We start from the raw sequence: 57671 nt of genomic DNA on the forward strand, positions 1-57671 counted from the left end.
TAACACCCTGGGGGTGTTAACCCCCTCCCCCCCCCCCCCGGCCTCGCGTGGGGGCGCGCTCCGCGAATGTCTCGCGGGGGGGCGCCCCCCCCCCCCCCCCCACAACTCTTCTGGATCCAGCAGTTTCACGGCGGCCCGGCGTGCAACAGCGCGGGAGCGGGTGGCTATGGGGCCAGGCGTACGCCGTTGCGGCCGTTCCGCTTCACGGCGTACAAGGCCTGGTCGGCGCGGTACATCGCGGCTTCCGGCGGCTCCAGCTCGCCCTGGATCGCCACCCCGACGCTGATCGTGCGCCCGGTGGCCCGGGCCGCTGCGACGAGGCGCTCGGCGACCAGCAGCGCCTCGGCGGCACTCGGCACGTCGACCACGGCCACGAACTCGTCACCGCCGACTCGGAACAGCTCGTCGCCGAGCCGCAGCGCCTGCTGCAGCGCGCTGGACATCTGCACCAGCACCCGGTCGCCCGCGGCGTGGCCGAGCGTGTCGTTGACCGACTTGAACTGGTCGATGTCGATGGCGAGCAGTGCGGTCCGGCCCGGCGTCGCGTTGGCGAGCCGGTCGCCGAAGGGCCCGCCGTGCCCCAGGCCGGTCAGCGGGTCGGAGTTGGCCTGCAGGTGCAGCCGCCGCAGCGTGGTCAGCTTCTCCAGGCAGGTGCTGGCCTGCGCGGCCAGCAGCTCCAGCAGGTTCACCAGCGCGCTGTCGGGCACGATCGCGGTCTCGTCCAGCACCACCAGCGCGCCGACCGAGGAGGACACCACGGGTGTGCCCGCCCCGAGCGGTACGGCGATCATGGTGCGCACCCCGGCGGCGGTCAGCGCCTCGAACCCGCGGGCGTCGAGCACCGCGGGATCGCCGAGGGTGTACGAAGCGCCGTACCGGCAGGCCTCGTCGAGCAGCGCGGCGAGCCGGTCGGGGTCGATCTGCGCCAGCCGGGCGACCAGCGGCCGGTCCCGGGGCTCCGGGGAGCTGGCCGCGATGACCACCCGCAGCTCCTGCTCCTCGGGCAGCAGGTCCGGGGCGGGCCGCAGCAGCACGGCGGCGGCCAGGCCGGTCACCTCCCGCGCCGCGCGGCAGGCACGGACCAGCACGTCGGCGTCGGTCTCGGCGTTGGTGAGCGCGAGCGCATGGCGCAGCAGCTGCTCACTGCGGGTCTCCGCAGGCGGTCCGCCGAGCTCGGACAGCCGCGCGCCGAGCAGCCGGCCGGCCTCGGTCAGGGTCTCCGCCCAACCGTCCAGCGGCTGCGCCTCGGCCCACTCGGCGTTGATCACGCCGACCGGGTGCCCGGTTCGGTCGATGATCGGCGCACAGATCTCGGACGTGATGGGCGGCCCGAGCCGGATGTAGTCCGGGTCGTTGGCGACGTCGAGGATGGTGACGGCCTTGCCGCTGGCGTACACCCGGCCGACCACGCCGTGCCCCAGCGGCACAGCGGAGAACACCTGCCAGGCTCCACTCGCCGAGACGCACCGCAGCTGATCCTTCACATGCAGCAGCGCCTCGATCAGCGCGGGGGTGTGCCGGCTGAGCACGGAGACCGTGGCATTGCAGGCTTCCACCGCGCTGCGGGAGGTCCGCAGTGCTACGGAAACATCATCAATGATGCGAGGAAGGGGCACGGGGCAGAATTTCGCTCTTCGTCAGGGGTCAGGGGCCTTACGGCGGCCAAGCTTACTCACCGTAGGCGGGTTAAGCGGCCATTATGAAAATCGTTCGCCCGACATGGCCATCGGATGAGTGGGCATGCCTGCCCTGCTTACGGCCCATCGGGGCAGGTGACTCTCATCGCCGCGGCGCACGACAGGGAACATCGATGCCCGTCTGGGGTGATCGCGAACTTCGGGTACGGTGTTTGGCAGTGGGTGATCGGTCACAGCGCGTCAATCCTCGCGTTCGACGATCTCGTTCACGTATCGGTGCCCGCAGCGTAGAAGGGCGAAACCAGCCCTGGAGTCCTCTCCCCGTCGGGGTTGTCGTATTCGCATTTCCCGCTCTGGCACCTGTCTAATACGCTGCGCGCGCGGCCCGCCGTGCGCGGATCGCTCCGACCGGACCGTCGCGGTTCGGTCGTCAGACAACGGGGAGGAACACATGGCTGCTGCGCGCCTTCGCGCAGTCTCACGCATCCTGGTCACCGCCACCGCGGCCGCCGCACTGCTCGGGGCAGCGGCCGCGCCGGGTCTCGCCGCGGCGAAACCGAAGATCGATTTTTCGGGTATCGCGTTCGCGACCGACCAGGTCGACACCACCACCGGCGGCACGACGGTCACCCTGAACTGGACCGTGACCGACACCTCGGCCACCGCCCGGAACCTCAGCGGCCGCATCTACGTGCAGCGGTACAGCGGTGCCACCGCGGTCGGTCCCGCCGAGGAGATCCGGTTCAGCCTCGACGGCGGCTGGCCGGTCGTCGGGCCGTACACGGGCGGGATCGCCAGCTCGTCGTACGCGCACGACTTCCTCGTGACCGAGTACGGCCCGGCCGCGCCGGTCACCTACCGGGTGACGAAGATCACCGCGACCGACGACCAGGGCACCACGCGGACCCTGTCCGGCGACCGGATCAGCCCGTCCGCCGTGCTGGCCGCGACCCAGAACCCCGACACCGCACCTCCGGTGGTCAACCAGATCTGGCTCGACTCGCCGACCAAGGAGCACGTCTACGACGCCGGCTCCGGCGCGACGCTGCGCTACGGCCTGTACGTCTTCGACGAGCCGGGCGCGGGCTTCTGGAAGGGCCGCATCGTGCTCGACGGTCCCGGCACCGCGGAGATCGTCGCCCCGATCACCATGTCGTGGAGCGACCAGGGCGGCTACCTCTGTGGCGACATGCAGACCTGGGACCCCTGGTTCACCGAGTGCCACGTGCCGGTGACCCTGCCCGCGGGCAGCCCCACCGGCGAGTGGAAGGTCAAGGCGGTCACCCTGACCGACCGGGCCGGCAACACCAAGCGCTACACCGGTCTCGCCGCGCCCGCCGTGCAGGTGACCCGCAACGAGGCGATCGTCGCCGGCGGGTTCGCGCTGACCCCCACGCAGGTGAACAACTGGCGGGAGCCGGCGAAGCCGACGCTGACCTTCACCGTCGGCGGTGTGCAGGGCGCGCTGACCGCCACCGTCGCGACGACGGGCTGCTCCACCTGGAACCAGGTGCTGACCGAAGGGCCGGCGGGCACGTACTCCATGCCGGTGGTGATGAACGAGCTGAACACCACCTGCACCGTGGACGGCATCCTGCTCACCGACGCGTCTGGCGCGGTGTCGGTGTACGGGGCCTACTACGGCGCGCCCGCGCTGGACCTGCGGGCCACCCGGGTGCCCGACACGTCCCGGCCGGTGGCGATCGCGGCGGCGCTGAGCCGCACCGAGGCCGCCCCGGGCGAGGTGTCCAACGGCATCAGCATCGCGGTCACCATCGACGACGTCACGCTCGCCCCGGTGACCGGGTTCTCGACCACCATCTACAACTCCCTCGGCCACTCCGTGGGCGGCGCGAACGGCGGCGTCCACGTGGGGGCCGACGGGAAGCTGTCGCTGTCGGTGTACTTCCGGGACCTGCCGGCGGGGACGTACACGGTGGGCTTCACGCTCTACACCACGGCCGGCAATAGCGCGGGCTGGGGCTATCCCAACGGTGGCGCTCCGGCGCCGTCCGGACCGCTGGTATTCACCAGCCTGCCGGCGGCCTGACCTGCCACCACACTGCTGAACCGCGGCCCTTCCCGTTTCGGGAGGGGCCGCGCAGCGTATCCCGCCAGTGGATGCAGCAGCCGCCACCGGCTCGTCGATGCTGTGTCAGCATGCTGCCGTGGCTGAGGAGCGGGCTGACTTGCGCAACATGGTCGACGACATCATGCGGGCCTGCGAGGCGGACGAGTACTGGTTGCCAGACCCCGAGATGCGGGCTTCGCTGCACGGTCTGGTCGCTGACGATCCGCGGTCCGTCACGGTGGGCCTGGCGTATCTGTGGGGCCGCTCGTTCATCGAGTATCCGAACGTATTCCCGTCGGCGGTGCCGGCCGTCCGGTACGTGCTGGCGCTGCTGGACCGCAGGATAGGCGGCGATACGGTGATCCGGAGCCCGGACGGCAGACTCCGGCCGTTGCGAGGCCATCTGCTGACCTGGTTGTCGTTCGTCGCGGAAGCAGTCGGTGACGTCCGCGTCCGTAAGTTCGTTGAGCTGGCTGGCTATTCGCCGCTGGAGCACCCGAACTCGGCGTGGCACGCTGTCCGGCGGCTCCGTTCCCAGATGTACGATGCCGCCGCCGCGTTTCTGGACGATCCGGACGCCGGTGTTCGACAGGAGGCGATAACTGTGGCGGTGGTGCTCGTACGAGTCTCGGAGCTTGCCGTCCACCGTGAGCGCATCGCCGCCGCGGCGCGAGCACTTCTGGACGCCGGCACGGACCAGCCTCAAGCCCTACCCGAAGTCGCGGGCCGGTCGGCGGTCGGTGCCGCTGCCGCCGTTCGCCAAGGAACTGCTGACCCTGCACCTGCGGGACTACCCGGTCGGGAGTGACGGCCTGGTCTTCGTGGCCAGGACGGGTGAAGCGCTCAAGCGGGGCACGTTCCGCGCCCGCATGTGGAAGCCGTCACTGCGGCGTGCCGGGCTGCCCGAGGCGCTCCGTTTTCATGACCTGCGCCACTCGTACACGACATGGCTTGTCTCCGATGGTGTACCGATCAACGACGTGGCGGCGGTTCTCGGACACGAACGGACGTCCACAACATTGGACCGGTACGTGCACCCATCGCGCGACCGAGACAGCAGGGTCCTGCGGTCCTTAGCTGCCTTCGGCTGGGTGATCTCGCCCCTGGATACACCGAAGGCCCGGGTCAGATCTCTCTGACCCGGGCCTTCTTTCGGTCGGGGTAGCCGGATTTGAACCGACGGCCTCTTCGTCCCGAACGAAGCGCGCTACCAAGCTGCGCTATACCCCGAAGCGGTGCTCCGAAATAGTAGCTGACCCGGTCCCCGGCTCCAAAACGGGTATCCCCCTCAGCGTGGGATGAGCGTCAGCAGGGTCGCCTCGGGGCGGCAGGCGAAGCGCACCGGGGCGGTCGGGTGCGTGCCCAGGCCCGCGGAGACGTGCAGCCAGGCGCGGTCCCACCGGTGCAGGCCGCGGGCCAGCTTGCGGTCCAGCCCGCAGTTGGTGACCAGCGCCCCGACCCCGGGCACGCGCACCTGCCCGCCGTGGGTGTGCCCGGCCAGCAGCAGCTCGAACCCGTCTTCGGTGAACGCGTCGAGCACCCGGGGCTCCGGGGCGTGGCTGAGCGCGATGCGCACCGCGGCGGTCGGATCGGCGGGCCCGGCCGGGTAGGCGTCCAGGTCGATGTGGGGGTCGTCGACGCCGGCCAGGTCGACGACACGGCCACCGGCCTTGAGCGTGGCGCGCTTGTTGTTGAGGTCGACCCAGCCCGCGTCGAGGAACGCCGTACGCAGGTCCTCGAAGGGCAGTTCGACGCCGTGTTCGTAGTCGCGGTCCTCGCGGAAGTAGCCGAAGGGGTTCTTCAGCACCGGGCCGCTGTAGTCGTTCGAGCCGAAGACGAACGCGCCGGGCAGCTCCAGCAGCGGCTCGTAGGCGGCGAGCACGCCGGGCACCGCGTCCGGGTGGGCCATGTTGTCGCCGGTCACCACGACCAGGTCGGGGTCGAGGCCGGCCAGCTCGCGCACCCAGCGCTGCTTGCGCCGCTGTTTCGGGGTCAGGTGCAGGTCGGACACGTGCAGCACGCGTAGCGGCTCGGCCTCGGGGGCGAGCAGCGGCACGTCGTACCGGCGCAGCGTGAACCAGTTGCGTTCGATGAGCGTGCCGTATGCCAGCGTGCCCGCGCCGACCACGACGGCGCCCAACGCGATTTTCCCGAGCGGACCCATGAGGCTAAGAGTAGTTTCATCGCCCGAGGGCAACACAGTGCCGTCGGAGTGCGGAGCACGGAGAGGTGGGTATGGGCACCCTGAAGGAGCGCCTGACCGAGGACATGCGCTCGGCCATGAAGGCGCGCGACGAGGTGGTGACGGGCACGCTGCGGATGGCGCTGGCGGCCGTCGGTGTGGCCGAGGTCGCCGGGAAGGCCAAGCGTGAGCTGAACGACGAGGAGGTGCTCGCGGTGCTCGCCAAGGAGGCGAAGAAGCGCCGGGAGGCCGAGGTCGCGTTCGCCGACGCGGGCCGCGCCGAGCAGGCCGCGAAGGAGCGGGCCGAGGAGGAGGTGCTCGCCCGGTACCTGCCGAAGCAGCTCACCGATGACGAGATCGCGCAGCTGGTGTCGCAGACGCTGGCCGCGGGTGGTTTCAGCGGCATGGGCTCGATGGGCCCGGCGATGAAGGCGGTGCAGGCCGCGGTGGCGGGCCGGGCCGAGGGCGGCAAGGTCTCCGCGGAGGTACGCCGCCAGCTGGCCGCCTGACGCCTGAGCCGGCCAAAGGGCGAGGCCCCGTTCGCGATGTGCGAGCGGGGCCTCGTCTGCCGTGTGCGTCAATTTCTTGGTGGCGGCGGCTGTCCGGGTCCGTTGCCAGGACCGGTGCCCGGCTTGGCGTCCTTGCCGTTGCTGACCTCGATCATGACGATGCCCTTTTTGATGGTCCGTCCGCTCGGCGTGGTGCCGGCGGCGGTGCCCTTCGGGCACTTGGAGTCGATCTGCTCCGTGTTGACCTCGACCTCGAAGCCCCTGGCACGCAGGATGCTCCTGGCCTCGGGGACCGGCTTGCACTCCACCGACGGGATGGAGACCTGGTCGCCGTATGCGATCTTGCGGCTGGGCTTGGTGAAGGCGACGGCGGGCTTGTTCTTCATGTAGTCGCGCAGGGTTCGCTGCACGGCCGGGTTGACCACGTCGTGGCGCATGCCCGTGTCGAACGCCCAGTCGGGGTTGGTGAGGAAGCCCGAGACGGCCAGCTGCTTGGTGGACAGGGTCAGCGTCGCCGAGCGGTCCTTGTCGGTGGTGCCGGTCTTGCCGGTGATCGGCTTGTTGACGATTCGGCGGGAGTCGCGGTTGGTCGCGTGGCCGTTGCACTCGCGGAAGGCCGAGTCGTCGCCACCCGGGCAGCGCCCGGCGTCGACGGCCGCGCGGGCGATGTCCGGCGCGATGACCTGCTTGCAGCGCTTGTCGGCGACGGAGAGCTTGTTGCCCTTGATGTCGGTGATCGACTCCACCGGCGTGGGCTCGCAGTACAGGCCGTCAGCGACGAGGGTCGCGTACGCGTTGGCGAGCTGCAGCGGGGTGGTGGCCGAGACGCCGAGGGTGAACGCGCCCCACTGGCTGGCGTTGTTCGAGAGGCCGAGGTCGTCCTCGGTGGTGTTGGGCTCGTCGTGGAACGTGATGCCCATCTTCTTGGCCACGTTCACCACGTTCTGGACCCCGGCCATGATCGCCAGCGGGACGAAGAACGTGTTGACCGAGCTGCCGAAGCCGGTCCACATGTTCTGCACGGCGCCGCCACCGCCGGTGACGCAGTACTTGCCGCCGCAGTTGGCGTCGGGGCCGCTGACCGGGAAGTTGGTGATGAACTGCTTCTTGGTGGCGATGTTGGTCGCCAGCGGGTAGCCCTTCTCCAGGGCGGCGACGATCGTGAAGATCTTGAACGCGGAGCCGGCCTGGTAGCCGGTGAACCCGTCACCGCCGGTCATCAGCGGGTTGGTGGTGTTCGGGTAGGTGCCGCGGATGTTCTTGGCCTTCTTCTTCGGGTCCGAAGAGATCTTGTTCTGCGGCTTGGACTTGCTGTCGAGCTTGAAGTTGCGGTTGACCGCCAGCGCGCGGACCTTGCCGCTGCCCGGCTCGACCGCGGCGAGCATCAGCGCCTTGTCGTTGTTCACCGAGATCAGGTCGCCGATGTTCTTGTTGGCGGCGTTCTGGGCGAGCGGGTCCAGGGAGGTCACGACACGGAAGCCGCCGGACTTGAGCTGGCGCTCGCGGTCATACGGGGTCGCCCCGAAGACCTCCTGGTCGTTCCACCAGCGCTGGAAGTAGTCGCAGAAGAAGCCCCAGGCGTTCTTGGTGGCCTGCACGCAGCCGTTCGGGGTGATCTTGCCGACGACCTTCAGTTCCTCGGCCTTGGCCAGCGTGGCCTGCTGCTCGGTGAGCGCCCCGGTGCCCACCATCTCGGACAGCACGTAGTCGCGGCGGTCCACGGCGAGCTTCTCGCCGGCGCGGGTCTCCACGTTGAAGTCGCCGGGGAACTTCACCAGCGCGGCCAGGAAGGCGGCCTCGGCGGCGGTCAGGGTCTTCGGTTCTTTGCCGAAGTAGACCTGCGACGCGGCGTAGATGCCGTATGCCCGGTTACCGAAGTATGCGGTGTTGAGGTAGCCCTCGAGGATCTGCTCCTTGCTCATCCGCTGCTCGATGGCCATCGCGTAGCGCATCTCGCGGACCTTGCGCTTGGTGGTGTCCTCGGTGGCGTCGACGACCTCCTGCGCGGTGTCGGCCGAGTACGAGATGGAGAGCCGGACGAACTGCATGGTCAGCGTCGAGGCGCCCTGCTGCACGTCGCCGGCCTGCTTGTTGGCCACGAAGGCGCGGGCGATGCCCATCACGTCGACGCCGTTGTGCTCGTAGAACTTCTGGTCCTCGGCGGCGAGGATGGCCTGCTGGACGATCTTGGGGATCTCCGCGATCGGCAGGTCGCGCCGGTTCTCGTCGTACATGGTGGCGATCAGCGTCTTGCCGTCGTTGGCGTAGACGTAACTGATCTGGGGGGAGCGCTTGACGACCAGCTCGTCGGGGAGCTGACCGAAGGCTTCACCGCCCGCCTTGGCGGCCAGACCGGACAGTGCCACCGCGGGGAATGCGGCAGCGGCCACCACCACGCCGGCTAGCAAGCCGCAAATCAACAGAGATGCGGCGTTGGCCAGTATGTTGTGGTCGCGCTTTCGCATCAGGGTCACCGCCTCAGGTTACGTGAGCAGGTTTCGGTGTCGCGTGCCGCACCATACCGGGTCAGGCTGCATGGACAGGCGCCTGACAGATCGGCCCCCGCCTCGCCCGCAACCGTCCCGGGCATGTCTTCGTTGTCCAAGACGCACGACCCCTGGCGTGTGGTTGCGTCGCCTCGGTCACGAGATGTCCCCCCGGACGTCGTGGCCGCCCCGTTACTCGCATCTCGACGCTCCGCCGCGGGCCGCCGGACCCCCGTCCCGGCCCGCAGGCGGGCGTCACCCTGCGGCGCGCGTACGCACTGCTCAGGCACTGTTCAGCGCGGTTAAAGACCTTTTTCCGCCATTTTGGCTGACAACGTTGCGTAATCGTCTGACTACGGAGCATGATGGGCGGGCGAGTAACGCACACCGTTCGCGTCGGTTCGGGGGAACCATCGGGGGGATGTGCCCTGCTCAACGACCCTGGAGGTCGGTGGAGTCGGGCAAGTCGCGAGCGGTGAGGGGAACGTCAGGGGGGACGTGGACACATGGGCATGGTCAACGATTGGCCCAGTCTCGCGGCGTGCCGGAACGGAGATCCGGACGCGCTGTTCGTTCAGGGCGCGGAGCAGAACATCGCCAAAAGAGTCTGTCGCGGCTGCCCGGTGCGGTACGAGTGCCTGGCGGACGCACTCGACAACCGCATCGAGTTCGGCGTCTGGGGCGGCATGACCGAGCGGGAGCGCCGCGCACTGCTGCGCCGGCACCCGCACGTGGCGAGCTGGAAGCGCGCCTTCGAGGTCGCCATGCAGGAGCAGGACCGCCGGGAGCTGGTCCGGGCCTGACTGATAGCACCCATCTCATCATCGAAGGGCCGTTTTCGCCGGATCGGCGGGAACGGCCCTTCGGTTACCCGGTGTGACTCATTCGGCCCGTTCGGCCAGTGCCGCGCCGATCGCCCGAAGACCGGCGAGGTCGTGCACGTCGGTCGGCTGCGCCGGCACGTACGCCACCGGCACCTGCGGGAACTCGTCGGTGAACCCGGTCGAGACCTCGGTCTCCCGGGCCACCTGGCGCATCAGCAGCGCGTGCACCTGCAGCGCCTGGGCGGTCAGCGCGTGTTCCGCGTGCTCGGCGGACAGCTTCTCGGCCGCCTCCGCGCTGTCGGCCGCCGACAGCTCCGGCAGCTCGGACCGGTGCACCCGGTTGAGCACCAGCCCGGCCAGCGGCATCCGTTCCGCGCCGAGCCGCTCGGCGAAGTAGGCGGCCTCGCGGACCGCGTCCGGTTCCGGCGCGGCGACCACCAGGAACGCGGTCTGCGGATCCTGCAGCACGCGGTAGGTCCGGTCGGCCCGCTCCCGGAAGCCGCCGAACGTCGAGTCCAGGGCCGACACGAAGCCGGACAGGTCCGTCAGCAGCTGCGCGCCGAGGATCTTCTGCACCGCCTTGGAGAACACCCCGAACGAGGCGGTGACCAGGTTGAACATGCTCTTGCCGCCGGCCCGCGCGGGCACCATCAGCAGGCGCAGCATCTTGCCGTCCAGGAAACGGCCCAGCCGGGCGGGCGCGTCCAGGAAGTCCAGTGCCGACCGCGACGGCGGGGTGTCCACCACGATGAGGTCCCACCGGTCGGTGGCGCGCAGCTGGCTCAGCTTCTCCATCGCCATGTACTCCTGCGTGCCGGAGAACGTGGAGCTCATGGCCTGGTAGAAGGGGTTCGCGAAGATCTCCTTCGCCCGCTCCGGCGCAGTGTGGGTGAGCACGACCTCGTCGAAGGTGCGCTTCATGTCCAGCATCATCGCGTGCAGGTCGCCGACGCCGGACAGCCCTTCCACCGGGCGCGGGGTGTTGTCGAGCTCGGTCAGGCCGAGGGACTGGGCCAGCCGCCGGGCCGGGTCGATGGTCAGCACGACGGTCTTACGGCCGTGCTCCTCGGCGGCTCGCAGCGCCAGCGCCGCGGCGGTGGTCGTCTTGCCGACCCCGCCCGAACCGCAGCAGACCACGATGCGTACGCCGGGGTCGGCCAGCAGGGCGTCCACGTCGAGCATGTGCTCAGCCTAAGGGGCGGGGCGCAGCAGCCCGGCGAGGTGGCGTACACCGGCCAGGTCCACCCCGTCCGGCAGCAGCGGCAACTCGACCACCGGCCGGCCCAGGGTCGCCAGCTCGCCGCGCAGCTCCTCCTCCAGCGCGCGCCGGGCCTGGTGGTCGCGCGATTCGTCGAGCAGGGCGGTCACCGTACGCCGATCGGTGGGCAGCCCGGCCGCGGCCAGCCCGCGCTTGAGCTCGGCCTGGGTGACCCTGCCGTCGTCGAGCAGCGGCGGGCGGGCGCAATTCACAATGATCTTTCCCACACTGATGTTGAGCGCGGACAGCTCGCGCAGCGCGTCGGCGGTCTCCTGCACGGGCATCTCCTCCAGCAGGGTGACCAGATGCACCGAGGTCATCGGCGAGCGCAGCAGCGCGGCCACGCCCTCGCTCTGCGACTTGATCGGGCCGAGCTTGGCCAGCCGCGCCGCCTCGGCGGTGACGTTGAGGAAGCGCCCGATCCGACCGGTGGGCGGGGCGTCGAGCACCACCGAGCGGTACACCCGGCGGCCGCTGTCGTCGGTGCGGGTTGTCGCCTCCTTCACCTTGCCGGTGAGCAGGATGTCGCGCAGGCCCGGAGCGACCGTGGTGGCGAAGTCGATCGCACCCAGCTTGCGCAGCGCCCGCCCGGCCGCGCCCATCCGGTAGAAGAGCTCCAGATACTCCAGCAGCGCCTCCTCGGGGTCGACGGCGAGCAGCCGCACGTCCACCCCGGCGTCGCCGAGGCGGCGCTCGGCGTACGGCAGCGGCTCCAGCTCGAACAGCTGGGCCAGGCCCTGCCGGCCCTCGACCTCCACCAGCAGCGTGCGCTGCCCGCCCGCGGCCAGCGCGAACGCCAGTGCGGCGGCGACGGTGGTCTTGCCCACGCCGCCCTTGCCGGTGACCACATGCAGACGGGCCGGCCAGGCGGTGTCGTGTGCACCGCGGCCGGCCGGCCCGTCATTACCGTCGTTCAGCACCCCTCGATGGTGCCAGGTGCTACTTCACCTCGCAGACGAACCAGCCCTCGTGCTTGACGAGAGTCAATGTGAGCTTCTGCTCGGACATCTTCTCGTCGCTGGTGACCAGCTTGACGGTGACCTCGGCGGTCGCCTGGGTAGCCGTCTCGCCGGAGATCTTCGGGGTCTCCCAGGTGAAGCTCGGGCCCTTGAGCTGGGACGTCTGGGACTTGATCTCGGCGATCTTGGCGTCGATGTCCTTGCGGTCGCGGGCGTCACCGCAGACCAGCTTCTCGGCCGCGGCGGCGTCGCCGTTGTTCTTGTAGATGGCGGTGAGGAAGCTCTGCGTCGCGTCCTTGGCGCTTGACGCGCCGACGCCCTCGGTGTTGCGGGTCAGCAGCACATACGCGCCGATGCCGCCGCCGCACAGCAGCAGGAGCACACCGAGCACGATGCCGATGACCAGCGGCGCCTTGCTCTTCTTGACCGGCGCGGCCGGCACGCCGGGAGCGCCGGGGTAGGTCATGCCCGGGTACGCCGGCTGGCCGGAGACCGGGTAGGCGGGCTGTCCCGAGGTCGGGTAGGCGGGCTGACCCGAGGTCGGGTAGGCGGCCTGGCCGGTGGCCGGGTAACCGGGCTGCGCCGGGTACGCGGGCTGGCCGGACACCGGGTAGCCCGCCTGCGGCGCGGTCGGGTACGCGGCGGTCGGCGGCGTGGGGTACGCGGGGGTGCCCGAGACCGGGGCGGGGGCGCCGGACACCGGCGGAGCCGGCGGGTTCTCGGCGATCGGCAGCGTGGCCGGCGGCGTGGTGGCCGGCTCCGGCTCGGTCGGCGGCAGCGGCACAGCGGGCTGCGGCGTCGTCGGCGGCGTGACCGTCGCCGAGGCGAACGGGTCCGCCGGCGGCGGGTACGCGGGCTGCGTCGGCTGCGGCGTCGTAGGCTGCTGGTCGTCGTGCGGCTGGGTCATGCGATCTCCCCTGGTCTTCTTTTACGAGGCCGCGACACTCAGCTGCCCCCGCGGCGGCTCAGCTTAACCGCACCTCGCACCCTGTCGCAGCAGGGATCGACCAGCGAGATCTTCCCGGCACGTTAGGTTATGCCCATGACGAAGTGGGAGTACGTCACCGTGCCTCTGCTGGTCCACGCGACCAAGCAGATCCTCGACAACTGGGGCGCCGACGGCTGGGAGCTGGTCCAGGTCGTGCCCGGCCCCAACCCCGAGCAGCTGGTGGCCTACCTGAAGCGGCCGAAGTCCGCCTGAGCACAACCCCGCGGACACCGCGGTGAAGGAGACAAAGATGTCTGACCCGTACGAAAAGCTCGCTGAGCTGGGCCTGAAGCTGCCCGAGGTGGTCCCGCCGGTGGCGGCGTACGTGCCGGCACTCCGGTCCGGCGACCACGTGTACGTCTCCGGCCAGCTGCCCATGGCCGACGGCAAGCTGCTGGCCACCGGCAAGGTCGGTGCCGAGATCAGCGCCGAGCAGGCGAAAGAGCTGGCCGCCCGATGCGCTCTCAACGGCCTGGCCGCACTTGAATGGCTGGTCGGCCTGGACAAGGTCGTCCGAATCGTCAAGGTGGTGGGCTTCGTGGCCTCCGCCCCCGGCTTCACCGGCCAGCCCGGCGTCATCAACGGTGCTTCCGAGCTGTTCGGCGCGGTCTTCGGCGAGGCCGGCAAGCACGCACGCAGCGCCGTCGGCGTCGGCGAACTGCCGCTGGGCTCCCCGGTCGAGGTGGAGCTGATCGCCGAGGTCCGCGACTGACCTCGCCCTCGGCGCGGCTGCTGCGGCCGCCCCGCTCCGCATAGACGTTGGCCTATCACATCGACTCCGTGTGCGAAAAAGTCGATGCGATAGGCCAACGTCGATTAAAGGCCCCGGTGGGGAAAGTCGTGCCGCGCGACCCGAGGCGACGCGCCCCGGGCTCAGTAGAGTTCTCGGCATGACGGCGCGGCTGACCTCGGAACTCCTCCCGGGCTGGGTGACCTGGCTGCGGGCACCCAACCCCGGCCCGATGACCCTCGACGGCACCAACACCTGGCTCCTCGACGACGGCACCGTCATCGACCCCGGCCCCGACGACCTCGCCCACCTGGAGGCGATCGTCGAGGCGGGCCCGCCGATCCGGCGCATTCTCTTCACCCACAGCCATCCCGACCACGTCGACGGTGTCGCCACGCTGATCGCGCTCACCGGCGCGACCGTCGGCGAGGTCCCGGACTGGATCACCGAGCTGGGCACCCCCGGGCACACCACGGACTCGGTCTGCTTCGTCGCGGAACGGGACGGGCAGCGCGTCGTCTTCACCGGCGACACCATCCTCGGCCGCGGCAGCAGCGTGGTGGCCTGGCCCGACGGCGATGTCGGGGCCTACCTGGCGAGCCTGGACCTGCTCGCGGGCTACCCGGTGCCCGGCCTGCCGGGGCACGGGCCCGCGCTGCCGAACACCGCCGTCGCCGCGGCCTGGCTGCGCGCCCACCGGCTGGAGCGCCTGGACCAGGTGCGGGCCGCGCTCAAGCAGGGCGCGAGCACCCCCGAAGACGTGGTGAACGTCGTGTACGCCGACGTCGACCCGAGCCTGCGGTTCGCGGCCGAGTGGACCGTGCGGGCACAACTGGCGTACCTGGCGACGTTGAGCGAGCTGTGAAGCTGTCATGACCTGTCCTGTCTGCGGGACCGTCCCGGTGCCGGCGGCCCGCTTCTGCCACCACTGCGGGGCGGCCCTGCCCGCGGCGGCGACGCTGCCCGCCACCGAGCGCCGTGTCGTCACGGTGCTCTTCGGCGACCTCTCCGACTTCACCTCATGGTCGGAGGAGCTGGACCCGGAGCGGGTCGGCGCGGTCACCGACCGGGTGCTGTCGGCGCTGGCCGGCGCGGTGAAGACGTTCGGCGGGCACGTGGACAAGCTGACCGGCGACGGCATCATGGCCGTCTTCGGGGCGCCGGTGGCGCACGAGGACGACGCCGAACGGGCGGTGCGCGCCGCGTTGTCGATGCAGCGCGCGGTGCGGCGGGTGCTCGACGACGAGCGCGGCGGCGGTGCGCCGACCGGGCTGCGGCTGGGGCTGAACACCGGGCCCGTGGTCGCGGGTGTGCAGGCCGGGCTGGAATACACGGTCATCGGCGACACCGTGAACACCGCCGCCCGGCTGGCCGACGCGGCCGCGGTCGGCGCGGTCTACGCGGGAGCGCGCACGGTCGCGGCGACCGGTTCCGTGGCGGGCTGGCGCAACCTGCGTCCGCTGCGGCTGAAGGGCAAGCGCGAACCGGTCGAGACCTACGAGCTGCTGGGCCTGCACGACGCCCGGGGCAGCCGGGCGGGGCTGGGCGAGGAGGGCCCGTTCGTGGGCCGCGAGCCGGAGCTGGGCCGGGTCGCCGGCCGCCTGGCCGAGGTCGTCGACCGGGACGAGCCCCGGGTGCTGGTGTTCACGGCCGAGGCCGGCATCGGCAAGACGCGGTTCGCGTCCGAGGTGGAACGCTTCGCCAACGGGTACGAGGTCACGGCGGGCCGCTTCGCGGCGCGTACGCAGGCGCGGGTGCTGTCGGTGCGGTGTGCCGCGTATGGCGAGCGCCGCCGTCTCGCGCCACTGTCCGACCTGGTGAAACTGGCCATCGGCCTGCCCGCCGACGCCGCCACGGCGGTCACCCGGCAGGTTGCCGAGGAGCGGCTGCGCCGGCTGACCACCCGGCTGACCCAGCGCAGCGAGCCCGGCAAGCCGGTCAGCGTGGACGTCGACGCGCTGCTGTCGCTGCTCGGCTACGCCGACCCGAACGAGCTGGCGCAGTGGCACGGCCTGTCCGGCGACGACCCCGAGCAGCCCGGCCGGGAGACTGCCACGCTCGCGGTTGCCGTGGCCCGCCTGCTGGACGCGCTGGCCACCGAGTCCCCGCTGGTCGTGATCGTGGACGATCTGCACGACGGCACCCCGGAGACCCTGGACGCGCTCGGCTTCGCGCTGGAGGAGCTGACCGGGCCGGTGCTGGTGCTGCTGCTGGGCCGCCCCGAGCTGGTGCGCCGGGCCGGGCAGCTCACCCGGGTCGCCGACGCCGAGGCCAACACGCTGCCGCCGCTGCGCGGCGCGGACGCGGCGCGGCTGCTCACCGCATACCTCAAGGGCGGCAGGCTCCCGCAGGCCGACGAGGACCGGCTGCTCACCACCGCCCAGGGCAACCCGTTCTACCTGGCCGAACTGACCACGCTGCTGATGGAGCGCGGCGCGCTGACCAAAGCCGGTGCGCAGTGGCGGCTCACCCCGGGCTCGCTGGGCAACCAGCTGCTGTCCCGGGACCTGGCCGCGGTGCTCGCCGCGCGCATCGACGCGCTGCCCGTCGAGGCCCGTGCGGTGCTGCGCGACGCGGCCGTGGTCGGCGACACGGTGCCGACCGGCGCGCTCGAAGCACTGCGCGAACGCCGCTCCGGCCGCGACGGCCGGCCCGCCGCCGTGGTCGCCGTCGAGCTGGAGCGGGCCGTCGACGAGCTGCTGCAGCGCCGCATGCTGCGCCGGGTGCGGGGCGGCTTCGCCTTCGCCACCCCGCTGCTGCGCGAGGCCGCGTACGGCGGCGTCGGCAAGGCCGACCTCGCCGACCGGCACGCGTTCCTGGCCCGGTGGGCCGCGCCCGGCGAACCCCCGGTGCAGGTGTCCTCGGGTCGCACCGTGCCGGGCCTGACCGGGGTCGACGAGGCGATGCGCGACGCCTTCGTGGCCGAGCACGCCGAACGTGCCACCCGCCTGGCCGACGCGGTGCGGCTGCGCCCGGACGTGGCTGCCCGCCAGGTCGCGCCGCTCGGCGTGGCCGCGCTGGGGCGGGCCGCGCGTCGCGCGGGGCAGTCCGGCGAGCCCGCCGAGGCCGTCGGCTACGGCGAGCGCGCCGCGCGGCTTGCCCCCGGGGCGCTGCCGCTGCCCGACCGGCTGGTGCACGCCCGTTCCCTGCTGCAGTACGGCCGGATCGCCGAGGCACTGCACGACGCCGAGAAGCTGGTCGCCGACTCCGCCGACGATCCGCGCACCCGGGCCGGGGCGCTGCTGCTCGCGGGCCGGGCGCAGGTGGCGCAGGGCGACCCGCGCCACGCGTACCGGCTCTGGTCGGAGGCGCTGACCACGTCCACCGACGCCGAGCTGCCCGGCGAGCGGGCCGAGGCGATGCGCCGGCTGGGCATGGCCGACTTCCTGGGCGGGCGGCTGGGCGACGCGTCCAGCCGGTTCGCCGGGGCGTACCAGATCGCGGTCACCGCCGGCGACCGCAAGTCGCAGGCCTGGTCGCTGCAGAACCTGGCCTGGGTGACCACCACCCGCGGCGACTTCGCCGGGGCGGACGCGGCACTGGCCCGCGCCGCCCGGCTGTTCGCCGAGGCCAAGGACCCGGTCGGGCGGGCCTGGCTGCGCGGCACCTCCGCGTTCACCCGGCTGCTGTCGGGCCGGCTGACCGAGGCGCTGCGTCTGGCGCACGTCTTTCTGCCGTTCGGGGAGCGGGTCGGCGAGGCGTGGGCGGTCGGCACGCTGCGCGCGGTCGCCGCGTTCGCCGCCGCCGAGCTGGGTGAGCTGGGCGAGGCCGACCGGGAGGCGCGCCGGGCCTACCGCGACTTCGCCGCCGCCAAGGACGTCTGGGGGCGCGGCTTCGCGCTGGTCGCCCGGGGCGTCGTGGCGCGCGGGCTGGGGGAGTACGGCCACGCCGAGGACCTGCTCGGCGAGGCGCTGGAGGAGGGCGAGAAGGTCGGGCACCCGCTGCTGGTGGGCATGGCCGGCACGGTCCGCGGCTTCGTGGCGCTGGACCGGGGCGACTTCGAGGCCGCCGAGCTGGACGCCCGCTCCGTGCTGACCATGGTGTCGCCGTACGGGGTGCTCGACCCGGCCCGGGTCGGCCCGCGGGCGCTGCTGGGCGCGTCCCGGCTGGCCGCGGGCGACACCGCGATGGCGATTCGGCTGCTCGCCCCGATCGCGACCGCGCCGCACGCGCCGTCCATGCTCTACTCCCGCCGCCAGGGCGTCGCCCTGTACGCGGACGCGCTGCTGGCCGCCGGGCGGGTCGAGGAGGCGCTGGCCGCCGCGGAACTGGCCGAGGAGCTGCCCGCGGTGGACGTGCGCAGCCTGGTGCGCTCGGCGGTCTCCCACGCCCGTGCGCTGTCTGCCGCGGGACAGGACGAATCGGCGCTGGTCACGGCCGAGCGGGCGCGGGCGCTGGCGGACGGCACGCAGCAGACGAGCGAGCGTGCCGTTGCATTGGCGACATGGGGTGCCGTGACGTCGGGGCGAGGCGCTACCGTCTAGCCCGTGACCAACACGTCCGCCTTCCCGGAGATCCCCGGACTCACGGATCTGTCGCTGCTCGCCGTCGGTGGGTACGCGACGATCTTCCGGGCTGTGCAGGGATCGGTCGGGCGCGAGGTCGCCGTCAAGGTGGAGAACCGCACCATCGACAGTGACCGGGACCGTTCGCGTTTCCTGCGCGAGGCGCGGGCCGCGGGCAAGATGTCCGGTCACCCGCACGTGGCGGACCTGTTCGACGCCGGGGTGACCGCGGACAACCACCCCTACCTGATCATGGAGCTGTACGCGGGCTCGTACCAGGACCGCATGCCGCTGCGCCCGCACGAGGTGCGCGACCTCGGCGTGAAGATCGCCGACGCGCTGGCCGACGCGCACGAGCGCGGCGTGGTGCACCGCGACGTGAAGCCCGCGAACATCCTGATCAGCCACTTCGGCGAGCCCGCGCTGGCCGACTTCGGGCTGGCCATCCTCGCCGAGATACGCGACCCCGACATCACCCTCGACGTGATGACCCCGGCGTACGCGCCGCCCGAGGCCTTCCGCCGCGCCGAGCCCGCCCCGCCCGGCGACGTGTACGCGCTCTGCGCCACCCTGTACGCCCTGCTGCGCGGCGCCCCGCCGCGCTGGGAACGCGACCACCCGCCCGGCCTGCTCACCCTGATCGAGATGTTCGCCCAGCCGGTGCCGGACCTGCCCGAGGTGCCCGCCGCGCTCTGCGCGATCCTGCGCCAGGGCATGGACAACGACCCCGCCACCCGGCCCACCGCGCGGGCGCTGGAAGAGCTGCTGGCCTCGGTCGATCTCGACGGCCCCGCGCAGGAGGACCAGTCGACGGTGGACGTCTCGAACGTCGCCGGACCCGAGATCCCGGCCCAGCGCCAGGGCTTCTTCGGCAACCTCATCGACAAACTGTTCCAGTGATCGACGCGGTGAGGTAAGGCACGACGCGCCGTCGGGTGCGTGTCGCCCTCCTTGAACCACTCGTTGCTCTGGTGTCAACAAGCGGTGGAGCACCGAGGAGCAGGTTCACCATGGCGACTCTCGACACCGCGCTGGACCCCCGCGCGCCCTCCTTCCTGGAAAACCGAAGCACCGCCCAGGCGGCTCTGCGTGCGCTGGAACAGGCGCACGGGCAGGCCCGCGACGGCGGCGGCGAGAAGGAGGTGACCAGGCACCACGCCCGCGGCAAGCTGCTGCCCCGCGAGCGCATCGAGCTGCTGGTGGACTCCGACACGGCGCTGCTGGAACTGGCCGCGACCGCGGGCCGCGAGGCCGGCGAACCGATGGGCGCGGGGCTGGTCACCGCGCTCGGAGTGGTCGACGGCATCGAATGCATGCTGGTCGCCAACGACCCGACCGTGTACGTCGGCGGACCGGCCCAGGCGGGCCGGGCCAAGTTCGCCCGTGCGGTGGAACTGGCCGACCGGCACGTGCTGCCGCTCGTGCTGCTGCTGGAGTCGACGCCGGAGGAGCAGGGCCGGGCCGCGGTGCCCGATCCCTGCTTCGCGCGGCTCGGGCGGATGGCCGCCCCGGTGCTCTGCGCCGTCTTCGGCCCGCTCGACGCCTGGCTCGCCCCGCTGCCCGACCTGGCCGACCACGCCATCACGGTGCGCGGGCGCGCAGACGCGGCCCGGATGGACATGGTCGCCGAGGACGAGCGCGACGCGTTGCGGGTGCTGCGCCAGACGGTGCGCCGCCTGGTCACCTTCCAGCGAGGGCCGCTGGCCGGAGCGGTCGAGCCGCCGCGGTACGAGGTGGAGGAGCTGCTCGCCGTGGCCAGTGCCGACCCGGCCGCGGTGACCGAGCCGCGCGAGGTGCTGGCCCGCGTGCTTGACGGGTCCGACCTGGACGAGTTCCGCCCCCAGCGGGGTGGCGCGCTGCTGGCCGGGTTCGGTGCGGTGCACGGCCACCCGGTGGCGGTGCTCGCGGCGACCGGCCCCGTGATCGACCCGGACAGCGCCGACAAGGGCGTGGAACTGGCCCGGCTGGCCGGCAAGGCGGGTGTGCCCGTGCTCGTGCTGGCCAATCCGGCCGGGCACACGCCCGACAGCTCCGCGCTGCTGCTGCGGGCGCTGGCCCAGGCCGACCGGATCACCTTGGTGCTGGGCACGTCCCCCGGGTCGTGGGCACTGGCCGGGCCCGGCTTCCGGTTCCGCTGGCCGGTGGACGACCAGTCCACCGAGCCGTACGACGGTGTGATCGACCCGCGCGACACCCGGACCGTGCTGGGCATCTGCCTATCGGTGAGCGCCGCGCCGGCCCGGCCGGGCAACGCGCCAGAGCGTGAGGTGGCGTCATGATCCGCAGACTGCTGGTGGCCAACCGGGGCGAGATCGCCCGTCGCATCTTCGCGACCTGCCGCGCCGTCGGGGTGGAGACCGTCGCGGTCTACTCCATCGCCGACACCGACTCCCCGTACGTCGCCGAGGCCGACTACGCCGTGCAGCTGCCCGGTTCCGCGCCGAGCGCGACGTACCTGCGCGGGGACCTGATCCTCGCGGCGGCCCGCAAGACCGGAGCGGACGCGATCCACCCCGGCTACGGCTTCCTCGCCGAGAACGCCGACTTCGCGGCGATGGTCGTCGACGCCGGGCTGACCTGGGTCGGCCCGCCCTCGAAGATCATCTCGGTGATGGCCTCCAAGGTCGACGCGAAGGCGCTGCTGGCCGAGGCCGAGGTGCCGGTGCTGCCCAGCTGGACCGACCCGTCCGAGGTGGACGAGTACCCGGTGCTGGTCAAGGCGGCCATCGGCGGCGGCGGGCGCGGCATGCGCATCGTGCGCGACGCGGACTCGCTGGCCGAGGCCGTCTCCTCCGCCCGCCGCGAGGCCTTCGGCGCGTTCGGCGACTCGGCCGTGTTCTGCGAGCGCTACGTCGAGCAGGCCCGGCACATCGAGGTGCAGATCGTCGCCGACCAGCACGGCAACATCGTGACCCTGGGCGAGCGTGAGTGCTCCATCCAGCGCCGGCACCAGAAGATCATCGAGGAGGCGCCGTCCCCGGCGGTCTCCCCGGAGCTGCGCGAGAACCTGTGCGCCGCGGCCGTCCTGGTCGCCGAGGCCATCGGCTACGTCGGCATCGGCACCGTCGAGTTCCTGCTCAGCCCCGACGGGGAGTTCTACTTCCTGGAGATGAACACCCGGCTGCAGGTCGAGCACCCGGTCACCGAATGCGTCACCGGCTTCGACCTGGTCCGGCTGCAGATGTACCTGGCCGAGGGCGGGCAGCTGCCGTTCCAGTCCGCGCCGCCGATGCGCGGGCACTCGATCGAGGTCCGGCTGTGCGCCGAGGACCCGGCCAGCAACTGGCTGCCCGCCACCGGGCAGGTGCACCGGCTGGAGGTGCCCGAGGTCTCGGCCACCTTCCGGCCCATGCTCCAGCCCGGCATCCGCGTCGACTCCGGAGTCGAGCCCGGCACCGTCGTCGGCGTGCACTACGACTCGCTGCTGGCCAAGCTCGTCGCCTGGGCGCCCACCCGGTACGAGGCCGCCCGGATGCTGGCCGGCACGCTGGCCCGTACCCGCATCCACGGCCTGGTCACCAACCGCGACCTGCTGGTGCGGGTGCTGCGGCACCCGGCGTTCCTGACCGGCCAGATCGACACCGGCCTGCTCGACCGCCAGCCCGAGGTGTTCGCGCCACTGCTGTCCTCGGTGGAGGCCGTCCGGCTCAGCTGCCTGGCCGCGGCGCTCGCGGCCGCCGCCCGGCGGCGGGCGCAGGCCCCGGTGCAGCGCGGCATCCCGTCCGGCTGGCGCAACGTGCCCACCGGCGCGCAGACCGTGGTGTACGACGGACCCGCCGGCCCGGTCGAGGTCGGCTACCGCCTCGACGGCACCGGCGCGCTGGCCCAGTGGTGGGTCCGCGCCGTCGACCCCGAGGAACTCGACCTCGCCGGGCTGGGCCAGGTCGGCCCCGTCGACGACCACCCGCCCGTGGCGGTCGTCTCGGCCGACCCGGACGAGGTCGTGCTCGACGTCGCCGGCATCCGGCTGGCCCTGCACGTGCATGAGGTCGGCGAGACCGCGTACGTCGACAGCGCCGAGGGCTCGCTGGCCCTGCGCCGCCTGCCCCGCTTTCCCGAGCCCGTCCAGGAGCTGGAGGAGGGCTCGCTGACCGCCCCGCTGCCCGGCGCGGTCGGCCGCGTCCTGGTCGCCCCCGGCCAGCGCGTGGGCGCCGGCGACCTCCTGCTCACCCTGGAGGCGATGAAACTGGAGCACCCGGTGCACGCCCCCGCCGACGGCGTGGTCGCCGTGGTCACCGTCCGCCCCGGCGTCCTCGTCGACACCGGCGCCCTCCTCGCCGTCCTCACCCCCGCCTGAGGGCAAGGAAGGGCACCTTCACAACGCTCCGCGTTGTAGAAGGTGCCCTTCTTAACACCCCAACACGCTGACCAGCACCGACACCCGCCCGATCGCGCCGCCCGTAGCCATCCCGGCCATCGGCCGCCGCTATCCGGGCAGTCGGCCGTCGGCAGTCGGCAGTCGGCAGTCGGCAGTTTCAGGGAAACTGCGCTTATCCACAGCTCGATTGCTGCAGTTTCCCTGAAACTGCGGGGTGGGCCGTGGCGGTGGTGCACGTGGGCGGGGTCGGGCGAGGGTCCGTGGGAACGCGGAAAAGGACGTCTCCCGGTGGGCTGGATGGGGCCCGGTTCGGGAGACGTCCTTTTCGGTGGTGCTGGGCCAGCGCGGGTCTTCGGTCAGCGAAAGGGAGTCGCGCTGGTTGCCGGCCTGCCGGCGGGGTGAGGCGGGTGCAGTGTTTCGCCGGTTCCGGTCCGCGGGTGACTTCTCAAGTCGTCGTGGGCCGTACCCGCCGGCAGGCCGGACGGTTACCGGTTGGCGGACGCGCCGCCGACGCTCCAGGCGGCCGCGTCACCGAGCACGCCGACGGCCACGCCGCTGACGTTGATCGGGATCTGGATCGGCGCGTACACCTGGGTGCCGTTCAGGATGCCGTGATTGCCGGCGCTGATCATCTTGACGTCGTCACCGTGCCGGTGCTTGCCCTGGTTGTGGTCGTGACCGTGGTCCGGGCAGGGCTGCGGGCGGGGCTTCGGCCGCGGCTTCGGGTGGTGGTTGTGGCCACCGCCGTTGCCACCGCAGCCGCTGTTGCAGGTCGTGCCGTTGCCGCCGCCGTTGCCGCCGGTGCTGGTGTTGTGCTCGGCAGCGTCGCTCTCGGTGTCGAAGCGGCCCATGGTGCCGACCCCGTCCAGGGCGTCGATGTCGATCGCGTCGGCGTTGCGCGCCACACCCTGGTTGCCCAGCAGACCGCCGACCACGGGCAGGCCGCCCTTGGTCAGGTTGCCGACCAGCGGCAGGCCGCCGTTGCCGAGGCTGCCGACGAGCGGGAGACCGCCGTCGGTGAGGTTGCCGACCAGCGGCAGGCCGCTGCCGCCCAGGTTGCCGACGATCGGCAGGCCGCCGTTGGCCAGGCCGCCCACCAGCGGCAGGCCACCCAGCAGGTCACCCGACTCGGTCGACTCGCGGTCGCCGTAACCGCCGTGGTCGTCGCAGCGGCTGTCGCACTGGTGTTTCTTCTTGTGGTGGTCGCCGTCGGCGTCGGCGCTCGCGCCGCCCTTGCACTTCGCCGCGGCGTTGCCGAGCACGCCCGCGGCCACGCCGCACACGTTGATCGGGGCCTGGATCGGCGCGAAGACCTGGGTGCCGTTCAGGATGCCGGTGTTGTTGGTGCTGATCAGGCGGGCGTCGTACACGCCGTCGAGCTCGGCGGCGCTGCCACCCACGCAGCCGGCGACCGCGTCGCCGCCCACGCTCGCGGCGATACCGCAGAGGTTGATCGGGGCCTGGATCGGCGCGAAGACCTGCGTGCCGTTCAGGATGCCGGTGTTGCCCGCACTGAAAACGGTGGTGTCGGCGTACGCGGCGGCGGAGCCGCCGGTGGCCATGACCGCGCCGGCAGTCAGCGCGCCGGCCTTGAGTGAGCGTCGAACCCACGTGTTCATAGTGGTAGGGACCTCTTTCGATCGTCGGAGACATCCGACCGACCGATCGAGGCGGTGCAAGAGGTGTCCGATACACCCAGGTACAGGCGAAAGGTCACCGCACGATCGGTCACTGTGGACACGTCTAGCCGCGCTCAATTTGCGAGGTTCGCGACCACTCGGACCAACGAAGTCCCACTGGGGCTGACATGTCGGCGACAATTTCCCGACACTTTGACCAGCCATTATGTACGGATATGTCCGGATTTAGGCCGGATCACAGGGTTTCTCTGACCACCTGTCGCAACACCTAACGACGCGGACCCTCATCGGTCGCTCGGCCCGCCCACCCTGACCGAACGTATGACCTCGCCGACTTAGGTGACCGCCCTATCGCCTGGCGGCGGCGGCACGTCCGCCTCCGGGGTCAGCGCGGGGCACGGCCATGTCGACCTCCACCCGGTCGTGCCGCCCGCCGCAAGGTCATCCGACTTGCTTGGCAAGTGTGCGTATCTTGAGCACGCAAACGCCCATGTGCCAGGCAAATCGGATGATCATGGCGGGCCGGGGCGCGACGTGGGGCGGAAACGAGCACGCCCACCGTCGCGCGCCGGGTGGGCGCGGAAGGTGGGCGCGTCGGTGATGCGGAAGGTCAGACGCGGGCGCGGCGGGCCAGGCGCTCCGGGTCGAGGATGATGACGCTCTTGCCGTCCAGCCGGAGCCAGCCGCGGGAGGCGAAGTCGGCCAGGGCCTTGTTCACCGTCTCGCGCGAGGCGCCGACGAGCTGCGCCAGCTCCTCCTGGGTGAGGTCGTGGGTCACCCGGAGCACGCCGCCGTCGCGGGTGCCGAAGCGGCCCGCCATCTGCAGCAGGTTCTTGGCGACGCGGCCGGGCACGTCGGTGAAGATCAGGTCGGCCAGCGCGTCGTTGGTCCGGCGCAAGCGGCGGGCGAGCACCCGCAGCAGCTGCTCGGCGATCTCGGGCCGGTTGTTCAGCCACGGACGCAGGGCCTGCTTGCGCAGCCGCGCGAGGCGCACGTCGGTCACCGCGGTGGCGGTGGCGGTGCGCGGCCCGGGGTCGAACAGGGACAGCTCGCCGAGCATGTCCGACGGCCCCATCACGGAGACCAGGTTCTGTCGGCCGTCGGCGGCGCGTCGGCCCAACTTGATCTTGCCGGAGAGTACGATATAGAGGCTGTCTCCAGGCTCACCCTCGTTGAACACGATCTCGCCCTTGCGGATCTCGATCGTTTCCATCTCACGAGCAAGTGCCTCGGCGGCCTCCGGGTCGACACCCTGGAAGATCCCGCTCCGAGCCAGCACCTCGTCCATCGCCTACCTCCATCGACGCGGATCGTGGGCATACCGTGGATTAACTCGTCGCTACACGTACGCCGCGCGAGGTCAGTCTAGGCGCACGCAGGTGGCAACCGGACGCCAACCCCCGTAATCCTGCGACCTGCTCCGGTGCCGGTCGTGGCACCGGGCGGGTAGAGTGCCCGGCGATGTCCATACACCCCCTGAGCCGCCCCGATACCCCCGCACCGTCCGCGCAAACGCCGCCCCGTTCCACCATGGACCGGGTGTTCGGATCGCTTCGCGCACGCCCGGGGGTCTCCGCCGCGGGCGCGATCGTGCTCCTTGTCACAGTCGTCGGTCTCGGCTTCTCCGCCCTGACCTCGCCGGCCGACGCGGTCTCGGCGCAGTGGCACGCACCCGAGGGCGCCGCTGTCACGCCGACGGAGGCACCGGTCGAGCCCACCGCTGATCCGGCGGCCAACGCCATCAGTATGTCCGCGACCGGCGACATCATCATGGGCGACGCGCCGCAGGATCTTCCGCCGAACGGCGGCAAGGGCTACTTCGACAAGATCAAGCCGTTGCTGCCGGCGGACCTGGTGATGGGCAACCTGGAGCAGCCGATCACGGACGAGACCGGCACCGGCAAGTGCCCGGCGCCCAAGCCGGGCGAGCCCGTCAACTGCCACCAGTTCCGGGTGCCGCCGTCCTACGCCAAGCACCTCGTGGACGCCGGGTTCGACCTGCTCAACACGGCCAACAACCACAGCCGTGACTTCGGCTCGGCCGGCTTCACCAACACGCAGCGGGCGCTGGACGCCGCCGGGCTCAAGCACACCGGGGCCACGAACCAGATCACCGTCGTCGACGTCAAGGGCGTCAAGGTCGCGGTCGTGGGCTTCTCGTCGTACGCGGGGAACAACAGCCTGCTCAACCTGACCTCCGCCAAGAAGGTCATCGCCAAGGCCGCCGAGCAGGCCGACCTGGTCGTGGTGCAGGTGCACATGGGCGCCGAGGGCGCGGACAAGAGCCACGTCCGACCGGGCACCGAGAACTTCCTCGGCGAGAACCGGGGCAATCCGCACGCGTTCTCCCGAGCCGTGATCGACGCGGGCGCCGACCTGGTCGTCGGGCACGGGCCGCACGTGGTGCGCGGCATGGAGTTCTACAAGGGCCGGCTGATCGCGTACAGCCTGGGCAACTTCGCCGGCGGCGGCCAGCTGCGCAGCGAGGGCCGGCTGGGCTGGGGCGGCGTGCTGAAGGTGACCCTGAACGCGGACGGCAGCTTCGTCTCCGGGCAGTTCCACTCCACGATCTTCAGCGGCGCGCACGGCATCCCGGTGCCCGACACCAAGGACCGCGCGCTCGGCCTGGTCACTCAGATGACCAAGGAAGACTTCGGCAAGAGCGGCGCGGTGCTGAGCGCGGACGGGGCGATCGCCGCACCCGCGACGTAGGCTCTCTGCCGTGGTTACGGTGACGGGCGAGACCGACCTGGCGCGCAAGCGCCGGGTCCGGCGGATGGCGCGCGAACTCGCCGTCATCCATCCGGACGCGCACTGCGAGCTGGACTTCACCAATCCGCTGGAGTTGGCCGTCGCCACCATCCTGTCGGCGCAGACCACCGACGTACGGGTCAACCTGACCACCCCGGCCCTGTTCGCGAAATACCGCACCGCGGCCGACTACGCCGGGGCGGACCGGACCGAGCTGGAGGAGATGCTCCGCCCGACCGGCTTCTTCCGGAACAAGGCGGCCTCCCTGATGGGCCTCGGCCAGCAGCTCGTGGACCGGTTCGGCGGCGAGGTGCCGCGCAAGCTGGCCGACCTGGTGACGCTGCCCGGCATCGGCCGCAAGACGGCCAACGTGGTCCTCGGCAACGCGTTCGGTGTCCCGGGCATCACCGTGGACACCCACTTCCAGCGGCTGGTGAACCGCTGGGCGTGGACCGAGGAGACGGATCCCGTCAAGATCGAGCACGCGGTCGGCGCCCTGGTCGAGAAGCGCGACTGGACGATGCTGTCGCACCGGGTGATCTTCCACGGCCGCCGGGTGTGCCACGCCCGCAAACCCGCCTGCGGTGCCTGCCCGCTGGCCCGGATGTGCCCGTCGTACGGCATCGGCCCGGTCGATCCCGCCGAGGCGGTCAAGCTGCTCAAGGGTCCGCGTACCGCGGAGATCGCCGCCCTCGCCGGAGTCGGCGCATGACCCCCCATCTCCGCCTGGGCCGCCGCCCGGCCGCACTTTCCGGGAAACCGCGTCAATCGGCATGTCGTGAACCGCACTTTCCCCGAAAGAGCGCGCTGACGGCTGCTGCGGCGATACTGCTGCTGGCGGGGTGCACCGGGCCCGGTGAGGCCCGGCCGGACGAGGCTGTTCCGCAGCCGTTCGCGGCCTGTGCCCCGTTCACCGGAGGCGCGAGCGCCCAGCCGACTTCGCCGCCGCGCACAGGCCTGCCGCCGTCCGCGGCCCCCGCTGCCTCGTCGCCCGCGGCAGCGCCGTCGCCCTCGGCCGTCCAGGGCGCGGTCGTGCCGACGACCGGCCCCGAAGGTCCGATCGCCACCTTGCCGACCAGCGCCGCCGCGAAGCCGAGCGGCGTGCCCGCCACCGGCCCGGCCCGCCGGAACATCCGGACGATCACGCTGCCTGAGCTGGCGCTGGAGTGCATGGCCGGAGGCGAGCCCGTGCGCCTGTCCGCGCTGCGCGGACCCCTCGTGATCAACCTGTGGGCGTCCTGGTGCACACCGTGCCGCCAGGAGCTGCCCGCGTTCCAGCGGCTGGCCGACAGCGGCCGGGTGCCGGTGCTCGGCGTCGTCACCGAGGACTCCCGCGACGCCGCGGCCTGGCTCGCCGACGAGCTGAAGGTCAGCCTGCCGAGCGTGTACGACCGCTCCGGCGCGCTCAAGGCCGCTGCCGGGGAGATGGCCCTGCCGCTCACCCTGTTCGTGACGGCCGACGGCCGCGCGATCGTCTACCGCGACGTCGCCCTGACCGACCAGACCCTGGCCCCATTGATCGAGCAGCACTTCGGCCGCACGTGAGAGCGCAGCGAGGAGACGGCATGACCGAGGTGGTCACCGGGCAGGTACCGGCGTGGTTCGAGCCGCTGCTGACCCGGGTGCGTGCCGCGCGTGCCGTGGACTTCACCCGCATCCCGACGCCCGACGAGGGCGGTCGGCCCGCCGCCGTGCTCATTCTGCTGGCCGAGGGCGAGCAGGGTCCGGATGTGCTGATCATGCAGCGCAGCGCGACCCTGCGCAATCACGCGGGTCAGCCGGCCTTCCCCGGCGGCGCCGTGGAGCCCGAGGACGCCGACCTGACCGCGACCGCGCTGCGCGAGGCGAACGAGGAGGTCGGGCTCGACCCGGCCAGCGTGACCGTGCTGGCGCAGCTGCCCACGCTGTGGATCCCGGTGACGGATTTCCTGGTCACTCCCGTACTCGCCTGGTGGCACGCGCCGCACCCGGTCGGCGCGCACGATCCGCGCGAGGTGGCGCACGTGGCGCGGCTGCCGCTGGCCGAACTCGCCGATCCGGCCCACCGGCTGCGGGTGCGCCACTCCAGCGGGTGGATCGGCCCGGCGTTCCAGGCGCGCGGCATGCTCGTCTGGGGGTTCACCGCTGGGGTGCTGTCGACGCTGCTCGAACTCGGCGGCTGGGCGCGACCCTGGCCCACCGATCGCATCGAGGCCCTGCCCACCCCGCCCGCCACGCTTAGTGGCACCGCCGATGTCCCTTCCGTAGGCTGAACCGATGTCGGTCGTCGACGGTGTCCTGATCCTGCTGCTGCTGCTCTTCGGTGTGAGCGGTTACCGGCAGGGCTTCGTGGTGGGCGTGCTCTCGTTCATCGGGTTCTTCGGGGGCGCCCTGATCGGCCTCCAGCTCGGCCCGCTGCTGGCCGGGCTGCTCACCGACCCGGTGCTGAAGCTCGTGGTGTCGCTCATCGCGGTGTTCGGCCTGGCCGTGCTCGGCCAGTCGCTGGCTGGCTGGGGCGGTGGCAAGCTCCGGCGGGCCATCACCAACCGGGCCGGGCAGACCGTCGACGACCTGGGCGGCGCGGTGGTCTCGGTGCTCGCCGTGTCACTGGTGGCCTGGCTGGTCGCGGTGCCGCTGAGCGACGCCGCGCAGCCCTGGCTGGCCAAGGCGGTGCGCAACAGCAGCCTGCTGGCGGCCATCGACTCGGTGATGCCGGGCGAGGCGAAGACGCTGACCGAGGCGCTGCGCGACACGGTCGACACGAACGGCTTCCCCGAGGTGTTCGGCGATCTGGTGCCGACCCAGGTCAAGGAGGTGCCCGCGCCGGATCCGAAGCTGGCCGGGTCGCAGGTCGTGCTGAACGCGAAGAAGTCCGTGGTGAAGGTGCTCGGCAGCGCGCCGAGCTGCAGCCGCCGCATCGAGGGCTCGGGTTTCGTGTTCGCCGACGAGCACGTGATGACCAACGCGCACGTGGTGGCGGGCACGAAGTCGATCCGGATCGAGCTGAACGGGGCCCGGCTGTCCGGCAAGGTCGTCGTGTACGACCCGGAGCGCGACCTCGCCGTGATCCACGTTCCGTCGCTGAACGCCCCGGTGATGCGCTTCGCGAACTCGCCCGCCAAGTCCGGCGCGGACGCGATCGTGCTGGGCTTCCCGCTGGACGGGCCGTACAACGCGCAGTCCGCCCGGGTGCGCGACGTCGGCGACATCACCGGCCCGGACATCTACGAGGACGGCACCGTCACCCGCGAGGTGTACACCATCCGGGGCCTGGTGCGCAGCGGCAACTCGGGCGGCCCGCTGGTCGCGAAGGACGGCACCGTGCTCGGCGTGATCTTCGCGGCGGCCGCCGACGACCCGAACGTCGGCTACGCGGTCACCGCCGAGGAGGCGTCGACGATCGCGCTGATGGGCCGCAACCGTACGGGCGAGGTCGGCACCGGCAAGTGCGCCTGAGCCTCAGCGGCCGTCGGGCAGCCGACTCGACCGGAGATCGGCGCGGCGCAGTGCGGTGATAGCGCCGCCCGCGAGGGCGACGACCCCGACCAGCGCGAGGTTCAGCCCGCCGCGCTCGCGACGGGGCAGCGCCTCCGCGGCGGCGGACGGCGACGTGCCCGGTGAGGGAGTCTCGTCGGCCTGGGCCGGCGCGGTGCCGAAGCCCGTCTTGCCCGGCGGCGGCTCGTTGTCCAGCGAGTTCGTCCGGACCGGAGCCACCTCGGCGGTGAGCGCGGCGACCGGGTCCACCAGCCCGAAGCCGAAGCTGTCGTCGCGGCCGGCCGGCCCCAGGTCCTGTGCGGTCTTGATCAGGCGCTGCACCACCTCGGCGGCGGGCATGTCCGGCCAGCGGGAGCGCACCAGTGCCGCGGTCGCGGAGACCAGCGGCGCGGCGAAACTGGTGCCCTGCACCTTCCAGTAGCCACCGGGCCGCGCACCGACCAGGTCGGTGCCGGGTGCGGACAGCACGGCCTCCGCGCCGGTGAGCGAGCCCTGCCAGAGCCGGTGCTGGTCGCCGGGGGCGATCGCGGTGACGGCGAGCACGCCCGGCTCCCGGGCCGGATACCAGATCTCGGTGGGTCCGCCGGTGCTCACGTTGCCGACGCAGGCGACCACGACGACGTCCTTGTCGAAGGCGTAGTCGATGGCCTCGGCGAGCGCGTCGCTGGCGGAGCCGCCGCCCAGGGACAGGTTGATCACGTTCGCGCCGTGGTCGACGGCCCACCGCACACCCTCGGCGACGACCCGGGCGTCGTCGTATTTGTTGCCCTCGTCGAGCACGCGCACCGGCAGGATCTTCGCCTTCGGGGCGAGGCCCACGACCCCGCGGCCGTCGTCGGCGCGGCCCGCGATCAGTGCGGCGACGGTGGTGCCGTGGCCGACCGGGTCGTCCCGGCCGTCGCCGGAGCTGTCCACCAGGTCCAGTCCGGTGAGCACCTGGCCGGTCAGGTCGGGATGTTCACCGACCCCGGAGTCGACCACCGCGACGATCGTGTTCGCACCGTCGGACAACTGCCAGGCCCGCGTGGCGCGCAGCGTGCCGAGCTGCCACTGGTCGTCCGCGGTGCCGGCGCGGGACGCGCGCTGCTCCGCGGCGGCGGCCCGCACCTGCGCGACGTCGGGCGCGGGCGCTTCCTGCGGCGTGGTCGCGGCGATGCTGCCCAGGGCGGCCAGGGCCAGTGCCCCCACGACACGTAGCAGCGCCGTCGCATCTCTCCGCGGCACGGCGCTGACCAGTCGGGGCGTCCGGAATCTGGGCACAGTTCCGCCATTCTCACACGGGTTCCCGCGCGGAGAAAGAATTGCCGCCCGTCTTGCTGATGCCGAGTCCGGTCAGGCCGCCCAGCCCTGGATCATTCCGTACAGGCCGAGCACCCAGGCCGCCACCGGCACCACCGACACGACGACCAGCAGATCGAACAGGTCCGCGGCACGGCCGACGTACGGCGAGGGGGCCTTGCGGGACCAGGTCTGCCCCGCCAGCACGATGATCATGGCCAGCACGACGGCGCCGACCGCGAAGAACGCGCGGCCGCTGCCGTCGGACAGCCACACGGCCGCGCCCAGCAGCAGCAGGTGGCCGAACAGGCCCGCGGCGACCAGCGGCACCCGCTGGCGCACCGTCACGAACAGGCGCGAGCGCAGCAGCAGCGCGGTCGCGCACACCGCCACGAGCACCCGGCCCGCGGTGCCGCCGGAGGTGACCAGGATCAGGCCGGCCGCCGCCATCAGCACGGCGTACCCGATCAGCATGCCGGTGAGCAGCTCCTCCGAGCGGGCCACGGCGGCGAAGACACGGGAGCGGTCGGGCAGGTCCGTGGCCGCGCCGCGGGCCGCGGGGACCGTCGCGAAGGCGTTCTCGCCGTCGGCCGGGCGGGGCGGGGTCACCGAGGGCACCGGCACCTTGCCGAACCGGATGGCCAGCACCGGCACCAGGCCGATACCGCAGACCAAGGCGCTGACCAGGACGGCGGCCGCCCCGGCCGCGCCGAGCCCGGCCAGCAGGGCGGTCAGCGCGCCGAGCAGGCCGGCCGTGCCGCCCGCGGTGAACACGCGCAGCCCGTGGCCCACGCCCGCCGCGCCGAGCATCGCGAACAGCAGCACCGCCACGCAGCCCACCAGCAGCTGCGCCTCGCCGAGCCAGGAGGGCAGCCCGGGGGCTCCCGCGCCGTCCGCTCCGCCGAGCACCAACGCGCCACCGGCGAAGGCGTACGGCAGCGCGAAGCCCGCCAGCGCGCTGCCGGTGACCCCGTCCCCGTAAGCCCGGGACGCCAGCACGCCGCCGACCAGCAGCAGCACCGCCACGGTCAGCGCGAGGTAACCGCCCGGCGTCCACTGCGGACCGCCGTGCACCAGCGCCAGCACGCCCGCGACCAGCAGCACACCCGCGCCGACCAGGGTCGCCATGCGGGTCGCCGCGGGGCTCCACACCGTGCCGCGCCGACGCGCTCCCTCGGCGATCGCCTCGACGACGTCGTCGTACTCCAGCTCCGGCCACTGCTCCTGAGCCGGCACCAGGTGCAGGATCTCACCGTCGCGGACCGACTGCTGCTGCAGCGACATGGTCTCGGTCAGCGGGCTGCCGTCGGTGCGGCGCAGCACCCAGCCACCGTGCTGCTCGCCGTCGTCGGCGAGGCCGACCCCGGCGTGGCGCAGCAGATCCGGCAGCAGATCCACGACGGTCACCTGCTCAGGCAGCGCCACATCGACGCGGCGCTGCGGCGTGTGCAGCGTGATCCGGGCGAGGCCGGTCGGGGATGCGGTCGTGGCGGCGGGGTAGCTCACCCGGTACGTCTACCACGTTCGGCGGTGATGCGTCATCCCGCGCCGTTCCCGCGCACGGGCGCGCGAACGTGCCATGGCCTAGCATGGCGGGCGTCGTGCGGGCACGCCATGACTCCGCCGGCCGTCTTGGGGAGGGCGTCGCAATGGGTACGGTCATCGTCAAGCGCGCACCTAGGCGCCCCGCACCCGAGATTCCGGTCGGGGAACTCGTCATCGACGCGCCACCGGAGATTCCGCAGGCCGCGGGCGGGCGCTGGCAGCAGGCCATGATGATCCTGCCGATGCTGGGCAGCGGCCTGGGCATGGCGATGATGGTCGGCCGCGGCAACGGCGACAAGATGTCCTATCTGGCCGGTGGCATGATGGGCGTGTCCAGCCTCGGCATGATCGCCGCGAGCCTGATGAACGGCGCAGGCCAGCCGAAGAAGGCCGAGATGATGGCGGCCCGCCGGGAATACCTGCGCCACCTGGCCGGGCTGCGCCGACGCGCCCGCCAGGCCGTGCAGCAGCAGCGCACCGGCCTGTTCTACCGCCACCCCGACCCGCAGCGGCTCTGGTCCACCGTGGACAGTTTTCGGCTCTGGGAACGCCGCTCGCACGACCCCGACTTCGGCATTGTGCGCGTGGGCCTCGGCCCGCAGTCGCTGGCCACCCCGCTGCTGCCGCCGGAGACCCGCCCGCTGGAGGAGCTGGAGCCGATGACGGCCGGGGCGCTGCGGCGCTTCCTGGACGCGTACTCCGTGGTCCCCGACCTGCCGGTGGCGCTGTCCATGCGCGGCTTCGGGCGGGTGTTCCTGCGCGGCGACGGTGCCGCCCCACGCAACGACGGTATGTACACCAGCGGCTTCGCCGGCGACCACCGCGACGGCGGCGACGTGCACGGGCTGACCCGCGCGATGCTCGCGCAGCTGGCCGTGTTCCACGCGCCCGACGACCTGATCATCGCGATCTGCGGCTCCTCCTACCGCCGCGAGGCATGGGACTGGGCCAAGTGGCTGCCGCACCACCAGCACCCGAGCCGGGTGGACGCGCTGGGTCCGGCCCGGCTGTTCGCCACCTCCGCCCAGGAGATGGAGGGCATGCTGGCCGAGGTGCTGGCGGGCCGGCCGCGGTTCGGCGCGGGCGAGGGCGCGCCGCATGTGGTCGTCGTGCTCGACGGCGCGGACATGGCCGGGGCGGGGCAGCTCGCCGTGCCCGAGGGCCTGTCCGGCATGACCATCCTCGACCTCGACACCCCGCCGCCGCGTCTGCTGGAGCGCGGCATGCTCACCCTGGAGGTGCGCGGCCGGGAGCGTGCGTTGCACACCGTCACCGCGGCCTCGGTCGCCGAGGTGGGCATCGCCGACCGGCTCAGCGTCGTGGAGGCCGAGGCGCTGGCCCGCCGGCTGGCCCCGCTGCGCCTGTCCGCCACGACGATCACCAGCAGCAACGCGATGACGAGCGAGAAGGGCCTGGCCGACCTGCTCGGCATCCCCGACCCGGAGCGCTTCGACGTGGCGTACGGCTGGTCGCCGCGCGCGAGCCGCAACATGCTGCGGGTGCCGCTGGGCGTCGGCCCGGACGGCTCCCCGGTCGAGCTGGACATCAAGGAGTCCGCGCAGGACGGTATGGGCCCGCACGGCCTGCTCGTCGGCGCGACCGGTTCCGGCAAGTCGGAGCTGCTGCGCACCCTGGTGCTCGGCCTGGCCGCCACGCACTCCTCGGAGCAGCTCAACTTCGTGCTGGTCGACTTCAAGGGCGGCGCGACGTTCGCCTCGCTGGACCGGCTGCCGCACACCTCCGCGGTCATCACCAACCTGGAGGGCGAGAGCCACCTGGTCAACCGTATGGGCGACGCGATCACCGGCGAGGTGCTGCGCCGCCAGGAGCTGCTGCGGGCCGCAGGCAACTTCGCCAACCTCAAGGACTACGAGAAGGCCCGCGCGGGCGGCGCGGCGATCGCCCCGCTGGCGTCGCTGTTCATCGTCTGCGACGAGTTCTCCGAGCTGCTGACCGCCAACCCCGACTTCATCGACATCTTCGTGCAGATCGGCCGGGTCGGCCGCTCCATCGGCATCCACCTGCTGCTGGCCAGCCAGCGCCTGGAGGAGGGCAGGCTGCGCGGCCTGGACACGCACCTGTCGTATCGGATCGGTCTGCGCACCTTCTCCGCGATGGAGTCGCGGGCCGTGCTCGGCGTCGGCGACGCGTACGACCTGCCCAAGGCCCCCGGCCACGGTTACCTGAAGTTCGGCTCGGAGCCGCTGCAGCGGTTCAAGGGCGCGTACGTGTCCGGTTCGTTCAAGAAGGCGGGCGAGGGCAAGGCCGCGCGCCGGGTCGACGGCCGCGACATCGTCTACGACTTCAGCAACCACTTCGTGCCGGTGCCGCAGCGCCCGAAGGACGCCGAGCCCGAGGTCAACTGGGACGTCAAGCCGGGTGAGAGCCTGATGGACGTCATGATCGAGCGTATGGTCGGCCAGGGCCCGCCCGCGCACCAGGTCTGGCTGCCCCCGCTGGACGTCTCCGACCCGCTCGACCTCGCCTTCGGCCAGCTCGGCCTGGTCGAGGGCCGGGGCCTGACGGTCGCCAACCCGGATCTGCGCGGCGCGCTGCGGGTGCCGGTCGCCATCGTCGACAAGCCCGCCCAGCAGCTGCGCGACCTGCAGTGGCTGCGGCTGGCCGACGGCGCGGCCGGGCACGTCGCGATCGTCGGCGCGGGCCAGAGCGGCAAGTCCACGCTGCTGCGCACGCTGATCACCGGTCTGGCGCTGACGCACACGCCGCAGGAGGCGCAGATCTACTGCCTCGACTTCGGCGGCGGCTCGCTCGGCGCGCTGCGCGACCTGCCGCACGTCGGCGGCGTGGCGGGCCGGCAGGACGCGCTGATGGTCCGGCGCACCGTCAGCGAGGTCTCCCAGCTGCTCAACATGCGCGAGACCCGGTTCGCCGAACAGGGCATCGAGTCCATGGCGGCCTACCGGCGGCTGCGCGCGGCGGGGCGGTTCACCGACGACCCGTACGGCGACGTGTTCCTGGTCGTCGACGGCTGGAGCACGCTCAAGGAGAGCTACGAGGACCTGGACCCGGTCATCACCGACTTCGCGACCCGCGGTCTGGCCTACGGCGTGCACGTCGTGGCGACCTCGCTGCGCTGGCGCGACTTCCGGGCCAACATCCAGGACCAGTTCGGCAGCAAGATGGAGCTGCGGCTGGGCGACCCCGGCGACACCATCTGCCGGGTACGCAAGATCGCGCCCCAGGTGCCGCAGCGGCCCGGCTTCGGCCTCACCCCCGACGGCCTGTTCACCCTCGCGCTGCGCCCCGACGTGGACGCCCTCGGCCACCGCGACGACCTGATCCGGCACATCGCCAAGCACTGGGACGGCATGCCCGCGCCGCGGGTGCGCATGCTGCCCAGCGTGTACGCGTACGAGCGGATGAGCCTGGAGACCGGCGGGGAGTGGACGCTGCCCATCGGCATCGCCGACGACCTCACCCCGGCCGTCGTCGACTTCTACGCCGACGTGCACCTCACCGCGTTCGGCGAGAGCGAGAGCGGCAAGTCGACGCTGCTGCGCCAGATCGCCCGCACGATCACCCAGCGGTACACCCCCGACCAGGCCAAGATGATCATCATCGACCCGCGGCGCAGCCTGCTCGGGGCGGTGACCACCGAACACCAGCTCGCGTACATCAGCAACCTGTCCCAGATCCGGGACTACGTCGAGGCGATCCGGGTCAAGATGGAGGAGCGGCGGCCGCCGGACGGCACCCGCCCGCAGGACATGCCGCTGCGGCCCTGGCTGGCCGGGCGCGGCGAGTTCTTCCTCATCATCGACGACTACGACGTGGTCGTCTCCGGCGGCGGCCACCCCATCGAGCCGCTGGCCGACTTCCTGTTCCAGGCCCGCGACGTCGGCCTGCACCTGATCGCGGCGGCCAACGCGAACTGGGGCGGCAACCGGTCCAGCTACGACGCGGCACTGTCGCGCCTGGCCGCGGCGAACGCGCCCTACCTGATGCTGTCCGCCGAGAACATCGTCAGCGCGCCGTTCGGCAGCCGGATGAAGTACGACCGGATGCCGCCCGGCCGCGGCCGCCTGATCACCCGCCGCGGCTCGCGGCTCGTGCAGCTCGCCGAGCTGCCCGCGTTCTGAGCCACCCGGCCCTAAGACGAAGGGGCGCGGCCCGGAGAACCTCTCCGGCCGCGCCCCTTCGACATGTCCGGCCTCAGTGACCGCCGTTCTCCTTGGCACGCTCGTAGGAGCGCACGATCTCGGCCTCGGCCTCGGTGCGGCCGACCCAGGTCGCGCCCTCGACGCTCTTGCCAGGCTCCAGGTCCTTGTAGACCTCGAAGAAGTGCTGGATCTCCAGCCGGTCGAACTCGGCCACGTGATGGATGTCACGCAGGTGCTCCAGGCGCGGGTCGTCGGCCGGCACGCAGAGGACCTTGTCGTCGCCGCCCTTCTCGTCACGCATGCGGAACATGCCGATGGCGCGGCACTTGATCAGGCAGCCGGGGAAAGTCGGCTCCTGGACCAGCACCAGCGCGTCGAGCGGGTCGCCGTCCTCGCCGAGGGTGTTCTCGATGAACCCGTAGTCGGCGGGGTACTGGGTGGAGGTGAAGAGGGTGCGGTCCAGCCGGATCCGCCCGGTTTCGTGGTCGACCTCGTACTTGTTGCGCTGCCCCTTAGGGATCTCAACCGTGACGTCGAAATCCATTTCACACTCCCATTGGCCTGTAAGTTCGCCGACGTTGGCGAATTTTAGTTAGTCTCGCCTGGCTGGTTCGGGGCATCGGAGGAGGGCCGCTTTGGGGAGGCAAGGTTCACACTACGGTGCCGAACCCGCAGATGCCGCGGGTTCGCCGTCCGGCCCGCCGGGCGAGTGGGTGTGGAACGGGCAGGAGTGGGTGTGGCAGCTCCACACCGGTTATCCACAGGCCCCGGACCAGGGAAGCAGTGGGTATCCACCGGCTTATCCACAGAGCGCAAGTCCCCGACCGGGTGCTTATCCACAGGATGTGCACAGCTCTCCCCAGGATCGCCAGCCCTACGGCGGCCGTCCACAGGACACGCAGCCCGGTAATCCACAGGCCTACGGCTCCGCCCCCCGTCCACAGGTCTACGGCACTTCGCAGGGCCAGGCTTCGCCCGGCTACGGGTCGGCGCAGGTTCCGCAGGGCCAGTACGGCTCGGCCCCGCAGCCTCAGCCCGGTTACGGCTCCGCCCAGGTTCCGCAGGGCCAGTACGGCTCTGCCCAGGTTCCGCAAGCTCAGGCGGGTCCGGGTTACGGTTCGGCGCAGGTGCCGTCCGGCCAATACGGGGCTGCCCAGGTTCCGCAGGGTCCGGGAGCCGCGTTCGGCGCGGGCGGGCCCGCCCGTCCCGGCGAGTACGGCCGACCTGCCGGACAGACCGAACCCGCGCCCACCGGGCCGAAGGGCGACAAGCCCCGCAAGCGCCGCAAAGGCGTGCTCATCACGGTGCTGACGCTGGTCGTCGCGCTCGGCGCGGGGCTGGGCGGGGTCGCCGTGTTCAAGCCCGACCTGATGTCGGACCTGCTGGCCTCTCCCGACTGGCAGTCGCCCAGCGCGGCCCCGCCCGCGGAGCCGGCGGTCGCGCCGGTGCTGGCGGCCCTGGCCGACGCCCCGGTGCCGGATGCCGCCGCGCTCAAGAAGGTGCTCGACCCGCTGGTGATCAGCTCGCCGCTGGGCAGCAGCGTCAGCGCCTCGGTGGTCGATGTCACCACGGGCGAGGTGCTCTACGAGCGCGCCCCGACCGAGATGATCACTCCAGCGTCGAACACGAAGCTGGTCACGGCGGCTGCCGTGCTCATCACGCGCGGCCCCGACTACCGGATCACCACCCGGGTGGTGGCCGGGCCGAACCCCGGCGAGGTCGTGCTGATCGGCGCGGGCGACGCCACCCTCGGCGTGACCGCCAAGAAGTTCTACGAGGGCGCGGCCCAGCTCGACGATCTCGCGGCGCAGGTCAAGAAGGCGATGGGGGACACCCCGATCACCAAGGTGATCACCGACGGCAGCCTGTACTCCGGGCCGAACGCGTCGCCGGACTGGCCGAGCGACACCCTCGGCGAGGGCAACGTCTCCCGGATCACCGCCGTGATGATCAATGGTGCCCGCACCGACATCAAGGATCGTGTGATGCCGTTCAACCGGTTCAACGACCCCGAGCGGGCGGCGGGTGACGCCTTCGCGAAGCTGCTCGGGCTGACCGGCAGCGCCAAGGGCAAGGCGCCCGCGACGACGACGGCCACCGGCTCGGCGGCCCCGTCCCCACAGGGCAGCGCGGCCGCAGCCGGGCCGCCCGCGCCGGGCACCGAGCTGGGTTCGGTGCGTTCCGCGCCGCTGCTGCGCCAGGTCGAGCAGATGCTGACCGAGAGCGACAACACCCTGGCCGAGGCGCTGGCGCACCAGGTCGCCCTGGCCAAGGGCCAGCCCGGTTCGTTCGCCGGGGCCGCCGCCGCCATCGAGCAGGTGGTGACCGAGCTCGGGCTGGACGCCACGCAGAGCGACCTGCTGGACGGCTCCGGCATGTCCCCGAAGAACAAGATCTCGCCGAAGGTGCTGACCGGCCTGTTGGTCAAGGCCGCGAGCGGCACCGACTCGCACCTGTCCGACTTCTTCAACGGCCTGCCCGTGGCCGGCTGGTCGGGCACCATGACGCTGCGCTTCGCCAAGTCGAAGTCCGGATTCGGCGTGGTGCGGGCCAAGAGCGGCACGCTCAACGGCGTCAACTCGCTGTCCGGGGTGGTGCAGACGGCCGACGGGCGGCTGCTGGCGTTCGCGGTGCTCGCCGACAACGTGCCGACCGACCGGGAGACGGCGCAGAACGCCCTGGACAAGATCGCCGCTTCGATCGCGGTGTGCGGCTGCCGCTGAGTCTCAGCCGCCGGTCAGCTCACCCGCCCGGCGGCTGACCGCAATCCCGCCGGGCAGCAGCGTCGCGCCCTGCCCGCGCCAGGCCGTGACCAGCGCGTCCAGAGCCGCGACGTGCCGGTGGGTCAGCGCCGCGCGGGGCGCGCCCAGCTCCGCGGCCCAGCCGTGCAGCACGCGGGTACGCAGCGCGGCGGGCAGCTCGCCCAGCGCGTCGGCGGACAGCCCCGCGGGCGTACGGCAGCGGTTCAGGGCCTGCCCGGCCAGCTCGTCGAGCAGGTCGGCGTCCACGCCCAGCAGGGCCGCGGACCGGGCCAGGTTGGCCACGACGCCCTCGCCCAGCGCGGCGACCAGCGCGGGGAGCGCATCGGCCCGCACCCGCGCTCGGGCGTACGAAGGATCGGTGTTGTGCGGGTCCTCCCACGGCGTCAGGTCCTGCACTGCGCACGCGGCCCGGCAGGCCGCACGCGGCACGTCCAGCAGCGGCCGGCTGAACCGGGCCCCGGCGTGCATCCGGTGCGCCGGCATCCCGGCCAGTCCACGCGGCCCGGCCCCGCGCGCCAGCGCCAGCAGCACCGTCTCGGCCTGGTCGTCCCGGGTGTGTCCGAGCAGGACCGTCGCCGCACCGAGCCGCCCGGCCGCCTCGGCCAGCGCCGCGTACCGCGCCTGCCGCGCCGCCGCCTCCGGCCCGCCGACCGCCCCGACCTCGACCGTGGCGACCTCGACCGGCGCGAACCCCTGCTCGCGTGCCCATCGCGCGACCTGCTCAGCCCGCCGGGCCGACCCGTCCTGCAACTGATGGTCGACCGTCACCAGCCCGACCCGCCACCCCAGCCGCGGTGCCACGAACACCGCCCCCGCCGCCAGCGCCAGCGAATCCGCCCCACCCGAACATGCCACCACCACCAGCGGCCGCCGCGCTTCCTGGCGCAACCCTTCAAGACCTGCGCCATCCGGACCCTCCGGAGGCCGCGACTCTTCAAGAGTGGCGGCGGGGGGCAGGGTGGTCAGGGTGTGGCGGATCGCGGTGCGGATCGCGGCGACCGAGGGGTCGAGCCTCATCCCCGGGTGTCGGCGGTGACGACGCGGGTCACCCACGCGTCGGGGTCGGCGATCTCGTCCAGGGTCGGCAGGGTCTGCGGGGAGGTCCAGATCTGGTTCAGGCCGTCCATGCCGACCCGGTCCAGCACCGATTGCACGAAGACCCGGCCCTCGGCGTACTGCCGCATCTTGATGTCGATGCCGAGCAGGCGGCGCAGGTACTGCTCGACCGGGTTGCCGGGGTTGCGGCGGCGGTCGAACGCCGCGCGGATGCTGGCGACGGTCGGGATGACCCGCGGTCCGACGCCGTCCATGACGACCTCGGCGTGGCCTTCCAGCAGGGTCAGCACCGCGGTCAGCCGGTCGAGCACGGCCCGCTGCTCGGGCGTCTGCACGGCCTCCAGCAGGGATGCGCCGCGGGTGCCCTCGGGTGCGCGGGCGGCCTTGATCGCCGCGCCGAACTGCTGATATGCCTGGCTGAGCAGGTTGGCCGTGGGCGGCTCGGTGGCCTCGATGAAGGCCCGCACCTCGTCCAGGAAGTGCCCGCGCAGCCACGGCACGGCCGTGAACTGGGTTCGGTGGGTGACCTCGTGCAGGCACACCCAGAGCCGGAAGTCGCGCGGGTCGGCCTTGATCCGCCGTTCCATGGCGACGATGTTCGGCGCGACCAGCAGCAGCTGCCCCGCCTGCACGGGCCGGCCGGGCTCGGCGGGCGGCGCGGCGAAGACGTCGTACTGGCCGAGGACCTTGCCGGACAGGTAACCCAGCACCGCCCCGGCCTCCACCCCGGTGACCTTCGCGCCGACCAGGTTGCCGAGGAAGCCGACCTTCTCCTCCAGCTTGTCCGTCAGCGGCGTGATCACCGTCCGGAGCCCCTGCACGTTGACGTCGGCCCAGGTGCGCCGGTCGACCACGCGCACCGGCGCGTCCGGCACCTGCGGGATCATCTTCGTGTACTCCGCGACGTGGCCTATCGCCTCGTCGGCCAGCTGCCGCAGGTCGCGCACGACCGCGGTGGCCTGCTCGTAGGTGACCGACGGTCCGGTCGGGCCGAACCGCGCGGCGGTGGTCGAGGCGAGATCCCAGTCCACGAGAGCCATAGGTAAGAACCTACTCTCCCGTAGCCATATCGCCCCGCGGCTCGTGTTTTGATCCAGGGATGCGACAAGCGGTGTACGCGCCCCAGGGAGTGGTGGCCACCAGCCAGCCGCTCGCCGCCCAGGCGGGTCTGGCGATGCTGCGTGAGGGTGGTTCGGCGGTCGACGCGGCGGTGGCGGCGGCGGTCACGCTGACCCAGGTGCAGCCCGGCTCCAACGACATCGGCGGAGACCTGTTCGCCCTGGTCTGGGACGGAAGGCAGCTGCACGGGCTGAACGCCTCGGGCCGCGCCCCGGCGGCGCTGAGCCTGGCCGCGCTCACCGCGGCCGCGCACCCGCCCAACGACGCCCTCGGCGGGGGCCAGGCGCGGCCCGCGCTCGCCCCGCCGGCCCGCGGCTGGCTGCCGGTGACCGTGCCGGGCGCCCCTGCGGGCTGGCAGGACCTGCACGCGCGGTTCGGCCGGCTGCCGTTCGAGCGGCTGTTCGCCGACGCGGTGCACTACGCCGAGCAGGGCTGGACGGTGTCGCCGACGGTCGCCCGGCGCTGGGCCGCGTCGGTGGAGATCCATCGCGGGCTGGCCCAGCCCGAGTGCCGGGACTGGGCGGCCGTGTTCGCACCGGAGGGGCGCGCGCCGCAGGTCGGCGAGCTGTTCCGCAACCCGGGCGCGGGCCGGGCGCTACGGCTGATCGGCGGCAGCCACGCCGACTCCTTCTACCGCGGCGAGATCGCGCACGCGCTGGCGGCGTACGCGGCGGACACCGGCGGCCTGCTCACCGCCGCCGACCTCGCCGAGCACACCAGCACCTGGGTCGAGCCGGTGAGCACGGACTACCGCGGGCACACGGTGTACGAAATCCCGCCCAACGGCCAGGGGGTGGCCGCGCTGCAGGCGCTCGCGCTGCTCGACGGGTTGCCGCGGCACGGGCTGCACGAGCAGATCGAGGCGATGAAGCTCGGCTTCGCCGACGCGCACGCGTACGTCGCCGATCCGGCCGCGTACCCGATGCCCGACCTGCTCGATCCCGCCTATCTCGCGGCGCGGCGGGCGCTGATCGGGGACCGGGCCGGTGACCCGCCGCCCGGGGACCCGATGAAGGGCGGCACCGTCTACCTGGCCGCGGCCGACGCCGACGGCATGATGGTCAGCCTGATCCAGTCGACCTACCAGGGCTTCGGCTCGTTCGTCGTGCTCCCGGAGTACGGCTTCGGGCTGCAGAACCGCGGGGCCGGATTCAGCCTGGACCCGGTCCACCCGAACGTGGCCGCTCCCGGCAAGCGCCCGTTCCACACGATCATCCCCGGCTTCCTGTTCCGCGACGGCGCGCCGCTGGGGCCGTTCGGTGTGATGGGCGGGCACATGCAGCCGCAGGGCCACCTGCAGCTGGTCCTGGCGACGGTCGACGACGGCCTCGGCCCGCAGGAGGCGCTGACCCGGCCGCGCTGGTACTGGCACACCGAGCGGCAGGTCGAGGTCGAGCCGGAGTTCGACCCGGCCCTGATCGAGGACCTGCGTGCCCGCGGCCACGAGGTCACCGTCGCCACCGACCGCGGCACGTTCGGCATGGGCCAGGCCATCTGGCGCATCCCCGGCGGCTACGTCGCCGGCTCCGAACCCCGCGCCGACGGCCAAGCCGCCGCCTACTGAGTCCGCCACCTCGGCCGCTTCCGGGCAGGTCGTGGGGTCGGGCGTCATGTCCAGGCCCTACGCGCGTTCGTTGACGCCACTGTGAAGATGGCGACTTTTGTCCGGATTAGTTGCGGGCTCGCCCTGGTGGCGGGTGGTGCGGTGATACCGGCGGGCGGCGGCGCGGCCGCGCCGAACGGCCCGCAGAAACTCCAACCGGCGTCCCGGGCCACGGCCGGGCGGGCGCCCACCAGCCGGCTCGCGAAGACCGACCGCAGCCTGCTCGACCGCACCGACGGCGAGCGCATCCCGGTGCTGGTCAAACTCGACCACGACGCGGTCGCCAGCTACACCGGCGGGGTGCCGGGCCTGGCCGCGACCAGCCCTGCGGCCACCGGCACCCGGCTGCGCGGCGGCGACGCCGAACGCGCCTACGAGCAGTACCTGGCCCAGCGCGAGAACCGGTTCACCTCGGCGCTCGCCGCGAAACTGCCCTCGGCGCAGGTCGGCCAGCGACTGCGCACCGTGTACGGCGGGGTGGCGCTGACGCTGCCCGCCAACGAGGTCAAGCAGCTGCTCGCGGTCGAGGGTGTGGTGGCGGTGCAGCGCGATGAGCTGCGCGAGCCGCTGACCGACTCGTCCAGCTCCTTCATCGGCGCGGACGTGCTGCAGAGCGGCGCCGGCGCCAACGGAGCGCCGACCAGCCAGGCCGGCAGGGGCATCGTGGTCGGCGTGCTGGACACCGGCGCGTGGCCGGAGCACCCGTCCTTCGCCGACCAGGGCGTGCTCGCCGCGCCGCCGGCCAAGACGGACGGCACGGCGCGCCGCTGCGACTTCGGCGACAACCCGCTGACGCCCGGCAAGGACGTGTTCCGCTGCAACAACAAGCTGATCGGCGGCTCGGCGTTCCTGAAGGGCTACCTGCAGGCCTTCCCGGACGAGACGTACCGGTCGGCCCGCGACAGCGACGGGCACGGCACGCACACCGCCTCGACGGCCGCGGGCAACGTGCTGGCCTCGGCGAAGGTCTTCGGGGTCGAGCGCGGCCCGGTGCACGGTGTCTCGCCGGGTTCGTGGGTCAGCGTCTACAAGGTCTGCGGCGAGAACGGCTGCATGTCGTCGGACTCGGCGGCCGCGGTGGCGCAGGCGGTGCGCGACGGCGTCGACGTCGTCAACTTCTCCATCTCCGGCGGCACCGACCCGTTCAGCGACCCGGTCGAGATGGCCTTCCTGGACGCGTACGCGGCGGGGGTCTTCGTGGCCGCCTCGGCGGGCAACTCGGGCCCGGACGCCGGCACGGTCAACCACCTGTCCCCGTGGGTGACCACGGTGGCCGCCTCCAGCCAGCGCCGCGAGTTCAGCGCGGGCCTGACCCTGCAGGCCGGGACCGCGACCAAGCAGCTGAACGGCGCCTCGCTGACCGCGGGCGCCGGACCGGCGCCGGTGGTGCGGGCCGGTGACGTCCCCGGCTACAAGGGCGGCATGGGCTGCGCCAAGCCCGCGAAGAAGGGCCTGTTCACCGGCAAGATCGTCGTCTGCGAGCGCGGCGTCAACCCCCGGGTCGAGAAGGGCTGGAACGTACGCGAGGGCGGCGCCGTCGGCATGATCCTCTACAACCCGACCCTGCAGGACGTGGAGACCGACAACCACTGGCTGCCCACGGTGCACCTGGCCGACGCGGCGGTGCTGGAGTTCCTCGACGCGAACACCGACGTCACGGCGACGATCACCGCCGGGCAGGCCAACCCGGGCACCGGCGACGTGATGGCGGCGTTCTCCTCCCGCGGCCCCGGCGGCCTCGCCCTCAAGCCCGACGTGACCGCGCCGGGAGTGCAGATCCTGGCCGGACACACGCCGACCCCGGACGCCACCGCGGGCGGCCCGGCCGGCGAGCTGTTCCAGGCGATCGCCGGCACGTCCATGTCCTCGCCGCACGTGGCCGGCGCGGCCGCGCTGCTGGCCTCCCGGCACCCGGACTGGACCCCGGGCGAGCTCAAGTCGGCGCTGATGACCACCGCGTTGACCGAGGTGGTCAAGGAGGACGGCAAGACCCCGGCCGGGCCGCACGAGATGGGCGCGGGCCGGATCGCGGTGGACCGGGCCGACCAGGTCACGCTGACCGTCTCGGACTCCGCCACCCGCATGATGACGCTGGCCGGCGACGAGGTGCGCGCCGTCGACCTCAACCTGCCGTCGATCAACGCGCCGATCATGCCGGGCCGGCTGTCCACCGTGCGCACCCTGCGCAACATGACCGACCGGACCATCACGTACGCCGTCGCGACCACCGTGCCGGCCGACAGTTCGATCAGCGTCCCGCCGACGGTCACCGTGCCCGCGCGAGGGGCCGCGCCGCTGCCCGTGACGATCTACTCCCGCTCGGCCGCCGACGGCTACCTGTCCGGCGAGATCCGGCTGACCCCGGCCGAGGGCGGCCCGGCGCTGCACCTGCCGGTCGCCTTCCAGCCCGCCCAGGGCCAGGTGACGCTGGCCAGCACCTGCACCGCGAAGAAGGTGACGCTGACCCGCACCGCGCAGTGCACGGTGACGGCCGCCAACACCGGCTTCGACGACGCGCCGGTCGACCTCACCACGCGCCTGGACCCGGCGCTCGCCGTCACCGGCGTCGACGGCGGGGCCACGGTGGACGGCCCGCGCGAGGTCAGCCACGACACCACGCTGCGCGGCATCGAGCCGGGCACCCCGGACGTCGCGAAGCTGGACGACCGGGTGTGGCAGCCGCTGGACGTCACGCCCGACCCGATCGGCGACGAGGAGATGATCACCTACGACGTGCCCGGGTTCGGCTACGCCGGCCAGACGTACCAGCGCATCGGCGTGGTCTCCAACGGCTATCTCGTCGTCGGCGGCGGCACCAGCCAGGACATCCGCTTCGAGCCCCCCGCCGTCGACGGCGTGCGGGCTCCCGACGCGGGCCGACCCAACAACGTGCTGGCCCCGTACTGGGCCGACATGGACGGCTCGCAGGCCGACGGCGTGCGCGTCGCGACCGCCCGGGGCGGCGGCGTGGAGTGGATCGTCGTGGAATGGCGGGTCAACCGCTTCGGCACCAGCGACACCCAGCGCTTCCAGGTCTGGCTGGCCACCGGCGAGAACGAGGACATCCGGTTCGCGTACGACGCCAAGGACCTGCCCAGCGGGGCGAAGGTGTTCGCGGTCGGCGCCGAGAACGCGCTCGGCAAGGGCACGCTGCGCACCGAGAAGCCCGGCCCGGACCTGCGTGTCCAGAGCGCCGGCGGGCACCCGGGCGGCGTGGCGTCGTACACCGTGCAGCTGCGCGGCGTCATGCCCTCCGACGCCCGGATCACCACGAGCATGACCAGCCCGGAAGTTCCCGGCACCACGGTCGTGCGCACCCGCATCCCGGTGGTCGCCCCGTAAGCCCTGCCCAGCAGGGTCGTGATGTTCGGAAGGGCACCTTCTACAACGCGGAGCGTTGTGAAGGTGCCCTTCCTTCGTCTCACCTGCTGCGGAAGAGGTGGCGGTAGTCGGCCGGGGTGGTGTCGAGGCGGCGGCGGAAGTGGTGGCGCAGGGTCGCCGAGTCACCGAAGCCCGCTCGGGTCGCCACCGACTCGACGCTCAGGTCGGTCTCCTCCAGCAGTCGCCGGGCCAGCAGCAGCCGCTGATGGGTGAGCCAGTCGTGCGGCGTCGCCCCGGTCTCCGCCCGGAACCGGCGCGCGAACGTACGCGGGGCCATGTGCGTACGCGCCGCGAGGTCGTCCACGGTCAGCGGCTCGTCCAGGTGCGTGACCAGCCACTCCAGCAGCGGCTGCAGGGTGTCGCAGTCCACCTGCTCCGGGATCGGCGCCTCGATGAACTGCGACTGCCCGCCCGCCCGGTGCGGCGGCACCACCATCCGCCGGGCCAGCTTCGTCGCCACCGCCGCCCCCTGCACCTGCCGCACCAGATGCAGGCACGCGTCGATCCCCGCCGCGGTCCCCGCGCTGGTGATCACCCGCCCGTCCTGCACGTACAGCTCGTTCGGCGACACCCGCGCCGTCGGATACCGCTCGGCCAGCAACGCCGCGTGCTTCCAGTGCGTCGTGCACCGCCGCCCGTCCAGCAGCCCCGCCTGCCCCAGCAGAAACGCCCCCGAACACACCGACAGGATCCACGCGCCCCGCTCGGCCGCCGCCACCAGCGCCTCCACCGCCGCCGGCGGCACCGCCGACGTCAGCGGATGAGCGGGCACGGCCACCAGATCAGCCGTGGCCAGCGGCCCCAGATCCGCATCCGGCACGATCCCGAACCCCGACCGCGTACGGATCGGCGCACCGTCCGGACTGCACACCGCGAACTCGTACGACGGAAACCCGTCCGCGCTCCGATCGGTCCCGAACACCTCGCACAGCACCCCGAGCTCGAACGGCGCGATCTCGTCCAACCCCAGCACGGCCACCCGATACAGCGACATGTGACTCACGCTACTCGATGAATGGCAGAAATTCGAGGCACCCTGGCATCCCTGCCACTGTCCCACCCGAACCGCACACGAGACACTTAATTCACACCGGTGCGCACCATCCCAAACCACTCCGAAACGGTGAGGCCGTCATGGGACAGTTCATCTTCCTACTAGCGTTCCTACTGGTCACCGGCGTCGCAGGCCAGCTCGGGATGATCGTCACCAATTCCGACCCCGACGTGCGCCAGAGGCCCTTCATCCGGCAGTCTTGACCACATGGGCTGGTACGACGCGGACATAGACCGTGTGATCATCACTGAAGAGGAACTCCGCGGTAAGACCGCCGAGCTCGCCAAGCAGGTCGCCGCCGACTACGCGTCGGTAGACGGCCTGCTTCTCGTATGCGTCCTCAAGGGCGCGGTCATGTTCATGGCCGACTTCTCCCGCGAACTCGGCAAGATCGGCGGCCCCCCCGTCGAACTCGAGTTCATGGCAGTCTCCTCCTACGGCCAGGGCACCACGTCCTCCGGCGTCGTACGCATCCTCAAGGACCTCGACCGCGACATCGCCGGCAAGCACGTGATCGTCGTCGAGGACATCGTCGACTCGGGCCTGACGCTCTCCTGGCTGCTCAAGTACCTGGAGTCTCGTTCGGCGAAGTCGGTCGACGTCGTTGCCCTGTTCCGGAAGCCTGAAGCGATCAAGGTGCCGGTGCCGGTCAAGTACGTCGGATTCGACATTCCCACGGAGTTCGTCGTCGGCTACGGGCTGGACTACTCGGAGCGGTATCGCGAGGTGCCGTACGTGGGGATTCTCAAGCCTGAGGTCTATCAGCGCTGATTCGTGCGCTTCGTGCGTGGTTGCGCTCCGCAGGGGGTGCCGCCGGGTTCGCTGGGGGCCGCCAAAACCGGGCGGCCCTTTTACGCTCACTCCGGCGGCACCCCCTGCTCCGCTCCGGTAGTGGTGGTCGCGGTGGGTGGGGTTCATGCGGGTTTTCTATGTTCTGCCAAGTCAGTTACGCCCCACACTTGGCTACTACCTAGCCCCACAGTCCCCACACGTGTTGTGAAGGACCGTCATGTGGGGCGTTACTCGTAGGGCGCAAGCGAGCCGCCGTGCTCTCCGAGGGAGCCGTCTACGGGTTACGTGGGTGATGCGGTGACCGCTGTCGCTTATCCGTAATTTGTGGAGCATTCTGTACGTGTCGTGCGGAGCGGGGTAGGGGTCGGGGGCGCGTAAAGGGCCGCCCGCTCTTGGCGGCCCAGCGCCCCCGACCCCTACCCCGCGGAGCGCCCCCGTCCCCACCCCCCAAACCATCCCCCTCAGCCGTAAGCGAACACAGGTGTCATTTGTCCCGTATGCGGGGGACCTGAGCTGAGAAAACGCTGAACGTTGTGCGATGGGGACCACGCATCAGCCAACCGAAGGTTTCTACGGTGTACCGTCGACTAACCGGGCCGCGCCCGGTGAGCTGACCGCCTCTATCGATCAGGAGGACACGGGCGCGAACAAAAGCGTCCGGTAACAGCATGGAGCGTACGCGTTTCTTCCGCCGGCCGATCTTCTGGATCTTCATCGTGGCCATCGGCGCGATCCTGCTCAGCCAGCTCTTCACCAGCGGCCCGAGCTACCAGCCCGTGGACACCTCGGTCGCGCTCGCCCAGCTCAACCAGGCTGGCCCGAACGCGATCAAGGAAGTGCAGATCCGGGACAAGGAGCAGACGCTCCGGATCGACCTGGCCAATAAAGCCAAGTTCGACGACGTCGAGACTGACAAGATCGAGGCCCAGTATCCGGCCGACGCCGGGCTGGAGATCTTCAACCAGGTGAACGCGGCCAAGGCCGCGGGCAAGATCTCCGGGCCGTTCGACACCGAGGTCACCGAGGAGTCGGTGTTCCTGTCGCTGCTGGTGAGCCTGCTGCCGATCGCCGTACTGGTGATCCTGCTGCTGCTGTTCATGTCGCAGATGCAGGGCGGCGGCTCGCGGGTGCTGAACTTCGGCAAGTCGAAGGCGAAGCTCGTCAGCAAGGACACCCCGAAGACCACCTTCGCGGACGTGGCCGGCTCCGACGAGGCCGTCGAGGAGCTGCACGAGATCAAGGACTTCCTGCAGAACCCGGCGAAGTACCAGGCGCTCGGCGCCAAGATCCCGAAGGGTGTGCTGCTGTTCGGCCCGCCCGGAACGGGTAAGACGCTGCTGGCCCGCGCCGTCGCCGGCGAGGCCGGGGTGCCGTTCTACTCGATCTCGGGTTCCGACTTCGTCGAGATGTTCGTGGGTGTCGGCGCCTCCCGGGTCCGCGACCTGTTCGAGCAGGCGAAGGCGAACGCCCCGGCGATCGTGTTCGTCGACGAGATCGACGCCGTCGGCCGCCACCGCGGCGCCGGCATGGGCGGCGGTCACGACGAGCGCGAGCAGACCCTGAACCAGCTGCTGGTCGAGATGGACGGCTTCGACGCGAAGGGCGGCGTCATCATGATCGCCGCGACCAACCGTCCCGACATCCTCGACCCGGCGCTGCTGCGCCCGGGCCGCTTCGACCGCCAAATCGCGGTGGACACCCCCGACATGGTCGGCCGCAAGGCGATCCTGCGGGTCCACGGCAAGGGCAAGCCGTTCACGCCGGACGTGGACCTGGACGCGGTGGCGCGGCGTACGCCGGGCTTCACCGGCGCCGACCTGGCCAACGTGATCAACGAGGCCGCGCTGCTGACCGCCCGTCAGGACAAGCGCGCCATCACCAACGAGTCGCTGGAGGAGTCGATTGACCGTGTGGTCGCCGGCCCGCAGCGGCGCACCCGGGTGATGTCGGACCACGAGAAGAAGATCACCGCGTACCACGAGGGCGGCCACGCCCTGGTGGCCTGGGCGCTGCCGCACAGTGCACCGGTGCACAAGGTGACCATCCTGTCGCGCAGCCGCTCGCTGGGTCACACGCTGGTGCTGCCGACCGAGGACAAGTACACCCAGACCCGTGCCGAGATGATCGACACTCTGGCGTACGCGCTGGGCGGCCGGGCGGCCGAGGAGCTCGTCTTCCACGAGCCCACCACGGGCGCCGGCAACGACATCGAGAAGGCGTCGGCCCTGGCCCGTGCGATGGTCACCCAGTACGGCATGAGCTCGAAGCTCGGCGCGGTCAAGTACGGCACCGCCGGTGACGAGCCGTTCCTGGGCCGCTCCTACGGCCACGAGCGGGACTACTCCGACTCCATCGCCGCCGAGATCGACTCCGAGGTGCGCTCGCTCATCGAGCTGGCCCACGACGAGGCGTACGAGATCCTCGTGGAATACCGCGACGTGCTCGACGCGATCGTGCTGGAGCTGATCGAGAAGGAGACCATCTCGACCGCCGACATGGCGCGCATCTGCGCCCGGGTCGTCAAGCGGCCGCCGATGGCCCCGTTCAACGGGTTCGGCAAGCGCACGCCGTCCACCCAGCCGCCGGTGCTCACCCCGGCCGAGGTGGAGAAGCAGTCGGCGAGCAACGGCCAGGCCACGGACAGCGGCGAGATCACCGTCTCGACGACCGCGGAGGCCACGAACTGAACGGCGAGCGAGAGCTGGACCATCTCGCCGCCCGCCTGGTCGACGGCTCCCTCACCGGTGTTCCGGTGGAGGAGACCGTCGACCTGGCGCGTATAGAGAAGGCGGTCCGGGAGATCCTCCTCGCGCTGGGCGAGGACCCCGACCGCGACGGTCTGCAGAAGACCCCGTCCCGGGTGGCCCGCGCGTACGCCGAGCTGTTCGCGGGCCTGCGGGTGAACCCCGCGGACGTGCTGACCACGACGTTCGAGGCCGACCACGACGAGTTCGTGCTGGTCCGCGACATCTCGATCTTCAGCCTGTGCGAGCACCACCTGCTCCCCTTCCGGGGCGTGGCGCACGTCGGCTACCTGCCCGGCGAGGATGGCCGCATCACCGGCCTGTCGAAGCTGGCCCGGCTGGTCGAGGTGTTCGCGCGCCGGCCGCAGGTGCAGGAACGGCTCACCTCGCAGGTCGCCGACCTGCTCCAGGAGAAGCTCCAGGCCCGGGGTGTCATCGTGGTGCTGGAGTGCGAGCACATGTGCATGGAGATGCGCGGCATCCGCAAAGCCGGCGCCCGCACCGTCACCAGCGCCGTACGCGGCATCCTCAAGTCGGACCCGAAGACCCGCGCCGAAGCGATGTCCCTGATCAACTCTCGCTGACCCGTCTGAACGACGACGCCCGCCTCGCCGCGACCGCGGCCGGGCGGGCTTCCTCGTACACCCGAAGCGGCTCCGGTCCTCGAACCGCGTCAGGCGTCCATCACAGGACGGCCAGCAGCGCGACGGCCAGCAGCACCGGTGCGATGCAGGCGAACGCGCCGACCGCGGCGGTCCGCGGCCGATCCCGGTAGACGACGCCAACGAGCAGCCAGGCCGCCCCGAAGGCCAGCGGCCCGAGCAGCAACCCGCTCACCGCAGCGAAGAACACTTGCGCGCCGTCACCGGCCAGGCCGGCGACGGCCAGCTGCACGAGCAGCGCCAGCAGCGCCATCGGTCCGTACACCAGCAGGTTGCGCAGTGTCTGCGAGCCGCCGCCCGCGTCGTCGAGCCGGGCCAGCGCCCCGTCGGCGACCTCCACGTTCGCGCCCGCCTGGCGCAGCGCGGCCAGCGCCACCGCCGGGCCGCCGCCGACCGCCTCAGCCGCAGCCAGCAGCTCCGCGGGACCCGGCTGGAGCACGGGGGAGGGAACCCCCGCCCGGCTCGCCGTGTCCAGCAGCCGGGTGGCCTGCATCCCGAGGCGGGCCTGCACGGTCGGCAGCTCGTCCCGGGCCGCCGCCAGCGCCGACGCCTCACCAGCGGCCGAGTCCGCCGCCTCCCGCCGTACCGTGTCCAACCGCTGCGCCGCCCCGAGGTACTCCGCCCAGGCCGCACTCCGCTCGCTCATGCCGGCTCCTCGCTCATGCGGGTTCTTGGGTCAGGGCGGTGAGCACGATAGGCGGGTCCGAGGAGGGGTCGCGGGCCTGCCAGAGGCGCTGCCGCAGCGCGGACAGCACCTGGGCGTCGGCATCCGGGTCGGGGAAGCGGACCGTCTTCTCGTGCCCGCGCGTCGCGCCCCGCGGGCCGCCCAGGCCGCCCGCCGTGTTCACGACCGCGCAGCCCAGCGGCAAGGTCGCCGCCGCGTCGTTCGTCGCCTCCAGCACGTCCCCGCCGCCCGGCAGTGCGATCCGCACCGGCACCTGCCCGAACAGCGAATCCCGGCGCACGTGCAGCGCCTCGATACCGCGCACCGTCTGCGAACACAGGATCAGATGCACGCCGTACGCCCGCCCGCGCCGGCCGACCGACTCCAGCAGCCCCAGCGCCTCCGCCGCGACCGGATCCGACCCCGTCAACAGCACCGGGAACTCGTCGATCACACAGACCAGCCGGGGCAGCGGCCGCTGCTCGCGCGCCTGCGCGAACCGCTTCACCCCCAGCTCCTGCCACAGTTCCTCGCGGCGGCGCAGCTCCTCGTCCAGCTCCCGCAGCACCGCCAGCCCCTGCTCGCGATCACAGTCCAGGCCGACCACCCGAGCATGCGGCAGCCACGCCGGATCCGGCTCGGACCCCGTGCTCGGCGCGAACCGGCCGAAAGCCTCACCCGGCTTGAAGTCCAGCAGGTACAGCGCCAGCTCGTCCGGGTCGTAGCGGGTGCACAGGCCGTACAGGACGTTCACCAGGAACGCCGACTTGCCGCCGCCGGACCGGCCGCCGACCAGCCAGTGCGGCGTCAGGTCGGCGAACACCAGCGAGATCGGCGTCTCACCCGCCAGCCCCGCGGTCGTGGACATGCCCGCCGCCGACGACTCCGCCCACCAGTGATCCGGGTCCGGCAGCAGATCCATCAGATGCACCTGCCCCGACAGGGCATAACGTTCGGCCAGTTCCCGGCACACCCTGGCGACCAGCTCGGCGGGCGGATCAGGGTCCAGCCGCACCGGCACCGACAGCCCCGGCCAGGTCGCCGTCGGGCTCGGCCCGTCGTCGGCACGAGCCGTCGGCTGGGTGAAAGGCATACCCCCGAGCAGGGCGTACGGATTGCGCAGCGCGACCTGCGTGCTCATCGGCAGCGGGGCCTGCGCCGACGGCAGCGACGTGTCCGGGGTCAGCGGCGGCGGCGGCCAGCCCGCGACGACCAGATGCAGCCCCGTCGCCGGCCCCGCCTGCGCCAGCGCCGTGATCCGATTCAGTTCCGCACCCGTCACATCCGAGGGCAGAGCGGCAATCAGCAGCAGCATCGTGCAATCCCGGCGACGCGGCCGGGCCGTCGGACGCCGCTGCGCCTCCGGCCGGCTCGGGCGTACCCAATGCTCGGCCTCCGCCAGCACGGCCTGCAACCCGGCCCGGTCGGTGACCGGCGGCGGCATCAGCCCCGCATCGGCCAGCGCCCCGAACGGCGCGAACAGCGCCCCGCCCACCGCGTCCACCGCCCGCACCACCAGCGTGCCCGACGGCGCGGTCGCCAGCAGCCGCAGCAGGACCGCCCGCAGCACCCCCGCCACCCGCGGATCCCGCGAATCGGCGCTGAACGTCAGATGACCCGTACCCAGCAGCGGCAACACCGCCGGGAACTGGGCATCCTCGCCCGGCGCCGCCGTGCCGATCCGGACGAACTCCGGCCGACGCTGCTCACCCAGCGGCAAACCCGCCGGCACCTCGTCCAGCACGGCCCCCAGCCAGCCCGGCGTCAGCCGCACAGCCGCGTCACGCAGCCGTTGCGCCAGCGCCTGCTGCTCGGCCAGATCAGTGCGCGGCGGCGGAAGATAGGTGTCCAACGCGGACGCCGCCGCCTGAGTCACCGCCGAAGCATGCCGGTGCAGGCTCGCCGCCTGGTCGATCCGCGCGTTCAATCCGGGCACGCCGACACCTCCGCTGCGTCCTCCCCGGGGGAGGGTAGCGCAGAGCGCCCGATACCTGTCGCAACTACGCGGAAGCAACTCCCGTGTAAACCCGACAGTTCATCCGTCGATGCCGGGCTATTCGTCCTTCGACAGGTAGTCGATGAAGCGGGCCCTGATCAGAGGCTCCTGGTCGCCGTAATCGTGCCCGGTGAACTCCCGCCACAGCGACACCGAATCGTCGACTGCGGAGCCGATGTCGGCGAGCTCACGCTCCTCGGTCTCCGGGGAGGTGGGGAGGTGCTTGAACAGGTCCCAGAAGAAGCCGATGTCCAGCTTCTCGCGCGCCTTGGTGAAGGCGCGCTCGCGCAGCTCCTCGGTGGGCAGGGCATCCAGTTCGGCGAAATCGGTCACCCGACCAGCGTACGGGGTGATCCCCGAAGCGGCCTCCCGGCGGTGAACTGTCCGCCTGTCGCGACCTCGTGCGGCTGGGAGGCGCAGGCTATCGTCATCGCGTGTACGAGACCCCGCCGCCGAAGCGGCCGTCGCCTCTCCTCGGCCTGGTGAAGAAGCCGATGATGCTCACCATCGCCGGAGCCGCCGTGGCCCTGCTGCTGGTCATCTTCTGCTGCTGCGGACTGTGGCTGTTCGGCAACCTCAACACCGGGTCGGTCTGACCTCGGCGGGTCATCCACAGCGGAATCGCGGCCCCTGTGCGCGGCGTGTCCGCTCGGCTACGCTGCCCGCAAGGTGCGCTGATATGTGCCACTGCTGATGGGTCGGACACGGTGGCGAAGCTGTGGTGGATGTGACTTGGACGGAAGGTTGTTCGGACATGCGTGCAGCCTTGTTGAAGCAGGCGCCGGCAGGCTGCCAGCCACCATGAACTCGAACGCAGTGACCTTCGGTAAGCGTGGTCAAGCGACGTGAGGATGGGGGACATGGTGCGGTCAGTGAAGTGGCGAAAGGTTCTATTGACCTTGGCGATCCTGGTAACCGTTGCAGGGATCGCCGGTGTGATGGCCGTCGTTCTTGCATATCACGAGGTCACAAAGATCGACCGGAGCAATCCGAAGATTGTGCTAGATGAGTATCTGCGCGCCGTGCTGGTGACCGAGGATGAGGTTGGGGTCGATCTGTATGAATGCGACAACCCTGAGAAGCTGTCTGACCTGAAGACCATGCGCGCTGATCTTGATCGGCGTGAGAGTGAGTTCAAGGTGCAGATGTTGGTTAGCTGGGGTGCGATGACGTCAGCCGAAAAGTCGGGGACGATGGAATTGGGTACCTCGCTGACTGTTACCGCGATGGAGAACGGAGTAGTGCAGGGACGCCAGACGGAACCGTGGTACTTCGATTTGGTTGAGGATGATGGTTGGCGAGTCTGTGGTGCAAAGAGAAGCCTGACGCCGACACCAGCGGCGAGTGCCGGTAGCTGATTACTCCAACCAGAGTTCTGCCAACGGAACCGCCCGCGTGGCGGGAGCCTGGCCGGTCGCTGCCCACCTATACCAATCATGTTCCTGTGCGATCCTGACTTGCGGGTTGCCCTCGGGACCCGCGTGGGCTTCTGTCACTGCCCTCAAGCCCCGCTGCTCCCCATCTGCGCTGGTCTGCACAAGCCGCCGTCCCGTCAGTTGACCACTGGCCTGAGCGGCAACAGTTTCCGCAGGAATCGCGACACGCGTGGGTGGGGCATCAAGCGAGACCAGCAGTAGTCCTCCAGCAATCGGGGCGCTTTCGGCCGACGTGCTGATGGTTTCCACCCAAACCCGTTCAACGGGCACTAGAGCTGCGAAAACCTCGACACGTTCCCGTTCGGCGCGGTACCACTCTGCCTCTGCCAGAACCGGAATGAGACTGCGAGCGCCCTGCCGTACCAGCGTGTCTCCGCGCAAACCGGTGCGCCACCCGTGGCCGGGTAGGCCGATCATCACGCGCGCACCACGCAGCACACCGCCACTGCTTATGACGGTCAGGGCGGGCACCGGAACGATGGGAGCCGGCGGTGTGCGCCATTCGGCTGCCCAAGCCGCAAAGTCTGCCTCGGTCATGCCGAGTCGTTCCCCCTTCCTAAGGCGGCACCCTTGCTCGCCATGAACGGCACCGGGTCGATCGCACCGCGGTTGGAGCGGTCGCCATCGAGGTGAACTTGGAAGTGCAGGTGCGGACCGCTCGAGTGGCCGCTAGTCCCCACGTACCCGATGACCTGGCCAGCGCCAACCCGTTCGCCGACATGAACCAGTGGTCGGCTAACCATGTGGCAGTAGCGTGTGATCACCTGGCCTGCGTGCAGGATGTCGACGAACCATCCGCAACCAGGTGTGGACGGTGAGCCGTCCCGGTCGCAGTTGCCCACATCGCATTTGCTGACGATGACGACGCCTGCTGAGGCTGCTCGAATGGGTGTGTGGCGGGAGGCGCCGAGGTCGACGCCATTGTGGCTGGGCCTTTCGCGAGTACGGAACCCCGACCACACTCCCGCACCCACGGGCGCCGTCCATCCTGAAGCGGCGATCTGGCCGAATTCAGCGCACTTCAACTGGTTGCCGACCACGACAGCCCGTGCCGCTCCGTCGGTGAGCTCATTGACAATACGCGTTGCGGTTGGCTCGTGTTTCGCGTACGCGTTTGGATAAGCGC

The 57671-nt window shown here is 71.7% G+C and carries 43 protein-coding genes, 1 tRNA gene and 1 pseudogene (1 of these 45 only partly in view); 26 read left to right on the forward strand and 19 right to left on the reverse strand.

Features of this window, described 5'->3' with window-relative positions; translation table 11 throughout:
- Nucleotides 1-164: 164 nt before the first annotated feature.
- Entirely contained in the window at nt 165-1556 is a 1392-nt protein-coding gene (locus AB0B66_RS06625; RefSeq protein ID WP_360523863.1) for a diguanylate cyclase, read from the reverse strand.
- 532 nt (nt 1557-2088) lie between these two features.
- Here AB0B66_RS06625 and AB0B66_RS06630 point away from each other — a divergent pair.
- The 3 genes from AB0B66_RS06630 to AB0B66_RS06640 all read left to right on the forward strand — a co-directional run bounded on the left by AB0B66_RS06630 (nt 2089) and on the right by AB0B66_RS06640 (nt 4847).
- Complete coding sequence (locus AB0B66_RS06630; RefSeq protein ID WP_360523866.1) at nt 2089-3687, forward strand: hypothetical protein; 1599 nt, start codon at nt 2089-2091, stop codon at nt 3685-3687.
- A gap of 118 nt (nt 3688-3805) precedes the next feature.
- Nucleotides 3806-4516, forward strand: coding sequence for a hypothetical protein (locus AB0B66_RS06635; RefSeq protein ID WP_360523869.1), 711 nt, complete (start codon nt 3806-3808; stop codon nt 4514-4516).
- Nucleotides 4449-4847: a tyrosine-type recombinase/integrase gene (locus tag AB0B66_RS06640; protein WP_360523873.1), complete on the forward strand. Its 399-nt coding sequence runs from the start codon at nt 4449-4451 to the stop codon at nt 4845-4847. The genes AB0B66_RS06635 and AB0B66_RS06640 overlap by 68 nt, the downstream gene beginning before the upstream one ends.
- Before the next feature lie 17 nt (nt 4848-4864).
- Here the strand turns inward: AB0B66_RS06640 and AB0B66_RS06645 are convergent.
- Together AB0B66_RS06645 and AB0B66_RS06650 are read right to left on the reverse strand one after the other, a co-directional pair.
- A tRNA-Pro gene (locus tag AB0B66_RS06645) sits at nt 4865-4938 on the reverse strand.
- A gap of 58 nt (nt 4939-4996) precedes the next feature.
- Nucleotides 4997-5872 (reverse strand): metallophosphoesterase, encoded by an 876-nt coding sequence (locus AB0B66_RS06650; protein WP_360523876.1) that lies wholly within the window; start codon nt 5870-5872, stop codon nt 4997-4999.
- Between the two features lie 71 nt (nt 5873-5943).
- Between AB0B66_RS06650 and AB0B66_RS06655 the strand changes: the two genes are divergently transcribed.
- Complete coding sequence (locus AB0B66_RS06655) at nt 5944-6399, forward strand: GatB/YqeY domain-containing protein (protein ID WP_360523879.1); 456 nt, start codon at nt 5944-5946, stop codon at nt 6397-6399.
- A gap of 68 nt (nt 6400-6467) precedes the next feature.
- Here AB0B66_RS06655 and AB0B66_RS06660 read toward each other — a convergent pair whose 3' ends face one another.
- Nucleotides 6468-8789, reverse strand: a complete 2322-nt coding sequence (locus tag AB0B66_RS06660; protein ID WP_360523882.1) for a transglycosylase domain-containing protein — start codon at nt 8787-8789, stop codon at nt 6468-6470.
- Between the two features lie 602 nt (nt 8790-9391).
- Here AB0B66_RS06660 and AB0B66_RS06665 point away from each other — a divergent pair.
- Nucleotides 9392-9688 (forward strand): WhiB family transcriptional regulator, encoded by a 297-nt coding sequence (locus AB0B66_RS06665; RefSeq protein WP_203699140.1) that lies wholly within the window; start codon nt 9392-9394, stop codon nt 9686-9688.
- A gap of 78 nt (nt 9689-9766) precedes the next feature.
- Here the strand turns inward: AB0B66_RS06665 and AB0B66_RS06670 are convergent, their stop codons facing one another.
- From AB0B66_RS06670 to AB0B66_RS06680, 3 genes are read right to left on the reverse strand one after another with little or no spacing between them, the layout of a single operon-like run.
- A complete protein-coding gene (locus tag AB0B66_RS06670; RefSeq protein ID WP_360523885.1) occupies nt 9767-10891 on the reverse strand; it encodes an ArsA-related P-loop ATPase in 1125 nt (374 codons plus the stop codon).
- A gap of 9 nt (nt 10892-10900) precedes the next feature.
- Entirely contained in the window at nt 10901-11884 is a 984-nt protein-coding gene (locus AB0B66_RS06675; protein WP_360524164.1) for an ArsA-related P-loop ATPase, read from the reverse strand.
- 22 nt (nt 11885-11906) lie between these two features.
- Nucleotides 11907-12833, reverse strand: coding sequence for a hypothetical protein (locus AB0B66_RS06680; RefSeq protein WP_360523888.1), 927 nt, complete (start codon nt 12831-12833; stop codon nt 11907-11909).
- A 135-nt stretch (nt 12834-12968) separates the two neighbouring features.
- Between AB0B66_RS06680 and AB0B66_RS06685 the strand changes: the two genes are divergently transcribed.
- From AB0B66_RS06685 to AB0B66_RS06715, 7 genes and pseudogenes are all read left to right on the forward strand, one after another.
- Nucleotides 12969-13127 (forward strand): DUF4177 domain-containing protein, encoded by a 159-nt coding sequence (locus tag AB0B66_RS06685; RefSeq protein ID WP_120317449.1) that lies wholly within the window; start codon nt 12969-12971, stop codon nt 13125-13127.
- A 37-nt stretch (nt 13128-13164) separates the two neighbouring features.
- A complete protein-coding gene (locus AB0B66_RS06690; RefSeq protein ID WP_360523891.1) occupies nt 13165-13626 on the forward strand; it encodes a RidA family protein in 462 nt (153 codons plus the stop codon).
- Nucleotides 13627-13804: 178 nt separating this feature from the next.
- On the forward strand, nt 13805-14509 hold the full coding sequence (locus AB0B66_RS06695) for an MBL fold metallo-hydrolase (protein WP_360523894.1): 705 nt from the start codon (nt 13805-13807) through the stop codon (nt 14507-14509).
- Between the two features lie 7 nt (nt 14510-14516).
- Entirely contained in the window at nt 14517-18128 is a 3612-nt protein-coding gene (locus tag AB0B66_RS06700) for an adenylate/guanylate cyclase domain-containing protein (RefSeq protein ID WP_360523897.1), read from the forward strand.
- 3 nt (nt 18129-18131) lie between these two features.
- A pseudogene (locus AB0B66_RS06705) lies at nt 18132-18938 on the forward strand (serine/threonine-protein kinase); the annotation flags it as partial.
- Between the two features lie 221 nt (nt 18939-19159).
- Nucleotides 19160-20428 (forward strand): carboxyl transferase domain-containing protein, encoded by a 1269-nt coding sequence (locus AB0B66_RS06710; protein ID WP_360523900.1) that lies wholly within the window; start codon nt 19160-19162, stop codon nt 20426-20428.
- Nucleotides 20425-22446 carry a biotin carboxylase N-terminal domain-containing protein gene (locus AB0B66_RS06715; RefSeq protein ID WP_360523903.1) on the forward strand — a complete coding sequence of 674 codons (2022 nt, stop codon included), beginning with the start codon at nt 20425-20427 and terminating at the stop codon, nt 22444-22446. Before AB0B66_RS06710 ends, AB0B66_RS06715 begins: the two co-directional genes overlap by 4 nt.
- 506 nt (nt 22447-22952) lie before the next feature.
- Here the strand turns inward: AB0B66_RS06715 and AB0B66_RS06720 are convergent.
- Together AB0B66_RS06720 and AB0B66_RS06725 are read right to left on the reverse strand one after the other, a co-directional pair.
- Nucleotides 22953-24086, reverse strand: coding sequence for a chaplin family protein (locus AB0B66_RS06720; RefSeq protein ID WP_360523906.1), 1134 nt, complete (start codon nt 24084-24086; stop codon nt 22953-22955).
- 631 nt (nt 24087-24717) lie between these two features.
- Complete coding sequence (locus AB0B66_RS06725) at nt 24718-25395, reverse strand: Crp/Fnr family transcriptional regulator (protein WP_120317442.1); 678 nt, start codon at nt 25393-25395, stop codon at nt 24718-24720.
- Between the two features lie 251 nt (nt 25396-25646).
- Between AB0B66_RS06725 and AB0B66_RS06730 the strand changes: the two genes are divergently transcribed.
- The 5 genes from AB0B66_RS06730 to AB0B66_RS06750 all read left to right on the forward strand — a co-directional run bounded on the left by AB0B66_RS06730 (nt 25647) and on the right by AB0B66_RS06750 (nt 30293).
- Nucleotides 25647-26819, forward strand: coding sequence for a CapA family protein (locus AB0B66_RS06730; RefSeq protein WP_360523909.1), 1173 nt, complete (start codon nt 25647-25649; stop codon nt 26817-26819).
- Between the two features lie 10 nt (nt 26820-26829).
- Nucleotides 26830-27570, forward strand: coding sequence for an endonuclease III (gene nth / locus AB0B66_RS06735; protein WP_360523912.1), 741 nt, complete (start codon nt 26830-26832; stop codon nt 27568-27570).
- Between the two features lie 320 nt (nt 27571-27890).
- Nucleotides 27891-28403, forward strand: a complete 513-nt coding sequence (locus tag AB0B66_RS06740; RefSeq protein WP_360523915.1) for a TlpA disulfide reductase family protein — start codon at nt 27891-27893, stop codon at nt 28401-28403.
- Between the two features lie 20 nt (nt 28404-28423).
- On the forward strand, nt 28424-29110 hold the full coding sequence (locus AB0B66_RS06745) for a CoA pyrophosphatase (protein ID WP_360523918.1): 687 nt from the start codon (nt 28424-28426) through the stop codon (nt 29108-29110).
- A 4-nt stretch (nt 29111-29114) separates the two neighbouring features.
- Nucleotides 29115-30293, forward strand: a complete 1179-nt coding sequence (locus tag AB0B66_RS06750) for a MarP family serine protease (protein ID WP_360523921.1) — start codon at nt 29115-29117, stop codon at nt 30291-30293.
- Nucleotides 30294-30296: 3 nt separating this feature from the next.
- On the opposite strand, the gene mycP is transcribed toward AB0B66_RS06750, so the two are convergent.
- Nucleotides 30297-31556: a type VII secretion-associated serine protease mycosin gene (gene mycP / locus AB0B66_RS06755; RefSeq protein WP_360523924.1), complete on the reverse strand. Its 1260-nt coding sequence runs from the start codon at nt 31554-31556 to the stop codon at nt 30297-30299.
- A gap of 108 nt (nt 31557-31664) precedes the next feature.
- Nucleotides 31665-33116 (reverse strand): type VII secretion integral membrane protein EccD, encoded by a 1452-nt coding sequence (gene eccD, locus AB0B66_RS06760; RefSeq protein ID WP_360523927.1) that lies wholly within the window; start codon nt 33114-33116, stop codon nt 31665-31667.
- Between the two features lie 143 nt (nt 33117-33259).
- Between eccD and eccCa the strand changes: the two genes are divergently transcribed.
- The gene (gene eccCa, locus AB0B66_RS06765; protein ID WP_360523930.1) at nt 33260-37255 is read left to right on the forward strand and encodes a type VII secretion protein EccCa; all 3996 of its coding nucleotides are present in this window, start codon (nt 33260-33262) and stop codon (nt 37253-37255) included.
- A 73-nt stretch (nt 37256-37328) separates the two neighbouring features.
- On the opposite strand, the gene AB0B66_RS06770 is transcribed toward eccCa, so the two are convergent.
- On the reverse strand, nt 37329-37820 hold the full coding sequence (locus AB0B66_RS06770) for an inorganic diphosphatase (RefSeq protein WP_203698955.1): 492 nt from the start codon (nt 37818-37820) through the stop codon (nt 37329-37331).
- A 301-nt stretch (nt 37821-38121) separates the two neighbouring features.
- On the opposite strand from AB0B66_RS06770, the gene dacB reads away from it, so the two are divergent.
- A complete protein-coding gene (gene dacB, locus AB0B66_RS06775) occupies nt 38122-39999 on the forward strand; it encodes a D-alanyl-D-alanine carboxypeptidase/D-alanyl-D-alanine-endopeptidase (RefSeq protein ID WP_360523933.1) in 1878 nt (625 codons plus the stop codon).
- A gap of 3 nt (nt 40000-40002) precedes the next feature.
- Here dacB and tilS read toward each other — a convergent pair whose 3' ends face one another.
- Both tilS and AB0B66_RS06785 read right to left on the reverse strand, forming a co-directional pair.
- Nucleotides 40003-41055, reverse strand: coding sequence for a tRNA lysidine(34) synthetase TilS (gene tilS, locus AB0B66_RS06780; protein WP_360523936.1), 1053 nt, complete (start codon nt 41053-41055; stop codon nt 40003-40005).
- Nucleotides 41052-42134 (reverse strand): zinc-dependent metalloprotease, encoded by a 1083-nt coding sequence (locus AB0B66_RS06785; protein ID WP_360523939.1) that lies wholly within the window; start codon nt 42132-42134, stop codon nt 41052-41054. Before AB0B66_RS06785 ends, tilS begins: the two co-directional genes overlap by 4 nt.
- Before the next feature lie 59 nt (nt 42135-42193).
- On the opposite strand from AB0B66_RS06785, the gene AB0B66_RS06790 reads away from it, so the two are divergent.
- Both AB0B66_RS06790 and AB0B66_RS06795 read left to right on the forward strand, forming a co-directional pair.
- A complete protein-coding gene (locus tag AB0B66_RS06790; RefSeq protein ID WP_360523942.1) occupies nt 42194-43777 on the forward strand; it encodes a gamma-glutamyltransferase family protein in 1584 nt (527 codons plus the stop codon).
- A gap of 87 nt (nt 43778-43864) precedes the next feature.
- Entirely contained in the window at nt 43865-47158 is a 3294-nt protein-coding gene (locus tag AB0B66_RS06795) for a S8 family serine peptidase (RefSeq protein ID WP_360523946.1), read from the forward strand.
- 79 nt (nt 47159-47237) lie between these two features.
- Here the strand turns inward: AB0B66_RS06795 and AB0B66_RS06800 are convergent, their stop codons facing one another.
- Entirely contained in the window at nt 47238-48191 is a 954-nt protein-coding gene (locus tag AB0B66_RS06800) for a helix-turn-helix domain-containing protein (protein WP_360523949.1), read from the reverse strand.
- Between the two features lie 267 nt (nt 48192-48458).
- Here AB0B66_RS06800 and hpt point away from each other — a divergent pair, with 267 nt between their 5' ends.
- The 3 genes from hpt to folE all read left to right on the forward strand — a co-directional run bounded on the left by hpt (nt 48459) and on the right by folE (nt 52371).
- On the forward strand, nt 48459-49022 hold the full coding sequence (gene hpt / locus AB0B66_RS06805; protein ID WP_360523952.1) for a hypoxanthine phosphoribosyltransferase: 564 nt from the start codon (nt 48459-48461) through the stop codon (nt 49020-49022).
- Between the two features lie 689 nt (nt 49023-49711).
- On the forward strand, nt 49712-51730 hold the full coding sequence (gene ftsH, locus AB0B66_RS06810; protein ID WP_360523955.1) for an ATP-dependent zinc metalloprotease FtsH: 2019 nt from the start codon (nt 49712-49714) through the stop codon (nt 51728-51730).
- Nucleotides 51727-52371, forward strand: coding sequence for a GTP cyclohydrolase I FolE (folE, locus tag AB0B66_RS06815; protein ID WP_360524166.1), 645 nt, complete (start codon nt 51727-51729; stop codon nt 52369-52371). The genes ftsH and folE overlap by 4 nt, the downstream gene beginning before the upstream one ends.
- 100 nt (nt 52372-52471) lie before the next feature.
- On the opposite strand, the gene AB0B66_RS06820 is transcribed toward folE, so the two are convergent.
- The 3 genes from AB0B66_RS06820 to AB0B66_RS06830 form a co-directional block, all read right to left on the reverse strand.
- On the reverse strand, nt 52472-53095 hold the full coding sequence (locus tag AB0B66_RS06820) for a hypothetical protein (RefSeq protein ID WP_360523958.1): 624 nt from the start codon (nt 53093-53095) through the stop codon (nt 52472-52474).
- A 13-nt stretch (nt 53096-53108) separates the two neighbouring features.
- Nucleotides 53109-55049: an FtsK/SpoIIIE domain-containing protein gene (locus AB0B66_RS06825; protein ID WP_360523961.1), complete on the reverse strand. Its 1941-nt coding sequence runs from the start codon at nt 55047-55049 to the stop codon at nt 53109-53111.
- A 117-nt stretch (nt 55050-55166) separates the two neighbouring features.
- Nucleotides 55167-55442 (reverse strand): hypothetical protein, encoded by a 276-nt coding sequence (locus tag AB0B66_RS06830; protein WP_203695289.1) that lies wholly within the window; start codon nt 55440-55442, stop codon nt 55167-55169.
- A 101-nt stretch (nt 55443-55543) separates the two neighbouring features.
- On the opposite strand from AB0B66_RS06830, the gene AB0B66_RS06835 reads away from it, so the two are divergent.
- Together AB0B66_RS06835 and AB0B66_RS06840 are read left to right on the forward strand one after the other, a co-directional pair.
- Nucleotides 55544-55705: a hypothetical protein gene (locus tag AB0B66_RS06835; RefSeq protein WP_360523964.1), complete on the forward strand. Its 162-nt coding sequence runs from the start codon at nt 55544-55546 to the stop codon at nt 55703-55705.
- A 264-nt stretch (nt 55706-55969) separates the two neighbouring features.
- Complete coding sequence (locus AB0B66_RS06840) at nt 55970-56467, forward strand: hypothetical protein (RefSeq protein ID WP_360523967.1); 498 nt, start codon at nt 55970-55972, stop codon at nt 56465-56467.
- 611 nt (nt 56468-57078) lie between these two features.
- Here the strand turns inward: AB0B66_RS06840 and AB0B66_RS06845 are convergent.
- Nucleotides 57079-57671 carry the 3' portion of a M23 family metallopeptidase gene (locus AB0B66_RS06845; protein WP_360523970.1) on the reverse strand. 550 nt of this gene lie beyond the right edge of the window, so only the last 593 of its 1143 coding nucleotides appear in the window; the start codon falls outside the window, past its right edge; it ends in the stop codon at nt 57079-57081.

This window comes from Catellatospora sp. NPDC049111 (genome assembly GCF_040648615.1).
Classification (GTDB): domain Bacteria; phylum Actinomycetota; class Actinomycetes; order Mycobacteriales; family Micromonosporaceae; genus Catellatospora; species Catellatospora aurea.

Excerpts from the sequence above, each read along its gene's own strand:
- AB0B66_RS06630 (WP_360523866.1), top strand. The coding sequence starts at position 2,089 with ATGGCTGCTGCGCGCCTTCGCGCAGTCTCACGCATCCTGGTCACCGCC.
- AB0B66_RS06650 (WP_360523876.1), bottom strand. The coding sequence starts at position 5,872 with ATGGGTCCGCTCGGGAAAATCGCGTTGGGCGCCGTCGTGGTCGGCGCG.
- AB0B66_RS06655 (WP_360523879.1), top strand. The coding sequence starts at position 5,944 with ATGGGCACCCTGAAGGAGCGCCTGACCGAGGACATGCGCTCGGCCATG.
- AB0B66_RS06665 (WP_203699140.1), top strand. The coding sequence starts at position 9,392 with ATGGGCATGGTCAACGATTGGCCCAGTCTCGCGGCGTGCCGGAACGGA.
- AB0B66_RS06670 (WP_360523885.1), bottom strand. The coding sequence starts at position 10,891 with ATGCTCGACGTGGACGCCCTGCTGGCCGACCCCGGCGTACGCATCGTG.
- AB0B66_RS06680 (WP_360523888.1), bottom strand. The coding sequence starts at position 12,833 with ATGACCCAGCCGCACGACGACCAGCAGCCTACGACGCCGCAGCCGACG.
- AB0B66_RS06685 (WP_120317449.1), top strand. The coding sequence starts at position 12,969 with ATGACGAAGTGGGAGTACGTCACCGTGCCTCTGCTGGTCCACGCGACC.
- AB0B66_RS06690 (WP_360523891.1), top strand. The coding sequence starts at position 13,165 with ATGTCTGACCCGTACGAAAAGCTCGCTGAGCTGGGCCTGAAGCTGCCC.
- AB0B66_RS06695 (WP_360523894.1), top strand. The coding sequence starts at position 13,805 with ATGACGGCGCGGCTGACCTCGGAACTCCTCCCGGGCTGGGTGACCTGG.
- AB0B66_RS06700 (WP_360523897.1), top strand. The coding sequence starts at position 14,517 with ATGACCTGTCCTGTCTGCGGGACCGTCCCGGTGCCGGCGGCCCGCTTC.
- AB0B66_RS06710 (WP_360523900.1), top strand. The coding sequence starts at position 19,160 with ATGGCGACTCTCGACACCGCGCTGGACCCCCGCGCGCCCTCCTTCCTG.
- AB0B66_RS06715 (WP_360523903.1), top strand. The coding sequence starts at position 20,425 with ATGATCCGCAGACTGCTGGTGGCCAACCGGGGCGAGATCGCCCGTCGC.
- AB0B66_RS06720 (WP_360523906.1), bottom strand. The coding sequence starts at position 24,086 with ATGAACACGTGGGTTCGACGCTCACTCAAGGCCGGCGCGCTGACTGCC.
- AB0B66_RS06725 (WP_120317442.1), bottom strand. The coding sequence starts at position 25,395 with ATGGACGAGGTGCTGGCTCGGAGCGGGATCTTCCAGGGTGTCGACCCG.
- AB0B66_RS06745 (WP_360523918.1), top strand. The coding sequence starts at position 28,424 with ATGACCGAGGTGGTCACCGGGCAGGTACCGGCGTGGTTCGAGCCGCTG.
- AB0B66_RS06750 (WP_360523921.1), top strand. The coding sequence starts at position 29,115 with ATGTCGGTCGTCGACGGTGTCCTGATCCTGCTGCTGCTGCTCTTCGGT.
- eccCa (WP_360523930.1), top strand. The coding sequence starts at position 33,260 with ATGGGTACGGTCATCGTCAAGCGCGCACCTAGGCGCCCCGCACCCGAG.
- AB0B66_RS06770 (WP_203698955.1), bottom strand. The coding sequence starts at position 37,820 with ATGGATTTCGACGTCACGGTTGAGATCCCTAAGGGGCAGCGCAACAAG.
- tilS (WP_360523936.1), bottom strand. The coding sequence starts at position 41,055 with ATGAGGCTCGACCCCTCGGTCGCCGCGATCCGCACCGCGATCCGCCAC.
- AB0B66_RS06785 (WP_360523939.1), bottom strand. The coding sequence starts at position 42,134 with ATGGCTCTCGTGGACTGGGATCTCGCCTCGACCACCGCCGCGCGGTTC.
- AB0B66_RS06790 (WP_360523942.1), top strand. The coding sequence starts at position 42,194 with ATGCGACAAGCGGTGTACGCGCCCCAGGGAGTGGTGGCCACCAGCCAG.
- AB0B66_RS06795 (WP_360523946.1), top strand. The coding sequence starts at position 43,865 with ATGGCGACTTTTGTCCGGATTAGTTGCGGGCTCGCCCTGGTGGCGGGT.
- AB0B66_RS06800 (WP_360523949.1), bottom strand. The coding sequence starts at position 48,191 with ATGTCGCTGTATCGGGTGGCCGTGCTGGGGTTGGACGAGATCGCGCCG.
- hpt (WP_360523952.1), top strand. The coding sequence starts at position 48,459 with ATGGGCTGGTACGACGCGGACATAGACCGTGTGATCATCACTGAAGAG.
- ftsH (WP_360523955.1), top strand. The coding sequence starts at position 49,712 with ATGGAGCGTACGCGTTTCTTCCGCCGGCCGATCTTCTGGATCTTCATC.
- AB0B66_RS06820 (WP_360523958.1), bottom strand. The coding sequence starts at position 53,095 with ATGAGCGAGCGGAGTGCGGCCTGGGCGGAGTACCTCGGGGCGGCGCAG.
- AB0B66_RS06840 (WP_360523967.1), top strand. The coding sequence starts at position 55,970 with ATGGTGCGGTCAGTGAAGTGGCGAAAGGTTCTATTGACCTTGGCGATC.